50 protein-coding genes (2 of these 50 only partly in view) are annotated in these 57671 nt (G+C 41.3%); 24 read left to right on the top strand and 26 right to left on the bottom strand.

The window, feature by feature from the left end:
• The 3 genes from AC6UD2_RS02045 to AC6UD2_RS02035 all read left to right on the top strand — a co-directional run.
• Window positions 1-209, top strand: partial view of a type I restriction-modification system subunit M gene (locus AC6UD2_RS02045; RefSeq protein WP_500697875.1) — the 3' portion only. 1453 nt of this gene lie to the left of the window's left edge; 209 of the gene's 1662 nt are visible here — the last part of the coding sequence; its start codon lies beyond the left edge, outside the window; it ends in the stop codon at window positions 207-209.
• Window positions 206-790 (top strand): restriction endonuclease subunit S domain-containing protein, encoded by a 585-nt coding sequence (locus AC6UD2_RS02040; RefSeq protein WP_500697874.1) that lies wholly within the window; start codon window positions 206-208, stop codon window positions 788-790. The genes AC6UD2_RS02045 and AC6UD2_RS02040 overlap by 4 nt, the downstream gene beginning before the upstream one ends.
• 120 nt (window positions 791-910) lie before the next feature.
• Window positions 911-1747, top strand: coding sequence for a GIY-YIG nuclease family protein (locus AC6UD2_RS02035; protein ID WP_500697873.1), 837 nt, complete (start codon window positions 911-913; stop codon window positions 1745-1747).
• A 374-nt stretch (window positions 1748-2121) separates the two neighbouring features.
• Here AC6UD2_RS02035 and AC6UD2_RS02030 read toward each other — a convergent pair whose 3' ends face one another.
• From AC6UD2_RS02030 to AC6UD2_RS02010, 5 genes are all read right to left on the bottom strand, one after another.
• Window positions 2122-3207: a mucin-binding protein gene (locus AC6UD2_RS02030; RefSeq protein ID WP_500697931.1), complete on the bottom strand. Its 1086-nt coding sequence runs from the start codon at window positions 3205-3207 to the stop codon at window positions 2122-2124.
• 74 nt (window positions 3208-3281) lie between these two features.
• Window positions 3282-5267: a KxYKxGKxW signal peptide domain-containing protein gene (locus AC6UD2_RS02025; RefSeq protein ID WP_500697872.1), complete on the bottom strand. Its 1986-nt coding sequence runs from the start codon at window positions 5265-5267 to the stop codon at window positions 3282-3284.
• A 540-nt stretch (window positions 5268-5807) separates the two neighbouring features.
• Window positions 5808-6479, bottom strand: a complete 672-nt coding sequence (locus AC6UD2_RS02020; RefSeq protein WP_500697871.1) for a hypothetical protein — start codon at window positions 6477-6479, stop codon at window positions 5808-5810.
• Window positions 6480-6648: 169 nt separating this feature from the next.
• Window positions 6649-9183, bottom strand: coding sequence for an SEC10/PgrA surface exclusion domain-containing protein (locus AC6UD2_RS02015; protein ID WP_500697870.1), 2535 nt, complete (start codon window positions 9181-9183; stop codon window positions 6649-6651).
• Window positions 9184-9352: 169 nt separating this feature from the next.
• Window positions 9353-9487 (bottom strand): hypothetical protein, encoded by a 135-nt coding sequence (locus AC6UD2_RS02010; RefSeq protein ID WP_010022262.1) that lies wholly within the window; start codon window positions 9485-9487, stop codon window positions 9353-9355.
• Window positions 9488-10268: 781 nt separating this feature from the next.
• On the opposite strand from AC6UD2_RS02010, the gene AC6UD2_RS02005 reads away from it, so the two are divergent.
• Both AC6UD2_RS02005 and AC6UD2_RS02000 read left to right on the top strand, forming a co-directional pair.
• Window positions 10269-10739, top strand: a complete 471-nt coding sequence (locus AC6UD2_RS02005; RefSeq protein ID WP_500697869.1) for a KxYKxGKxW signal peptide domain-containing protein — start codon at window positions 10269-10271, stop codon at window positions 10737-10739.
• Between the two features lie 451 nt (window positions 10740-11190).
• Window positions 11191-13203 (top strand): BspA family leucine-rich repeat surface protein, encoded by a 2013-nt coding sequence (locus tag AC6UD2_RS02000; RefSeq protein WP_500697868.1) that lies wholly within the window; start codon window positions 11191-11193, stop codon window positions 13201-13203.
• 49 nt (window positions 13204-13252) lie between these two features.
• Here the strand turns inward: AC6UD2_RS02000 and AC6UD2_RS01995 are convergent, their stop codons facing one another.
• Window positions 13253-13999: a potassium channel family protein gene (locus tag AC6UD2_RS01995; RefSeq protein WP_500697867.1), complete on the bottom strand. Its 747-nt coding sequence runs from the start codon at window positions 13997-13999 to the stop codon at window positions 13253-13255.
• A 121-nt stretch (window positions 14000-14120) separates the two neighbouring features.
• Complete coding sequence (locus AC6UD2_RS01990) at window positions 14121-14717, bottom strand: hypothetical protein (protein WP_010022270.1); 597 nt, start codon at window positions 14715-14717, stop codon at window positions 14121-14123.
• A 421-nt stretch (window positions 14718-15138) separates the two neighbouring features.
• Here AC6UD2_RS01990 and AC6UD2_RS01985 point away from each other — a divergent pair, with 421 nt between their 5' ends.
• The 10 genes from AC6UD2_RS01985 (at window position 15139) to AC6UD2_RS01940 (ending at window position 29423) form a co-directional block, all read left to right on the top strand.
• The gene (locus AC6UD2_RS01985; protein WP_500697866.1) at window positions 15139-15654 is read left to right on the top strand and encodes a sigma-70 family RNA polymerase sigma factor; all 516 of its coding nucleotides are present in this window, start codon (window positions 15139-15141) and stop codon (window positions 15652-15654) included.
• A 68-nt stretch (window positions 15655-15722) separates the two neighbouring features.
• Entirely contained in the window at window positions 15723-15926 is a 204-nt protein-coding gene (locus tag AC6UD2_RS01980; protein WP_500697865.1) for a DUF1659 domain-containing protein, read from the top strand.
• A 14-nt stretch (window positions 15927-15940) separates the two neighbouring features.
• On the top strand, window positions 15941-16177 hold the full coding sequence (locus AC6UD2_RS01975) for a DUF2922 domain-containing protein (protein ID WP_500697864.1): 237 nt from the start codon (window positions 15941-15943) through the stop codon (window positions 16175-16177).
• 193 nt (window positions 16178-16370) lie between these two features.
• Window positions 16371-16631, top strand: coding sequence for a hypothetical protein (locus AC6UD2_RS01970; protein ID WP_500697863.1), 261 nt, complete (start codon window positions 16371-16373; stop codon window positions 16629-16631).
• A 10-nt stretch (window positions 16632-16641) separates the two neighbouring features.
• Window positions 16642-17430, top strand: a complete 789-nt coding sequence (locus AC6UD2_RS01965; RefSeq protein ID WP_500697862.1) for a linear amide C-N hydrolase — start codon at window positions 16642-16644, stop codon at window positions 17428-17430.
• Between the two features lie 85 nt (window positions 17431-17515).
• Window positions 17516-18664 (top strand): glycerate kinase, encoded by a 1149-nt coding sequence (locus AC6UD2_RS01960; RefSeq protein WP_500697861.1) that lies wholly within the window; start codon window positions 17516-17518, stop codon window positions 18662-18664.
• Window positions 18665-18735: 71 nt separating this feature from the next.
• Window positions 18736-19368 carry a class A sortase gene (locus tag AC6UD2_RS01955; RefSeq protein ID WP_500697860.1) on the top strand — a complete coding sequence of 211 codons (633 nt, stop codon included), beginning with the start codon at window positions 18736-18738 and terminating at the stop codon, window positions 19366-19368.
• Between the two features lie 154 nt (window positions 19369-19522).
• On the top strand, window positions 19523-24319 hold the full coding sequence (locus AC6UD2_RS01950; RefSeq protein WP_500697859.1) for a mucin-binding protein: 4797 nt from the start codon (window positions 19523-19525) through the stop codon (window positions 24317-24319).
• Window positions 24320-24576: 257 nt separating this feature from the next.
• Window positions 24577-28314 (top strand): mucin-binding protein, encoded by a 3738-nt coding sequence (locus AC6UD2_RS01945; RefSeq protein ID WP_500697858.1) that lies wholly within the window; start codon window positions 24577-24579, stop codon window positions 28312-28314.
• A gap of 497 nt (window positions 28315-28811) precedes the next feature.
• Window positions 28812-29423 (top strand): LPXTG cell wall anchor domain-containing protein, encoded by a 612-nt coding sequence (locus AC6UD2_RS01940; protein WP_500697857.1) that lies wholly within the window; start codon window positions 28812-28814, stop codon window positions 29421-29423.
• Between the two features lie 91 nt (window positions 29424-29514).
• Here the strand turns inward: AC6UD2_RS01940 and AC6UD2_RS01935 are convergent, their stop codons facing one another.
• Both AC6UD2_RS01935 and AC6UD2_RS01930 read right to left on the bottom strand, forming a co-directional pair.
• The gene (locus AC6UD2_RS01935) at window positions 29515-30204 is read right to left on the bottom strand and encodes a hypothetical protein (RefSeq protein WP_500697856.1); all 690 of its coding nucleotides are present in this window, start codon (window positions 30202-30204) and stop codon (window positions 29515-29517) included.
• Window positions 30197-30826, bottom strand: a complete 630-nt coding sequence (locus tag AC6UD2_RS01930; protein WP_500697855.1) for a hypothetical protein — start codon at window positions 30824-30826, stop codon at window positions 30197-30199. Before AC6UD2_RS01930 ends, AC6UD2_RS01935 begins: the two co-directional genes overlap by 8 nt.
• Before the next feature lie 181 nt (window positions 30827-31007).
• On the opposite strand from AC6UD2_RS01930, the gene AC6UD2_RS01925 reads away from it, so the two are divergent.
• Window positions 31008-31517, top strand: coding sequence for a type 1 glutamine amidotransferase domain-containing protein (locus AC6UD2_RS01925; protein ID WP_500697854.1), 510 nt, complete (start codon window positions 31008-31010; stop codon window positions 31515-31517).
• Between the two features lie 46 nt (window positions 31518-31563).
• Here the strand turns inward: AC6UD2_RS01925 and pyrC are convergent, their stop codons facing one another.
• Window positions 31564-32841, bottom strand: a complete 1278-nt coding sequence (gene pyrC / locus AC6UD2_RS01920; RefSeq protein WP_500697853.1) for a dihydroorotase — start codon at window positions 32839-32841, stop codon at window positions 31564-31566.
• 2 nt (window positions 32842-32843) lie between these two features.
• Entirely contained in the window at window positions 32844-33788 is a 945-nt protein-coding gene (locus tag AC6UD2_RS01915; RefSeq protein WP_500697852.1) for an aspartate carbamoyltransferase catalytic subunit, read from the bottom strand.
• 383 nt (window positions 33789-34171) lie between these two features.
• On the opposite strand from AC6UD2_RS01915, the gene AC6UD2_RS01910 reads away from it, so the two are divergent.
• A complete protein-coding gene (locus tag AC6UD2_RS01910; protein WP_500697851.1) occupies window positions 34172-35113 on the top strand; it encodes a dihydroorotate oxidase in 942 nt (313 codons plus the stop codon).
• 29 nt (window positions 35114-35142) lie between these two features.
• On the top strand, window positions 35143-36375 hold the full coding sequence (arcA, locus tag AC6UD2_RS01905) for an arginine deiminase (RefSeq protein WP_500697850.1): 1233 nt from the start codon (window positions 35143-35145) through the stop codon (window positions 36373-36375).
• Window positions 36376-36439: 64 nt separating this feature from the next.
• On the opposite strand, the gene AC6UD2_RS01900 is transcribed toward arcA, so the two are convergent.
• Both AC6UD2_RS01900 and AC6UD2_RS01895 read right to left on the bottom strand, forming a co-directional pair.
• A complete protein-coding gene (locus AC6UD2_RS01900) occupies window positions 36440-36562 on the bottom strand; it encodes a hypothetical protein (RefSeq protein WP_500697849.1) in 123 nt (40 codons plus the stop codon).
• Between the two features lie 9 nt (window positions 36563-36571).
• Window positions 36572-37147 (bottom strand): hypothetical protein, encoded by a 576-nt coding sequence (locus AC6UD2_RS01895; RefSeq protein ID WP_039143426.1) that lies wholly within the window; start codon window positions 37145-37147, stop codon window positions 36572-36574.
• Window positions 37148-37268: 121 nt separating this feature from the next.
• Here AC6UD2_RS01895 and AC6UD2_RS01890 point away from each other — a divergent pair, with 121 nt between their 5' ends.
• A complete protein-coding gene (locus AC6UD2_RS01890) occupies window positions 37269-38117 on the top strand; it encodes a hypothetical protein (protein WP_500697848.1) in 849 nt (282 codons plus the stop codon).
• Between the two features lie 57 nt (window positions 38118-38174).
• On the opposite strand, the gene AC6UD2_RS01885 is transcribed toward AC6UD2_RS01890, so the two are convergent.
• Window positions 38175-38468 carry a helix-turn-helix domain-containing protein gene (locus tag AC6UD2_RS01885; RefSeq protein WP_500697847.1) on the bottom strand — a complete coding sequence of 98 codons (294 nt, stop codon included), beginning with the start codon at window positions 38466-38468 and terminating at the stop codon, window positions 38175-38177.
• A 126-nt stretch (window positions 38469-38594) separates the two neighbouring features.
• On the opposite strand from AC6UD2_RS01885, the gene AC6UD2_RS01880 reads away from it, so the two are divergent.
• Window positions 38595-39800 carry an AIPR family protein gene (locus tag AC6UD2_RS01880; protein ID WP_500697846.1) on the top strand — a complete coding sequence of 402 codons (1206 nt, stop codon included), beginning with the start codon at window positions 38595-38597 and terminating at the stop codon, window positions 39798-39800.
• A gap of 276 nt (window positions 39801-40076) precedes the next feature.
• Here the strand turns inward: AC6UD2_RS01880 and AC6UD2_RS01875 are convergent, their stop codons facing one another.
• From AC6UD2_RS01875 to AC6UD2_RS01865, 3 genes are all read right to left on the bottom strand, one after another.
• Window positions 40077-40604 (bottom strand): DUF308 domain-containing protein, encoded by a 528-nt coding sequence (locus AC6UD2_RS01875; protein ID WP_010022300.1) that lies wholly within the window; start codon window positions 40602-40604, stop codon window positions 40077-40079.
• Between the two features lie 112 nt (window positions 40605-40716).
• Window positions 40717-41358: an NAD(P)H-binding protein gene (locus tag AC6UD2_RS01870; protein ID WP_500697845.1), complete on the bottom strand. Its 642-nt coding sequence runs from the start codon at window positions 41356-41358 to the stop codon at window positions 40717-40719.
• Window positions 41359-41376: 18 nt separating this feature from the next.
• Entirely contained in the window at window positions 41377-42576 is a 1200-nt protein-coding gene (locus AC6UD2_RS01865; RefSeq protein ID WP_500697844.1) for an MFS transporter, read from the bottom strand.
• Window positions 42577-42813: 237 nt separating this feature from the next.
• On the opposite strand from AC6UD2_RS01865, the gene AC6UD2_RS01860 reads away from it, so the two are divergent.
• Both AC6UD2_RS01860 and AC6UD2_RS01855 read left to right on the top strand, forming a co-directional pair.
• The gene (locus tag AC6UD2_RS01860) at window positions 42814-44049 is read left to right on the top strand and encodes an aminopeptidase (RefSeq protein ID WP_500697843.1); all 1236 of its coding nucleotides are present in this window, start codon (window positions 42814-42816) and stop codon (window positions 44047-44049) included.
• Window positions 44049-44921 carry a glycosyltransferase family 8 protein gene (locus tag AC6UD2_RS01855; RefSeq protein WP_500697842.1) on the top strand — a complete coding sequence of 291 codons (873 nt, stop codon included), beginning with the start codon at window positions 44049-44051 and terminating at the stop codon, window positions 44919-44921. Before AC6UD2_RS01860 ends, AC6UD2_RS01855 begins: the two co-directional genes overlap by 1 nt.
• A gap of 60 nt (window positions 44922-44981) precedes the next feature.
• Here AC6UD2_RS01855 and AC6UD2_RS01850 read toward each other — a convergent pair whose 3' ends face one another.
• Both AC6UD2_RS01850 and AC6UD2_RS01845 read right to left on the bottom strand, forming a co-directional pair.
• Entirely contained in the window at window positions 44982-45902 is a 921-nt protein-coding gene (locus AC6UD2_RS01850; protein ID WP_500697841.1) for a prenyltransferase, read from the bottom strand.
• A gap of 28 nt (window positions 45903-45930) precedes the next feature.
• On the bottom strand, window positions 45931-46845 hold the full coding sequence (locus AC6UD2_RS01845) for a prenyltransferase (RefSeq protein WP_039143406.1): 915 nt from the start codon (window positions 46843-46845) through the stop codon (window positions 45931-45933).
• Window positions 46846-46951: 106 nt separating this feature from the next.
• Between AC6UD2_RS01845 and AC6UD2_RS01840 the strand changes: the two genes are divergently transcribed.
• Window positions 46952-47929, top strand: coding sequence for a polyprenyl synthetase family protein (locus AC6UD2_RS01840; RefSeq protein ID WP_500697840.1), 978 nt, complete (start codon window positions 46952-46954; stop codon window positions 47927-47929).
• Between the two features lie 7 nt (window positions 47930-47936).
• Here the strand turns inward: AC6UD2_RS01840 and cydC are convergent, their stop codons facing one another.
• From cydC to AC6UD2_RS01815, 5 genes are read right to left on the bottom strand one after another with little or no spacing between them, the layout of a single operon-like run.
• The gene (gene cydC / locus AC6UD2_RS01835) at window positions 47937-49676 is read right to left on the bottom strand and encodes a thiol reductant ABC exporter subunit CydC (protein WP_500697839.1); all 1740 of its coding nucleotides are present in this window, start codon (window positions 49674-49676) and stop codon (window positions 47937-47939) included.
• Entirely contained in the window at window positions 49669-51411 is a 1743-nt protein-coding gene (cydD, locus tag AC6UD2_RS01830; RefSeq protein ID WP_500697838.1) for a thiol reductant ABC exporter subunit CydD, read from the bottom strand. Before cydD ends, cydC begins: the two co-directional genes overlap by 8 nt.
• Before the next feature lie 21 nt (window positions 51412-51432).
• Window positions 51433-52458 carry a cytochrome d ubiquinol oxidase subunit II gene (cydB, locus tag AC6UD2_RS01825; RefSeq protein WP_500697837.1) on the bottom strand — a complete coding sequence of 342 codons (1026 nt, stop codon included), beginning with the start codon at window positions 52456-52458 and terminating at the stop codon, window positions 51433-51435.
• On the bottom strand, window positions 52455-53894 hold the full coding sequence (locus AC6UD2_RS01820; RefSeq protein ID WP_500697836.1) for a cytochrome ubiquinol oxidase subunit I: 1440 nt from the start codon (window positions 53892-53894) through the stop codon (window positions 52455-52457). Before AC6UD2_RS01820 ends, cydB begins: the two co-directional genes overlap by 4 nt.
• 26 nt (window positions 53895-53920) lie before the next feature.
• A complete protein-coding gene (locus tag AC6UD2_RS01815) occupies window positions 53921-55099 on the bottom strand; it encodes an NAD(P)/FAD-dependent oxidoreductase (protein WP_500697835.1) in 1179 nt (392 codons plus the stop codon).
• Between the two features lie 259 nt (window positions 55100-55358).
• Between AC6UD2_RS01815 and hdcA the strand changes: the two genes are divergently transcribed.
• On the top strand, window positions 55359-56294 hold the full coding sequence (gene hdcA / locus AC6UD2_RS01810; RefSeq protein ID WP_500697834.1) for a histidine decarboxylase, pyruvoyl type: 936 nt from the start codon (window positions 55359-55361) through the stop codon (window positions 56292-56294).
• 40 nt (window positions 56295-56334) lie between these two features.
• Here the strand turns inward: hdcA and AC6UD2_RS01805 are convergent, their stop codons facing one another.
• Window positions 56335-57015, bottom strand: a complete 681-nt coding sequence (locus tag AC6UD2_RS01805; RefSeq protein ID WP_500697833.1) for an MmcQ protein — start codon at window positions 57013-57015, stop codon at window positions 56335-56337.
• Window positions 57005-57671, bottom strand: the 3' portion of a protein-coding gene (locus tag AC6UD2_RS01800) for a MerR family transcriptional regulator (RefSeq protein WP_500697832.1). It continues 164 nt past the right edge of the window; only the last 667 of its 831 coding nucleotides appear in the window; its start codon lies beyond the right edge, outside the window; it ends in the stop codon at window positions 57005-57007. Before AC6UD2_RS01800 ends, AC6UD2_RS01805 begins: the two co-directional genes overlap by 11 nt.

The following is a 57671-nucleotide window of genomic DNA, read 5'->3' as shown; positions in this document are numbered from 1 at the left end:
ATGAATTTAACCTTAATATTCCTCGTTATGTTGATACTTTTGAGGAAGAACCTCCTGTCGATGTTGATAAATTAGTATCAGATATTCAATCTACTAATAAAGAAATTAGTGGACTAGAAACTGACATATCAGGGATGTTAGACGATCTTGTAGGTCAGGATGCTGTCGCTCAACAGCAGCTTGAGCAAATTAAGGGGCTGTTTAAATGAAAAATGAAGAAATGACTCCAAAAATTAGATTTAAGGGATTTACTGATCCTTGGGAGCAGCGTAAGTTAAATGAAGTATCTAATAGGATAACAAAGAAAAACACAAATGAATTGGTTAGAAATCCACTAACAATATCTGGTGAAAATGGACTAATTGCTCAAAATAAATTCTTTAATAAAATAGTTGCCAGTAAAAATACAAAAAATTACATTGTTTTAGAAAACGGTGACTTTGCTTATAACAAAAGTTATTCTAAAAACTATCCCTTGGGAGCAATAAAGAGGCTCGAAAGATATAAAAATGGAATTGTATCTAGTATTTATATAATTTTTAGAATAAATTCTAGAAATATTAATTCATTATATTTAAAGTATTACTTTAATACTGGTAAATGGAATAATTATATCCGTAGTGTTGCTACTGAAGGAGCAAGAAATCATGGACTATTAAATGTTTCAAGTATAGATTTTTTTAACATGCCTTTGGATGTTCCTAGTATTACAGAACAAAAGAAAATTGGATTGTTTATGAGTTCAATTGAACAACTTATCGCTGCCAATGAACGTAAGAAGTTTTATTGATATAAATTAACAAATACTTTCACAATATTGTTTCACAAGAATTTCATCAATGAGTTTATTTGACGTAATATCATTAAACTTATAATCTTAAATCATATAAGAAATATTGAGGATAGATAATTGGAACCATTTACTATAAAAACATTCTTTCCAGATGGTGATCCCAGTGGATTTAGAATATCAGAAATAACAAATCAGACAATTCAGGCATTTTATATACCAAGAGACGTTTTAAAAAGAGTTGTCCAAAATCGTGAAGAGTTAAGTTGGAATGGTGTTTATACCTTATTTGATAGTTCTCTAACTAAAAGGACTGTTTATATTGGCGAAGCTGAAGACGTGGGACGTCGACTTAATCAACATTTAAATAATGAACCTTGGTGGACAATTGCGGTTGCTTTCGTAGTTAATAATAGGGATCATCAACTATCTAAAGCAGATATCAAATATCTTGAAAATCTGATGTACCAAAAAGCTGACAAGGCAAATATCAGAGAATTATATAATGGAAATACTCCACACAAATCGTTTGTTGAAGAGTCTAGAAGATATGATTTAAAAAATATATTTGAAAAAATTGATCTTTTATTAAATTCCTTTGGATTTTCAGTTTTTAGTAATAATGGTCATCATGATAATTTAATGGAAGTTAATGATTATTTATATATGAATGGAAGAGACAGTGATGCCACGGGTATTTATAATAGTGATGGTAGTTTTACTGTAAAGAAGGGATCTAGAGTCTCTCCACTGAAAATAACTAAATCTTTTTCTGATTCTGAGTTATTAAAAGATTTAGAAGATTCTAATGTTTTAAATAGGGATACATTTCAAAGGGAGTATAAATTTCATTCACCTTCGCAAGCTGCCAGAATCGTTTATAAAAGTAGTGCTAATGGATTAATACTTTGGCATGATCAAAATGGAAAAACACTAAAAGAATTGTATAAAAATTGATTTTTAATTCTGAGTATGTTGTTAATAAATGTTCTTATAATAAAAACAGGACCTATGTTGGATTTGAATCTAACAATAGGTCCTGTTTTATGTTACAAAAATTATCACATTTCACTCATGAGTGCTAAAATATATGTTAACAAATCTTACAAAGAACTAATCTTAACTATTTACTAGAGATTTTAAAACTAGGGACATCTCATGGAATCATTGGACCAACGATGATAGGAGTACTCTATCTTTTGATAGAGCAATGTAGCCTAACCTCAAACAATTACCAACTTTTGAAAAGGACATGGCCTTGCGGTGAATACAAGGCCATGTCCCACAGTTTCTATATGCGTTTTAGCGGAAACAACATTCTAAGGAAAATATTACTTGTTTCTTTGATCCTTAAACCATTTACCTAATACAAGGAAACCGAGAAGAGATAGCAAAGCTGCTCCGATAGTACTTAAGATATTATTAGAGTTTTGACCAGTTTGTGGTAATTTGCTTTGTTTCCGAGTGTTAGTCAAGGTGTGATTTGTGGTTTGAGAACCAGATTTGTTGGTATGAGAAGTAGGAGTTTTCTTTGTGACTGACAAAGATTGGTTTGGATTGTTGATATGATTATTCTTAGTTGGAGTAGCAATCGTTCCGGCTTGGGTGGAGTAAGTGACTGTTTCTGAGTCATTTTCACCGGGAGTAATCGTTCCTTCGACTTTATTCTGACTTGGTGTCATGTTGTGAATTACAGGTGAGGCTACATTGTAATTACTATCATCGCTGGTCCAATGATTCCATGAGATATCGCCAGTTTTAAGATCTTTAGTGCCTGTTCGGGTAAAGTGAGCGGTAACTGTAGTAGGAGGAGTGACTTCTTTGCCATTATTATCAACGTAATTAATGGTCTTTTGACCAGAAGTTTGATCAGTTACGGCTTCAGTGTTATCGGAATAGGTCACATTTTCCGAATCATTCTCATCTCGAGTGATGGTTCCACTAACCTGCTGCTTGTCAGGAGTCATATTATTAATTACTGGTGAATTGACATCGTAATTACTGTCAGTACTTGTCCAGTTGTTCCAAGCAGTATCGCCAGTTTGAAGGTTTTTAGTTCCAGTTCGAGTGAAGTGGGCGGTGACCGTCTTCGATGGTGCCAATTCTTTACCATTACTATCAACGTAATTAATGGTCTTTTGGCCGGTAGCTTGGTCAGTTACAGCTTCAGTGTTATCGGAATAAACCACTTGTTCGGAATCGTTTTCACCACGAGCAATGGTTCCACTAACTTGCTTCTTATCTGGAGTCATATTATTCACGTCAGGTGAAGTGACATCATAGTTATTGTCGTCACTAGTCCAATCATTCCAGGTAACTTGATTAGTTTTTGGATCTTGTTTACCGGTTCTGGAGAAGTGGGCGGTGATAACTTTATCAGGAGCGACACTCTTGCCAGATTGATCGACGTAGTGAATGGTGTTGGTTCCTGTAGCTGAATCAGTGACGTCTTGACTGAGGTAAACCGTTACGTTGACGGACTTGTAACTTGTTAAGCCCTTTGAATTGGTGGTTTCATAAGTAACGGTGTAGGTACCTGCTTGTGATTAGTAATGGCATCTTTTAAAGCATCATCATTATCAATCGTAATTTTGTCATTGTTTTGTCCATCTTGGACATCATTGACACTGGTACCATCCATCAAATAACTGTTTAAGTTGTTAGGATCGAAAGTGTCAGCATTGATTGACTTATCACTTGCGGTAATGGTTGGGAAGAAGCCATGCTTATTGTTGTCCTCATATTGGAAGGGTTCATTTAAGGAATTATTTGAATCCGTCTTTTGATCATCTTGATACCCGAAGTTAGCGGTATAAGTGTCGTCAATATCAGGAGCAACAAAGTTACCAGTGAATTGGAGATATTGAAGTGATGATCCGTTAGGGAAACTAAGCATTAATTTGGCATCATTATCATTAATCTGATTGACTGATGCAGTGACACCAGGCAAGACTTCGTTTAACTGATCTAGAGTAATCCATTGACCAGCGTACTTGCCTGCCCAACTGAGTGCGTATGGTGTATCGGCTTTAGGTAGTCCAAAGCGTAAACCACTTAGGTCAAATGAAGCACCATTTCCTTTGATTTCAACCGTGTAAGTTCTTCCGGTTAGATTATTGTAGGTAGCGCTAGGTGAAGAATTATTTGGATAAAGAACATTACAAAAGCTTGGTTTATCACCCTTGCTAGAATCAAAGAGGGTAGTTGAATTGGTGTTGCCAACTGGATTATCCGCGGTTGGTCCATCGTATGGAGTTACACCACCATAATTAAGTCCTGGAAGTAAAGAAGGAGCTTGGACTCGATCAGGCGACACATCGTTGGATGAAGCCTTGTAATTGTAATTAAATTTATTTAGTGAATAACTAGAATTCCCTTGTTGGAAATCCGTCGAGAAGATATTACTAGATGATTTAACGTTATCGTTGGATTGAAAGGGAACGTTCAGATTGAATGAAAAACTACCAGTTGTTAGGGCAATCTGTTTATCAAAAACAAATGAAGCCGTTCCTGCGTTTTCATCCACCACTAGGTGACCGTAATCTTCGCCACCATTAGCAGCAATCTTATTCCAGTCGATGACGTTTTTCATGCTAGCGTTATTTTCTGAAGTATCGTTATCGGCGATATTAAACGTGATTTTATCTCCAGGATTAATGCTTACGTCAGCGTTATTCACGTCAATATTATTTTTAATTACGATTGAACCGTACTCATTAAAGTTGTTATTAGATGGTGCGGCGACTTCATTACTGGTAATGTCTAAGCCCTCTGGTAATGAACTGTCCGTATTACTACTAAAGTTTGTGTTAACAAGGTTGTTATTTGTTCTAGATGATTGTTTTCCCACGCCAGGGGTATTTGTACTTGCTGCACTAACTTTAGATGGATCATTTGACACTTGCTCACTACTCTTTTGGTCAGACTTGTTTGAATCCGATGTCTGTTGTTGATTAGCTTGAGCGCTTGGGGCATTAGATTGACTCTTGGTCTGTGAATCCTCTTGTTTAGATGCTTGAACGTCTGACGATTGAGTGTTTGTAGATTGGTTGTTCACATCTTTTGCTTGAGTGGACTGTGAAGCTTGTGGTGCTTGAGTCTGAGTAGCATCATTTTGAGTCTTTTGACCATCTTGTGATGTTGTTTGTTGATTTGATTGATCACTTTGCTTCGATGAATTAGAAGTTTGAGATTGATCAGTCTTTGATGATGTACTGTCTTGGCTGGTTGTTTGATCAGACTTAGAGTCATTTTGGCTTTGATTTGACTTTGTAGTTGTCGGATCAGACTGGCTTTGACTTGTTGGTTGTGATGACTGCTGTGCTGTCGGAGTACTACTTGTGTTTGCTTGATTAGTGGTATCAGCACTTGCACCTAGGGTTAATCCTCCAAGAGCAAAGGTAGTTACTAATCCGGCTACCATCCATCGTTTACCAGCTTTGTACATTTTGAAATGCAATTTAGAATCTTTATACATAGAGTCCCTCCCTAATTAAAATTTGAGCCATAATTGCTAGCAATCTTTGGATCTAAACCACCACTTCTTCCTGGTGAAAAATTTAATTGTTAAATGGTTTTCCAATCTCGTCAATATATTGAAATTGTATAAAGCAACCATTTAATGTTCACTACGTTAGCACTTATGATAAAAATATCTAGGGAAAAACTTGTTTAAAATGATAATTTATATTAGTTTTTCTTATCAAAATCAATCAATTAGGGATGTGGTTGGGAATAAAAATAAATAAATAAGAGAGGTTACATTTATTGAGAACTTGTCACATTTTCAATAAATGACATCAGGTTCAATTTGTCACATGTGAAAGCGACTGATGTTCGCTAACGCCAGTTATATCAAGGTATTTGGGCGGATGATGATGATTAATATGTTCATGGACATATGCTGATTTGAGTGGTTATCGTTTTTTAATAATTTTGGAAATTGGTTAATAAAAGAGCACTTTACCATGATTGGTAAGGTGCTCTTTTTCTATTAATTTTTGTAATAGTATTGCGGCTATTTGATTAGTTTCATTAAATCGGTGAAATAGTCATCATTATCTGGAGACTGATAGTTAAAATGGCAATTTTTCTGATGCCCAAACAGATTATTAACCTGATTACAGATCATTTCCTCCATACTTCTAATCTTATAAGAAGTTTCTTCCTGCTTTTTAATAAATGAATAAGTACCATCGATATAAATCGGGGTGGCAAGATCATTAAAGTAGATCTCTAGTCGATTGTCGCCCATTCGGATGACATGGTGGAGGTTATGATAGGCGATCCATGAGGTGTTTCTTTTACAATGGTCGATCGATTTGAGACGTAGTAGTTGGACATCTTTTCGAACGTACGGAATGTTTTTCTTAATTTTACAGTAAGCCGCTAACATTTTGATTTTCGTTAGTGACAGGCGGTTATCCTTCCATAGTTCTTTCATCAAGACGTTGGTGGTTTGTTTTACTAACGTAAAGCCGGAAACACGATCGACCACTAGTGAATTAAATTGACTATTTTTGTCTTTTAAGTCAATTAATAATAGTAAGGAGTCCCAATTTACGGAGTAAGTGGTCAACTTTCTGTTCACCTGTGACGGCAGGATGGAGTTGATGTCGACGGCAAATTCGTTTCTCATCTTTCTTTTCATTGGTTCACATAAATTCAGTGGTAATTCATTTAGTTCCATAGTATTTCTCCTTTTTTATTGTTCTAAAGATAAATACGTAGACTACGGAGAATTTGTTCATGAATTTCGATTATTTAAAATAAATGTGAATTTCAAATTATCAAACAAATCAAAAAATAAGCCCTAGTGACGATCACTAGGGCTTATTAGTGTATGAATATTTGAAGGATTATTTGGTAAATTTACGTCTGTCACGAGCCAGTCCGAAGATTCCTAACAGAGTAGTTAGTAACCCAAGGATGGATAACCAACTAGTGTTAGATTGTCCGGTTTGTGGGAGTTGACCCATGTGCGCTATATTTTTCGTATTATTAGCAGTCGATGTTGATTGATAAGCAAGGGTGGAAGAAGTTAGATTTACTTTTGCTTGACTACTTAGACGATATTGGCCATTATTTACTGGTGTGGCACCAGTTACGTTGGTCTTGATGTTTTCAGGATGAACCGCATCCTGGTGATTGATATATGCTGCCCGTGACTTGGTACTTTGTTGAACTTGATCAATGGCGTGGTTAATGATTTGGGTGTGGATCTTTTGAGCTGCTTTGTTACTTTCGGCTTGTTTTGCTGCAGCCTGTTTTTGCCATTTTGCTATTTGAGCCTTGGCTTTAGCTAATTTATTTGTTTCATTTTGGTAATCAATCAGTTGCTTTTGGAGGGCGATCAGTTTTGCCTGGTCAGCTTGCAGTTGTTGCTCTGCCTGAGTAAGCTCATTTTGTTTGTTAATCAGGTCTTGGATGGCTCGAGCTAAATCATCTTGGGCTTGTTGGTTAGCAGCAGTGGCTTTTTGCAACTTGTTTTGATCATTATTAAGTTGGTTGGTGTCGTTTTCCACCTGTTGTTTTGCCTGAGCTAGTTTGTGCTGCAGTCCTGGAAGGGCAGCGTTGTTATTGTTGATAATCTGTTGCTTTGAGATTTGGTGATTAAGACCGTTGATTTCAGCTTTCGCCTTGTTAATGTCAGTTGACCATTGAGCGGGATTGTTTTCCTTGGCCGCTTTGACATCATTAGCTAATTGATTTTGGAGGGCTGCCAGTTTGTCGTGTGCGTTCTGGAGGGTTTGCGAATCGTAACTTAAGTCTTTGTGGTAATCCGAAATTAATTCGTAAGTGTCATCGATTTGGCGTTGCAGGGTAGCTGGAGTTGGGATGTGGGCGGTTACCTCATTAAATTGTTTAGCATTTTGAATTTGGGCTGGATTAACAAAAACGAGATGAATTTGGCCATAATTATCAATACCGATTCCCATGTATTTGCTGTTATTAACGTTACCCGTAGCTGGGTCGATGCCTAACAGGCTCATTTCATCACTGTCTGATGAATTATTGTCATTAAACGTCAGGTTCATAATCATGCTGTATAACCTGGAATAGATAGCATCCATGGTGGTGAAGTTGGTAAAGTTCATGTAACCAGAAGCAACGGTTTCATAACCGTTCATCCCAGGATAGGTCAGAAGGCCACTGCCAGCTGCCGCGTTATTGATGGCGTTCATATCATAGCCATTTTTACCAACATTCCATCCGTCCTGGTTGTAACCGTTTAGTAGATCATTGATAAATTGTTGCATTCCCCAACCACCAATTTCAACGTCGGCGGTGCCAAATTGGTGATGCATTTGGTTAATGAGCCAATTGATGTATTCTTCCATATCTGAGTACTGAGAATTTGTGAACTGTGGAATTGTTTTTCCAGTATTGTTTGTACCAACTATGACTTCATCTTGTTTGGCAATGTCACTAGGTTGATAGTGATTGTTAGCCATGGCCGCTTTATCGAATTGGTGAAACCAATCTGCGGCGTTTTCGTTCGGATGTTGTTTTTTCCATTGTTGAAAGCCCTGTAAAGTCATTCCTGCGGGAATATGAATGTTCTGTTCAAAGGCAGTCTTGGACTGTTTCAAATCATTTAGTTGAGCTTGGGCATTGTTAATGGACTTATTATCATTATTAACTCGGTCCTGCGCATTATTAATGTCTTGGTTTGTTTGATGAATGGCATTCTGATCGTTAGCAGCGTCCTTTTCAGCTTCATCATGTTTTTTCTTGGTTGCGGCCTGCCACTTGTCCAAGTTATTTAAGTTGTCCTGGGCAGCAGATTTTTGTTGTTCAGCTTGATTTTGTTTTTGTTGAGCATCCTTGGTGCTCTGTTCGTTGTTATCAACGGCATTTTGGGCTTGATTAGCGCCATCCGTATCATGATTAAGCTGATTTTGATCGTTGTTGACATCGCTCTGGGCTTGGTTTTGATCATGTTGAGTGTTTTCAGTGTGTTTTTGCGCCTTTTCTACCGCGGCTTGGGCATTACTTTCGGCTTGTTGATCATTGTCAACCCGGCTCTGGTCCTTTTTAACGTCGTTCCCAGTTTGATTAATTTCATCTTGGGTCTTCTTGATATTATCAGTAGTGGCGTTAGCTGCGTCTTTTTGGGCTTGGTCAACGGCTGCTTGATCATGGTCAACTTGGTTCTGATTGCCTTGTGGAGTTTTGGAAAAACTAGTTGGTTGTTGATTAGTGGTTTGAGTCTGGGCGTCGGCACTAACCGAATTATTGAAGGCTCCCACTGCCAACATTCCGGATGCGACCAGGGCGCTTCCAGTGATGACTTTTAGCCAACTTTTATGTAATCTTACTGGACTAGTGGGCGACTGGTGGTCGTCATCATTAATTGCTTTATAATTATCTTTTTTAATAAATTTACTCATGATGTAAGTCCTTTCTTCTTATTAATTATTTTACATAATTGATAATACCCTAAAGTTTCTTACAATACAATTGTTTTAAATAAAAAGAGATAATTAAAAGTGCTTATTTTATTCCAGTAAATAAAAAGCCAGTACTTTAAGCACTGGTTTATTAGTCTTAAGCTTGATGCTAGATTAACCACCATATAATTAGGGCAATAATTAAAATGACCAAGGCTAACCCTAACCAATCTTTCCACGTGGGCTTATGTGGTAACATTTCGATGGTTAAGTGCTTTCCAATTTTCCATTTCTTAGGTTTCATAAGGATACCTCCGATATTGATGTGTTATAATAAAAATGTAGTAAGGAGCGAGCACAATCGCTCCTTAATGAATTACCATTTAAAAACAATTTTAAAGCTTATGATTGCTAAGTTTATTTTGACGGTTAACTTAGTTATTCGTGGCTTTTTTATTTTCAAATGAGGCAATTTCATCACCTCCTTACTACATATACTACAATACACTAATGTAAGTGCATTTAAAACACCTTTTCTATTCTATTGTATACAAAATTTATTTTATTTATCATTATCAATAAATAGCTTCTTGCTTTTAAAAATCGGTTCTAGTGACTATCACTAGAGCCGATTTCATTTTGAACTATCGTTTAATTTAGTAATTTGAAATTAGTAAGACATTGTGGTAAATATTTTTCTTTACTTATTTAAGCATAATTTGTGATTGACGAAGCCACTATGTAATGTGGATTTATAACAAACAATATTTATCATATTATTATTAAAATCATCTTGTTTTGAACTAATTTTAGCTATCAAAATACCATAAACGTTACAATAATTAGTTATTGTAACGTTTTTATGTAGGTTACATTTTGTCATTATTATGTGCTGAAAGTCTTACCCCTCTAAGCTGTTCACACTTTGTCTTTCTTTGCTCTGAGCATTTTTCTCCGAGTTTATGCATAATCGCGTTATTCTTTTGAGGTATTAAGTAATTACTTAATATTAATTGTGTCCTAGTAGTGATGTGTTAATCATTATCATTTCACAAGATGTGTTTGAAAGCGTAGGAGGAAGTTTCATGCAAAATAGGGAGCCTAAGAAACATTTTAAGATGTACAAAGCCGGCAAACGGTGGATGGTCGCAGGGATTGTGACCCTCACGACCGTTGGCGGTTTGACCATCGGTGCAAGTGCTGATACTGCTAGTCAGCCAGCTACGAGTGACGTTAAGACTGAAGCACCAGCATCCAGTGGCACAGCCACTCAAACTGATCAGAGCCAGAACGTTGCTCCAGTTAAGTCAGAGCAAACTGCCAACGACAATGCGACCAAGACGGATCAAGTTACAGCTGCTAATTCACAGCAGCAGGACAATCAGTCTAGCCAACAAGTAACAAGTAGTGTCAAAGAAGAACCACAAACTGAGCAAAATAGTCAGAATGATCAACCAAATGATTCTAAACAAGTTCAGCCAGCTCCAGATACTAAGACTGAACAATCAAAAGATGTAAGCAATCAACGAGCAACAGTCAAACGATCAAAAGACTGATAACCAGGCCGATAATCAAACGGCCAAACAAGCTGATTCTCAGACTAAGGATCAAAATGCCCAACCTGATTCACAAGTAACAGGGCAAGGTAACAAGTCAGACCAAAATACTGACAAACAAAATGAAAAGAACCAGACTAACCCAGTTAAGGCTGAGCAGGATCAACCAAAAGTTGCTCCAGAAAAAGCGGATCAGAAGACGGAGAATAAAGCTGACGATCAAACTAATTTATCTGATAATCGTGAAGCAAATGTTGTCCAATCTCAGTTTAAGGCTAATCATACCAACGTAAAACAGGCTGTTAATGACACAATTAACGGGACTTGGGGAACAGCTAATTATATTTACAATAAACAAACTGGAACGCTCTCATTTAATGATGGCGGGAACCTTGGTAATGAATTTGCTTATGATAGCTGGTTAGAAGCTAATCACGCTCAAGTTCAACACGTGGTCTTTAATTCGAAAGTCTCAGTTAACGATGCCAATGGTCTCTTTGCTTACTGGAGTAGCGTACAGGATTACCAAAATTTATATAATCTTGATACTTCAAACTGTACCAAGATGACTAACATGTTCTTAGATAATCATTCTCTAAAGTCACTTGATTTAACGGGTATGAACACCAGTAACGTCACCGATATGGACGCCATGTTTTATACCGATGCCGGTTTGGATGGCAAGACCGGGACACAACTTAAATACGTTAACCTTGGTGGCATTGATACCAGCAAAGTTACCAGATTCTACAACGCATTTAAAAATGACCGTCTCTTAAGTCGAATTGACGGTTTAAACAAACTGGACACTAGTAATGTAACTGCGATGAACAGTATGTTTGCTGATTGTTACAGATTACAAAGTCTAGATCTTTCTAGTTTTAATACTAGAAAAGCTGATACAACCAATATGCTTGCTAATGACTCTAACTTAAGTGAACTCAAATTAGGGAAAGATACGATTTTAGGTATTTCTACCAATTTACCAAACGTCCCATCACAATACGCTGGTTGGGTTCAAGTTGATGCCAATGGGGAAGTCATTCCTTACAAAGATGCATTACCTTCAAATGAGTTAGCTGATGGAAACGCTCATCCAGGAACTTGGATTTGGGGAAATCCAATTCAAGATGAATCTTCAATCCATGCTCAAGGAATTACCATTTATGCTGGCAATCAGGTACCAACGAATGCTGCTGCTTACAATGCGGCAGCTACCAACGCAGATGGAAGCGCGGCAGCAATTACTAAGATTGATACTTCGAAAGTTAACAATCAGATTCCAGGCCAATATCCAGTTACCATCACGGCCGCAAATGGCCAGAGTATGACAGTCACTGTAACGGTTATTGCCAATCAAGCTAACATCACAGCGCATGGAATCTCAATCTATGTTGGTGACAATGTGCCAACCGATCCAGCTGCTTACGGCGCCACTGCCACTAATGAGGATGGAACCAAAGCTACGATTACTAAGATTGACACTTCAAATGTCAACAATCAGGTTCCCGGTCAATATCAGGCTGCCATTACAGCTTCAAACGGGAAGACCTTTTTCGTACCGGTAACCGTCCTAGCTAACCAATCCAGCTTAAATGCACGTGGGGCCACCATCAACGTTGGCGATCCGGTGCCAACTGATCCAGCTGCTTACGCCGCCACTGCCACTAATGAAGATGGAACCGAAGCTACGATTACTAAGATTGATACTTCTAAAGTTAACAATCAGGTTCCCGGTCAATATCCGGTTACCATCACGGCCTCAAATGGGGACACTTTAGTTGTGACCGTAACGGTGCTTGCTAAAGACGGCTCCAAGCCTGATCGGCCTGGTAACAATGGTAACGGCAATAACAATCCATCCACTCCAGATAACAATGGTGGAGATCATGGAAACGGGGAACACCCAAGTACACCAAATCACAACGGTGGTAATGATAACGGTAGCAACCAAGTTTCACCAAACCAACCAAGTGGGAGACCCGAAGTTCCAAGTCAACCAGTAGCTCCTAATCAACCAACTGGCGACAATGGAAGCATGGTTCCAGAAAACCATGCTCAAAACGTTCCAGAGACACCAAAGAAGCCAGCTGCTAAACCAGAAGTACCTGGCAGTGAGAATATCAACAGGGACAGTAACTCAACTGCCACTAAATCAACTAATAACGGTGAGCAAGCTACTTCGAATGATCATCAGATTTCGGTAACTAGTCAGAAGAGTTCTCAAAAGGAAACTCCCGTTACCAAACCCGATCATTCTGAAAACCAAGTGGCTTCTAAGTCACAAAGTCACCAAACGGTTCGGAAAGCACAGAGTTCAGCCCAAGAAAATTCCAAGAAGGGTAAGCAGACTTTGCCACAAACTGGTGAAAAAGCTTCTACGTTCTTAGAATTGATTGGACTTGGCTTCATTGCGTCCGCTGCTGTCTTAGCATGGCGTGATTTGAAGCATCGTGTTAAATAGATTGGATAAATAAAAAGTCACTCTCTTTGAGGGTGACTTTTTTGTTTATCTATTTTTTTAGAAGTTTCTTCTTTTTCTCCTCAAACTCTTCCTCGGTGATGATATGATCATCCATTAATCCCTTGAATTTACGGATTTCGTCAGCTTCTGAAATGGCTTCTTGATTAGAATCTTTAGAAAAGAAGGTGGTGAGAGTACTTGTCAGCATTCCTACAAAACTAACTCCAACGAGCATCAAAATAATTGCGATTCCCTTACCAATCTTAGTTTTAGGGCTAATATCACCATAGCCAACGGTCGTTGTGGTTGTAATGGCCCACCAAATGGAATTAGTGAGGGAGGTATTTTCAACGATTGAGTAAAGGCCAGCGGCAAGTAAAATTATGATGATACAGATAATTAGGAGGTAGATGAAACCATTTGTTTTAAGGAATTTTTCAATTCGTTCTTTAAATTTACCCAGGACACCAGCCGATCTGAAGATTCTGAAAATGCGAGTTAGACGGGTTACACGGGAAATTTTGAAAAATGAAAGACCAAAACCAAAGGGAATGATCGCTAAAAGATCAAACAGATGGGTCTTGACGTATTGCCATTTCTTCTTGGCCAGAAATAATCCGCCAAAATAATCAACGGTAAAGATGATCCAAATGGCGTCATCAATGGCAACGTAAGGTTCAACGTCCAAATTAATCTTATTCATAAATTGGAGAATCACTAAAACGATTGAAACGATGGTCAGTAAGATGATGACAGCATCATATGTATTTTTGATGGTTCGTTTCCTCAATTTCATTCTCCCAAAATTCGATTTACTACCTATTTTACCAGTCATCCCAATTTTTGTGAGCATAAAAAACTAGCACCCATGCCTAGGTGCTAGTCTGGAGAAATTAAAATGTCATTTCAAGAATTAATTATTGTAAGCTAATGATTTTAAAATTATCATCATCTGAGAAAATCTCAAATTCAAACACTTTGCCAAGTGCGTAGTGCTCAACGTGATAGGCGACATTGTCGTCGATCGCGTTCTCTAATCGTGAAAGATTCAAGTTGCGAACAAAGATGATCGCGTACTCTAGTAACATTATGGGGTCATCAATCAAATCATGAAATTGGCTCTCATCATCACACACCGTGGTGATATTCCCGGAAAATTCGTCACCAATGGTGTTGACCCCGTTGTAACATTTCTGTTTGAAGAATTCGTTACGGATAAATCCAAGACGATTGGCTTGGTCACGGTCTTTAACCTGATCGGTCTTGACCTCAAAGTCATCGTCGGTTTTATTAAGTTGGCTGTGTTTGGGCGCAAAGTCCCAAATGGAGCGTTTATCTTTGAAGTTGGGTGTGACGTTATAAGGATTTAAGCGGATGATTTCACTATCATTGAGTTCGCATACTGGCAAAGATGAATATAGTTTCTCTTTTCTTTGCTTCTTGATGTAGGCGTCTTGGTACATTAGGACTAGGTCGATAACGTATTGGGCGTCTCGAAGTTCATTTAATTTCATAGTTATCCTCCTCCCTATGCCAATCAATATAGCAGGAATTTACAGTGAAAGTCTACTAAGTTGTTTGTAAGTTAACATGAGGTGGGGATGAAAATGATTTAGGTAAGAATAATTGTAAAATAGTGTTACAGAAGCATTCTTAAGCAATAATAGTTATTGATGGTATGCGCTATTTTTTAGGAAATAAACATTGTTTGTTAGATAATTCACTACATTAAATTTATTATTATTAAACTAAATTCTAAAAAGTGGAAATTCATTTCCACTTTCTAGCTTAATATTACGACGTTAGCTCTTGCTAACGTCTTTTTTACGGCAAAAATCCCTCATTTTCCGTCATGGTAACGTTTTTCATCTGACCTTATGCTGATACTTGTGACAAAGGCCTTTGGATCAAACTACTTAAGGGAGATTCAATTTTATGAAAAACAAGCAAACCGCGTTTCAGTTCTTAATGGAAGGTGACCACGAAGTCATCGTGTTTGGGGTGCTCAAACGCTTGGGCATCCGTCCATTTTGCGATCAGTATCAGGATTTAGTGTCGGAGGGCCGATTGGCGTTTGTGGACGCATACGACCGGTATCCAGGAGATTGTAACGACGAAAAGAGTCGGTTGAACTTCATCTATCAAGGCGTCTACTGGCACATCATGGATATATTGAGAAGGGAGCGGAGACAGAATTCTCACATTGATGTGGAAACTAGTGAAGATGTGGACGTCATTGCCACAAATGATGAGAACATTGAAAGTCGGGTCGTCTTGGATGGAATTTTGGCTCAATTGGATGATCGCGAATGTCAGATGATTGGCGGGTTATACAATGGACAGTCGATGACGTCGATTGCCAGCGAACTCCATGTTTCCCGCAAAACCCTGTACCAATGGCGGAAACGAATTATTAAAAAGATCGATTGGGGTAACACATTTGCCGGCTGATTCGTTTCTAGTATGTGTAAGGGGTTGGCCAACTACCTTAACAAAATAAATTTTAGAGGATGGAAAAAATGAAAAGAAATTGGATGAAGACAAGCGCAACATACACACTGGCAGAAGACGGTCACGCTGACGCCAAGCACACCTTCAACAACCTGGTGCAAAACGTTTCAGAAGATCAAATCAAACAGTTTGGTGTGATTTTGGCAGAACTATCCGGTGCCAAATTTAAGAAAGCCACCTTAAGTTCCACCGACACGTTAGACGCTGAATAATTAGGAGGATGAAGATGAGAAATTTAGAATTAGTTTTTAAATCAGACGAAAACAAGGTCAAAACCATTAAGTTGAGCTACGCTTCCAGCACACTAGGGGAAGCAGTTGTGAAAAACGCAATGGATCGCATTGCCAAGCTCGAAATGTTTCAAAAGGACGGGGTGAACTTGTACAACACGCCAGTTTGTGCCCGTTACGTTGAGATTAAGAAGTATCCGATCTACCAAGCACCGGTACCAGCGACTAAATAAGCCTGCGGGTTACGAAAAGCACTTCACGAAATGTGGAGTGCTTTTTTACATAGCGGTACATTGTTGCGGTTGCGTCACAGATTTTATTGAAGTGAAATGGCGTGATGGCACCAATGTGTTGGAAAGATTGCCTTTGAGCCGTGCACTTCACTTTCGTTTTGTTAGTGTTGAAAGCACGTAAGGAGCGACATCAATGAAGAAGACAATTAAATATGTGATTCTCGGAGTCATCGCCATCTTAGTCGTCGTGGTGCTGGGACTATTTTTCCTGTTTCACGACGAATTATCCACGCTGAATTCCGTCAAAGAGGTTAACGGATATCCAATGTACGAGATGACGTACAAGAACGACTATGGCTTAGATAAATTGCTGAAAAAGGGTGCGTCCAACGATCAGGAGCTGGTTCAGTTTGCGTCGAAACAGTTACTAAAGGGGACTACCACTCAAGATTGACATTCCGAAGGTGGCCTGCACGACCTTTTCGGCCACCACGCCTAACGGGCAACATCTATTTGGCCGAAACTTTGACCTTGAGTATTCCCCGTCAATGGTGGTTAAGACCGCACCAAAAGACGGCTACAAGAGTATTTCAATGGTGGACCTGAAGTTTCTCGGACTCGATAAGCAGGCCATGAATCATTTTTCTGACAAGGTGATTTCCCTAGCTGCACCGTACATCCCCTTTGACGGTATTAACGAAAAAGGGGTTAGTGCGGCCGTCCTGTGGGTGCCAGACAAGGTTACCAATCAACAAACTGGCAAACCAGATATCACCACTAGTGTTGCCATTCGCATGATTTTAGATAAGGCGAAGGACACGAATCAGGCAATTGCCTTACTGAAGAAGTACGACATGCACGCGTCGGCGGACGGCTGTTACCACTTCCAACTTAACGATGCTAAGGGTCACAGCGCTGTGGTGGAGTATGAGAATAACAAGATGTCAGTCATTCCGCAGACCGGTAATCACCAGGTCTTGACCAATTTTTATGAGACGCCTGGAAGTAAGTATCATCATGGAATCGGCTTTGATCGCTACAACGTGGCCAATGATTATTTGAATCAAAGTCACGGGATTGAGACCGAGAAACAGGGACTTCAGCTGTTAAACGACGTGCACGATGGTCCGCACATGCCCTACAAGGACGATGATCCAACACAGTGGACGGTTCTTTATAATAATTCTAAAAAGACGATGACGGTGGTGACCGGTGCTAATTTTAAAAAGCAGTATCACTACCACGTTAATTAATTAAAGCACTTCATTTGATATGAAGTGCTTTTTTTGTGCGTTATAATTTAACTATTGAAGAAACGAATTTGAAAGGAGGAATTGTATGAGTTTACGGTTTGTTTTAGCACCAGATTCATTTAAAGACAGCATGACCGCCAAGCAGGTGACAAATGCGATGGCGGCGGGAATTACCAACGTGGATCCATATGCCCGCATTGATAAAGTTCCGATGGCTGACGGTGGTGAAGGGACCGTTGACACGCTGGTCGATGCGACCCACGGAAAGAAGATTAACGTGACGGTCGATGGCCCGATTCCTGGTCAAAAGGTGGAATCGTTTTTTGGGATGCTGGGTGACGGAAAGACCGCGGTGATTGAAATGGCGAAGGCTAGTGGACTGGAACTTATTCCGGAAAACCGCCGCAATCCGATGGTGACCACCACGCTAGGTACTGGTGAACTGATTCGGGCGGCCCTTGATTTTGGTGCCCAAAAGATCATCATCGGTATTGGCGGAAGTGCCACCGTTGATGGTGGTGCGGGCATGGCGATGGCCCTTGGGGTCAGGTTCATGGATGAAAACGGAAAGGTTATCATTCCAAACGGATCGTCGATTGGTCGAATTTCCGATATCTCCGTTGCCGGTCTTGATCACCGAATTTCTGAGACTGAATTTGTGGTGGCTTCTGACGTCACCAATCCGTTGGTTGGAAAAAACGGAGCCGCACCCGTCTTTGGCCCACAAAAGGGCGCTAACTCGAGTCAGGTGGTTCAGTTAGATGATAATTTGCGAAGTTACGCCCACGTTATTTATGATAAGTTAGGTGTCGACGTGACCAATATTCCTGGCAGTGGAGCCGCTGGTGGTGTTGGCGCTGGTTTGCTGGTATTTACCAAGGCTAAACTTCGTCCTGGTATTGAGATTGTTGAAGAAGCCGTTGGACTGGAAGAAAAAATTAAACAGGCCGACTGCGTATTTACCGGTGAGGGCAGCATTGATTCACAGACGAAGTTCGGCAAGGTGCCCTTTGGCGTGGCTAAGCTCGGAAAGAAGCACCACAAGCCAGTCTTTGTCGAGACAGCCCACATTGGTGATGGGATTGGCGATCTCTATGACGCCGGCATTTCCACCGTTATCGACATCCTAAGTGGGGTAACACCCATGGCGGAAGCACTCGAACGGGGACCTGAAAATATTGAACGCACCACTGAGAATATGATAAGAATTATCAAAGCCAGTTCAAAACTTTAATTTTAAAACAAAAATAGGGTAGAATAAACGCATGGAGTAGTGGAATACGTTTATGAAATGGCGGTAGGAAAATGAAGAAATTTTTGGGAAACCTTCTCATTGTGATCCTAGTAGTGGTCGGACTGGGACTGGTTTTTAACTCACAGATTACGTCGTGGTGGGTTGGATACCAAGGAGGACAGAAGGCTAGTAGTATTACTAAGCAGGAAGCGAAACGTGGCAATCAGCGTAAGGGTGATTACAACTTCAGTAACGTGAAGGCGGTCGACGAGAACGCCATCATGAAGAGTACGAAAGCCAAGCAGTCCCCAGCGATTGGTCGGATTAAGATCCCCGATCTCAAGGTGGATTTGCCGATCTTTAAGGGTCTAAACGACGATGACCTGACGATTGGAGCTGGCACGATGAAGATGGATGAGAAGATGGGCGAGAAAAACTACGTCTTAGCTGGCCATCACATGAAGAACCCTGACGTGCTGTTTTCGCCGTTGTCGCGAGCAAAGGTGGGGCAGAAGATCTACCTCTCGAATCCTAGTAAGAAATACACCTATAAAATTACCAGTAAGAAAATTGTCTCGGAAAATGACATTTCGGTGATTAATGATAATGGTAACCAAAAAGAAATCACACTAGTGACGTGTGCTTCTGGCAATCCTGGTGAGACGCGCCGTTTGATTGTGTCTGGTGAATTAGTGAAATCTTAATATAAAAAAGTCCTCTAAATTAGAGGACTTTTTTATTGGGATAATTACTTAAAATGTTTGAATTATTATATTGTTCCCTTTACAATAAACCCGCTTTACGGGTATGAATTATGTTTAATTGTGTAACTTTAATTTTGATATTAGGGGGAATTTTATGTACGTGGATTCAAAAAAACATTTTAAGATGTATAAAGCCGGAAAGAAGTGGATGGTAGCGGCCATTGTCACTGCATTTGCCGTTGGTGGACTAACCATTGGGGCTAATGCGGATACGATGGTTTCGTCCAATTCCTCATCCGACGTGTCAACAAGTGAACAGTCGCAACAAACTACATATACGGCTTCTACGAAGAATGCCGATGCGGAAGACGATCAATCTCATAATGTTACGTCGTCAGGCAATTCCAATCAAACGACGAAGCGGGATACTTCAAAGCCGGGCGATCAATCACCAGGTGCGAAATCACAGAACCAAGGTGATGATCAATCGAACCAACCGGCATCGAAATCGCAGCCAGATCAAAAGCAGAGTAACGATCAATCCAGTCAAACTAAAGCAGGTCAAGAAGCAAATGTTGGACAAAAAAATGATTCAGTAAAAGATGAAAATAATACTAATGGTTCTAATCATCAGTCCAATCAGGAAGACAAGCAATCATCTGATCAGAGTGACTCTAGTAAGGTTAATCCAAAGCAAAAACAAGGTCAGGTCCCACAAACTAACCAGAGCAACTCTGATGATAAGACTGCTTCTCAAAATGATCAACCGAAAAGGAAAACCCAGGATAAATCAGTTAAATCTGATCCCCAGCCGGCCACTAATCAACCAGTTTCTGGGCAAAAAAATAATACCCAATTAACCAGTGAAAATACCAATAGTAATTTGCCAAGTGGAATAAAGATTACCAGTAATCAAGTTAGTGCTCCATCGAACAACAACTTTAATCAATTTGGCAATTTAGATATTAGTAATAACGTTTCGGTCACAGACGCAAACGCCACCATTAATCCGGGTGACAAAATCAGGTTTAACATCGCTCATGATGCCGATTCCAATGGTAATGGCATGATGAAGAAGGTCATTAATTGGAATCGAGTTGCCATGACGGGTGGTACTGACTATGGCCATTTAGAAGTCAATGGCGATACCGGTCAGGTCTTTTATGTTTTTGATAAAACCGTTCAGCTCGCAACAAGCGGATTTGAATTTACTTTAAACGTGCCATTTCAAGCTGACTCAAGTGTGCCACGTGTTGATACTAACTATTCCTCTGACTTTCAGCAGGGCAACGCGACTTATCAACTAGGTAATTTTTCCTATGGTTACACGGCTTCTTCCAATCTATCAGCGCCAAACCAAGCTCAAGCTCCTGGTTTGAGAGCCGGACAAGATGGAAGTGGCGACTATGCGGGCGTCTCAACATATGACGGGCCCAATGCGAATAATCCGGTTGCAGGTTCCGATCATGCGCATTCGATCTTTGATCCAAACAAGGGTGACCATCCCAGTTTTACCAACGTTTTGTATCCTAATACTGATCCAGATAGTAATCTCAATAATCTAACTGGCAGAACGTGGACCGTTGATGTTAAAGGGAATAAGGCTTCCTTTGACCTAAATGGTTTACGGTTTGGAATTCCACAAGCCAACCTTCCCTCATCAGTAGCATGGGCTGGAAAGTACGCTGGTCAATGGATTACGTTAGGTCAGTTGAGACAAGTTTTACCTGGTATGCAGGTTCAAATGAAGCAAATTAGTTCAGATAACGCACGGTTAGCGCTCATCTTTCCCAATGATGTTGGAATCCAGGATCTACAATTCACGGGTAATTTAGTTGCCCCAGACGTTGGTGGCACTTATTCAGTCAACTTTGGCTACCACGATGATCAGGGAACTCATTTCAACAATATTCCCATGACGCTTTCCTATCGAACTAATAAGCAACATGGCTTTTTCCCGTCCGTTGCGGCCAGTGACAAATCCCTTAATGCCGACACCTTTGACGTTAATAATTTAAATCGTTACTTGTTAGATGGTGTGAATGTTCAGGATGGTACTAATAATGATAAGCTGAAAATTTCTGATGACTCAGACTTAAGAAATGCGCTGATTGAACATCAGGCTGGGGTTTATAACGTGACATACGAAACGACCAATTCGCTTGGCCTAGCAAGTTATCAGACGGTTAGTGTGACGGTTGCCGTCAGTCAGAATGTCACGGATTCAACGACGGGGACTACCACCATCCATTACAATAATAATAATTGTAACCAGGTTGCTCCTGACAAGGTCATTAACGCCCATTTCACGCGGACAGGTAAAAGAGATCCTTTAACAAACAATGTTACTTGGGATGACTGGGATAGTGATGATAGTGGCTATGACATCATTCCTCCGACTGTGAAGTTTATGACTCCCAATAAGATTCATGTTAGTGGGGATGTCGTGGCGAACGAACATAATTTCGAGACGGTTGTTTATTCTGGCATGACGAAATTGGTAACCGATGAAGGTCGGGGCCAAAGGAAAATTTATTACGTTGATAGGAACGGTAAGGAAATTGCTCCAAGTAAGACCGTAACGGCCGATTTTACTCGAACTGGCCTTAAAGATCTCTTACTTAACGAAATTATGTGGAACAATTGGACTAGTAATGATAATCACTATGACGTTAGTTTGCCTGCCATTGATGGCATGGCATCTGGTAAAGATGGCGTTAGCGGAACGATCACATTGAATGAAAATGATACTGATAATGTGGTTTATATCGATAATACCGAACCAGTAAGTGATCATGCCACGGCTCAAAGGACCATTCATTATATTGATGGTAATGGCAATGAAATCGCTCCAAGTAAAATTGTAACGGCCAACTTCGTTCGTACTGGAACGAAGAATCTGCGAACCGATGACATTGCATGGAACAATTGGACCAGTAATAATGATCGTTATGACATTAATTCAGCAACTGTTGACAACATGACGCCTGGTCAACGACGTATAAGTGGTGTGCTGACTCCTGGTGAGAGAAATTCAGAAAACGTGATTTATTCTGATAATACGAAACAGATCACTGATGAAACAACTGGACAAAAGGTAATTCGTTATGTCGATGGTGATGGCAAGAAGGTTGCTCCAAGTAAAACCGTGATGGCCGACTTTACCAGAACAGGTATTAAAGATCTACGAACCGGAGATATTACCTGGAATAAATGGAATAGTAATCACTACAATGCAACCTCCCCGTCAGTTGATAACATGACACCAAGCCAGCAGCAAATTAGTGGGACATTATCTCCGAATGAAGATGATTCGAAAACCGTGGTCTATACCGATAATACTGAACCAGTGAATGATCAAACGACTGGTCAGAAGACGATTCATTATGTCGATCGCGACGGTAAAGAAGTTGCCCCAAGTAAAACAATTACTACCAATTTCCATCGAACTGGTATAAAGGATATGAGAAGTGGAAATATCACTTGGAATGACTGGAGTAGTAATGATAACCACTATAACTTTACCTCACCATCTGTTGATAACATGACACCAAAGAGTCAGCAAGTTAATGGGACGTTGTCTCCTAATGAGGATGATTCGGGAACCGTGGTCTATACCGATAATACTGAACCAGTGAATGATGCAACTACTGGTCAGAAGACGATTCACTATGTCGATCACGATGGCAAGAAGGTTGCCTCAAATAAGACCATGACGGCCAACTTTACCAGAACTGGCATTAAAGATCTAAGAACCAACCATACGAATTGGAACGATTGGAGTAGTAGTGATAACTACTACAATGTAACCTCCCCATCAGTTGATAACATGACACCAAAGAGTCAGCAAATTAGCGGGACGTTGTTTCCTAATGAGGATGATTCGAAAACCGTGGTCTATACCGATAATACTGAATCAGTGAATGATGCAACTACTGGTCAGAAGACGATTAATTATGTCGATCACGATGGCAAGAAAGTTGCCTCAAGTAAAACCATTACTACCAATTTTCATCGAACTGGTGTAAAGGATATGAGAAGTGGAAATATCACGTGGAACAATTGGATTGATAATGACAACCATTATAATGTGACTTCGCCGGCAGTCGACAATATGACGCCTAACGAGCAACATGTTAGTGGAACGATCGCTTTAAATGAAAATGACTCCGAAAAGGTGGTTTATACCGATAATACAAAGCAAATTACCGATAAAGTTGGCGGTCAAAATGTCATTCGTTACGTCGATGATAATGGTAAAAAAGTTGCTCCAAGTAAGACCGTAACGACCAACTTCATTCGTACTGGAACGAAGGATTTGTTAACCAATAACATCACGTGGAACGATTGGACTAGTGAGAATGCTAGCTATGATGTTACTTCGCCGGCAGTCGACAATATGACGCCTGATAAAGAACGGATTAGTGGGACGTTGATGCCAGACGAAAGTAGTTCAGAGGACGTGGTTTATACCAAGAATCATTCTGAAGAAAGTAAAACGACTTTAGCTCATCCAACTAATGGTGATAGTAGCGACCCCGTTCCAAGTCAAAACGATCATCATGATGATCCAACTCCAAATAAAAATAAGAGTGATCATTCCACGAATTTTGGTGGTAAGAAACGAAGTCAAATTGCTCCAAAGTTTGATAAATCCAACGGAGGTTTTGTTAATAAAATTACGGAACCCCGTACGTCACGGATCGTTCATCCTGATCAAGTCCGTCAACAAAAGCATGTTTCTCAGACACCCCTTAAAGCAACGATCCAATCAAACCGAGAAGAAAAGACGGCAAAAAATAATCCGATTATCCGTAAGAATAAGGCCCAGTTGCCACAAACTGGCCAAAGTTCCGATAACTTCTTAAGTACTATTGGGACAATGTTGCTGTCACTGCTTGGCTTTGTTGGATTAGGAAAATGGTTTAAGGACCGAAAAGAAACCAAGTGAGTATGCGATCAAAAAATATGAGAGGTTCATAAGGTTAGAGGTCAACATCTACGTAGGGTGTTGGCCTCATTTTTATAATTTATTAATAAAAAAATAAATTGTTTAAAGTAAAATCATGATATACTAAACTTTCTAACTTAATTTTTATAATTGTCTTTTTATATAATTAAGATGATTGAATTGTTAGATGACTAAATTTATAATGTAACCTCACTAGGAGATCAGAAGCATGATTGTGAGAGTAAAGGGGGATTTTTATGTACATGGATTCAAAGAAACGTTTTAAGATGTATAAAGCCGGGAAGAAGTGGATGGTGGCAGCCATTGTTACCTCATTTACCATTGGCGGATTAACCATTGGGGCGAGCGCTGATACGACAGTTCCATCGAATGCGTCGAGCGCTACAGCGGGTGAAAAGACCCAAGAAACGACTGAGAAGACGCTAACTAAGTCGGCTGATTCGACAACGGGTCAATCTGAAGACGCTTCGGCAACCAGTAGTGCTAGTCAAACTGATCATCACGATCAGGCTCAATCAGATGATTCGTCTAAAGCGGCTGATCAGGCAACCCAACCAACTTCGAAATCACAATCAGAATCGCAGGCGGAACCAAAGAATCAAACTGATCAATCAGATCATCAGACCCAACAACCGTCCACTCAGAATTCAAGTGCGGATCAAGCCAAGGATAAGAACACGCAATCCGACCAAGCTAATCATCAATCAACTCAATCAGCTAATGATGAAAATCACCAAGCTCAACCAACCGATTCGCAGGTAGATAACGCAAATCGTCCTAATCAGAATACCCAAAAGCAACAGGCATCTGATGAAAAGCAGCCCGAGACGGCTAAAAAGGATGGTCAAACGATTCATCAAACCGATGTCAACTCGCAACCGGATCAGGACAAGCCGAAGGAGCAGACTGATTCATCTGATCAAAATAATGATCAAAAACAGTCTACTGACCAACCAGATCAAGGACAAAAACAGGCAACTAACAATACTAAACTAGCCAGTGAGGAGCCTAATAGTAACTTGCCTAAGGGATTAGCCATTACCAGTGACCAAATTAGTGCCCCATCTAGCAACAATTTTAACCAATTTGGGACCATGGTCATCAGCAATCACGTTTCGGTTAATGATGCTGACGTCACAATTAATCCTGGTAACCGGATCGTCTTTAACATTGCGAATAGTGCAGACGCTGGTAGTGACGCTTTGATGAAGAAGGTCATTAATTGGAACCGGGTTTCTATGACCGGTGGCACTGACTATGGTCACTTAGAGGTGAACGCTAATGATGGACAGGCTTACTACGTTTTTGATAAGACGATTCGTTTAACAACCGGGATGTTCTCCTTTACTTTGAACGTTCCGTTTCAAGCTGATCCAAGTGTGCCACTTGTAGGAGTTAATTTCTCCTCTGAATTTCAACAGGGGAACGCGACTTATCCGCTAGATCAATTCTATTATGGTTACGTGGCTTCCTCCAATATTCCATCGCCTAACCGAGTTCAGGCTCCTGGATTGAGAGCTGGATTAGGTGGAAATGAGTATGCCGGGGTTACTTCGTATGATGGATCAACCGCTAATAACCCAATTGCGGTAAGTAACGGGACCTCAATGTTTGATCCAACACGGGGTGATCGTCCTAGCTTTACCAATGTTTTGTATCCAAATGATGATCCAGATGGGAACCTCAATAATTTGACTAACAGAACCTGGACCGTCGACATCAAGGGAAATGGAGCTTCTTTTGATCTAAATGGTTTGCGTTTCGGCATCCCACGTGCTGGCTTGCCATACTCAGTATCATGGGCTGGTAATTACGCTGGTCAATGGATTACGTTAGACCAGTTGAAACAAGTTTTACCTGATATTCAGGTGCAAATGGATCAAATCAATTACAATGAAGCACGATTATCATTGATATTTCCGAATGGAGTTGGGATCCAGTACCTCCAATTCACGGGTAACTTCGTCGCACCCGACGTCAGTGGCAAGTATGCGGTTAATTTTGGTTACCATGACGATCAGGGGACTCGTTCAAACAACAGTATTGATATGAACCTTGCTTATCAAGTTAACAATGAACACGGTTTCTTTCCGACCATTACGGCCAGTGATAAGTCCTTGAATGCCGACACCTTTGATATTAATAACCTCGATCATTATTTATTAGATGGAACGAGCGTTAGTGATGTGCAGGACGGAACTAACAAGGACGCAATTAAGATCTCTGACGATGCCGCTCTAAGGAGTGCGATTATTAATCATCAAGCCGGGACTTATACCGTGACATATCAGACGACCAACTCCCTTGGACTGACGAGTTATAAGTCAATTAGTGTGACGGTTTATGTCAGCCAGGATGTGACTGATTCAACAACAGGTACCACTACCATTCATTATGTTGATCAAAATGGCAAGGAAGTGGCGCCTGATAAGGAGATTAAGGCTGATTTCACACGAACCGGTAAAAGGGATCCCCTAACGAACGATGTAACTTGGGGTGGCTGGGATAGCGATGATAGTGGTTATAACATTACTTCTCCCACCGTTGCCGATATGACGCCAAATATGATCCATGTTAGTGGCAATGTTCTTCCAGATGAAGATAATTCGGTGACCGTTGTTTATTCCAATAACACGGAGCAGGTCACTGATGAAGCAACTGGTCAAAAGAAGATTCGTTACGTTGATCGGAATGGCAATAAGGTTGCCTCAAGTAAAACGATAACGGCTCATTTCACGCGAACTGGTACTAGAGACGTTAAGACGGGGAACATTACCTGGGGTGATTGGACTAGTGATGATACGCATTACGACGTTACCTCTCCAGTAATTGACAACATGACTCCCGATAAGAGTCGGGTTAGCGGAACGATCACAATGAACGAAAATGATTCGGAAAACGTGGTTTATACCGATAATACGGCACAGGTTTCTGATCAAACAACTGGTCAGAAGACCATTAATTATGTTGATTCTGACGGCAATAAAGTCGCTCCAAGTAAGACGATAATTGCCCACTTTACGCGGACTGGGACCAAGAACATGCGCACTGGTAACGTCACATGGAATGATTGGACCAGTAATGACAACCACTATGAGATTACTGTTCCAGTAGTTGATAACATGACTCCGGATAAGCAGCAGGTAAGTGGGACATTGACGCCCGATGAAAATGAGACCGAAGACGTGGTTTATTCAAACAACATGGAGCAGATTTCTGATCAAACGACCGGTCAGAAAACGATCCATTATGTTGATTCTGACGGCAAAGAAGTCGCTCCAAGTAAGACAGTAACCGCTCACTTCACCCGAACCGGAACCAAAGATTTAAGAACGGGGAAGATCGAGTGGAACGATTGGACTAGTACCAGTGATTACTATGAGATCATGTCACCGACAATCGCCAACATGACACCTGATAAGCAACGGGTAAGTGGCACTTTGGTACCTAATGAGGATGACACTGAGAACGTTGTGTACTCTAAAAATGAACCCGAAGCAACTAAACCAACACCCAATGAAAATGGATCACATCCATCGACCCCTGACCATCAAAATGGTGGTAACGGTGGTAATGAATCAAATTCAGGTGAGAATAATAACTCTAATGATAATGGGTCCACTACTAACGAGAATGGAAACAATCAGGATATGACGCCTGAAGCAAATTCCAATTCCAATTCTTCCCAAGGTATGAAACCGACGGAAAATTCCAAGACGTCAAAGGAATCGTCTACTAATAAACAGCAGTCCAGTAAAAGTACTCCAAGGGTTCCCACTGAATCAACGCAACAGCAAAGACCAAAGGGAACGGTTGTAAATTCCAACCAGACTAAAACTGGTAAAAAGAATCAGTTTCCACAGACTGGCGAAAGAAGTCACTCTATTTTAGTCGCAATCGGAGGATTCCTATTGGCTCTTGCTGGAATGCTTGGATTAGGTCAGTGGTTCAAAAGACGGAAAAAGTCGCAATAAACAGTTAAATTGAATAAAATCATCTAAAATGACCAATGTCGAATAAGTCGATGTTGGTCTTTTTTTGTGCTGATTTTCGTGAAAATAAAAAATTTTTGAAAAAATATTTTGTGAATTTTACTTACTTAAAATGGGTGGGGAACGGTTGAGAATAAGTCAATTGCGGGCAATAGAGTAAAGCACATGCTACTAGACTTAATTAATTTAGAACCGCTCTTTTAACATATCAAGTCTAATCGCCGCGAAATTAGGATATAAAATGATTAGTTTTTTTAGATTGAAATTCCAATATCGGGAATTCGATAATAGTCATGTGAAACTAGACTTTTTCCAGTCCTTTAACATACTAATTCTTACTTTAGAAAACATCTTTATTAGTATGATTTATACGATTTGTGAATAATATTCAGGGGTTGAATGCCGTTATCATCATGTTTACAATGTTAATTGTGAATATATAAACATCATTTTAAGCGGAAGGTCAAAGTAAGTTGGATATGACTACTAAATCAAACCAAAATGACACAAATCAAATGAAATCTGATCAAATGACTAACCAAACTAATCAAGTAAAAACTGAACAAGATCAAGCTGCAAATGCTTACCAGAAGCAAAATGCACAAGCTAATAATCAACATGCAGTGGTGAATGAGGCAGATAATCCAATTACACAAAACCACAACGGTGGTAGCAGCAATGGAGATACTCCCGTTGCCCCTAAGCAACCTGTAACACCAAAGCAACCGTCAAATAATGGTGGATTTTCCATTGTTCCAAGTAATAATGGGCAGAACGTTCCAGAGACACCAAAGATGCCGGCTGCTAAGCCAAGATTTCTAACTAACAATGGTGGTACTTCAGTTGCGCCTACTCCAAATGGTCACAAAGAAGTTGCGGTTACTAAGAAGTCCTCTAATCAGATGATTTCTGAACCGCAGAGTAAGCGAGCCATTCACAAAGTGACAAATTCATCACAAAGTAACATTAAGAAGAGTAAGAAAATTTTGCCACAAACAGGTGAAAATGATTCCATCGTTCTTGAACTAATTGGATTAGGCTTTATTGCTCTTGCTGCTTTCATGATTATTGAGAAGTTGGATCGTAAATAATTGCTTTCAATGTTTAAATACGTGAAATCTTTCCACCAAAATCTAAATTAGGACAAAAAAACAACCTTCAGAATTTTCTGAAGGTTGTTTTTTATTGATCCCACTTGGTTACTAGCGAATGACCCACGGTCACAATTGGTTGGTAGCTCATGACCTGATTGGTCTTGGTGTTGTAGAGAACGTCACCCATTTTGTCGACGTTGTCGCCACCATTTTGATTGTACTTCGTGGCGTACGTTACGATGACGCGCACCTTTTTAATGGTGGCAGGACTGTTCGGGTTATCGTACATCTGTAAGCCAACCAATTTACTCTGAATTCCCATACTTTTAACCTTGTCCTTGGTTTTCCGGTTTCCTTGTTTGCCAAAGACTTTTTGGTTATCAGCATAACTAGGACTAATTAGCCCCGCTTCTCTTAAGACTTTTGGACGAGCGAGAAATTGTTCGTCATTGTCGTAGGTGTAAAAGATCTGGAAGAATTCATTGAGGTTCTTATACGTCGTGTCCGCACTCTTCTGATTTTGAAGAATACTGCCAGCCTTTTCGTTATCAGTGTTGAGAAGGCGGTCCTTGTAGTTCTTATTTAGTGAATTAAAACGTTGGTTGTACGTTTTCTGGTCGGCCGCTAGCGTTGCTTGGTTAGTATTGACCTGAGTGTTGATGGTATCGTTATGGATCATCAAGGTGAAGATGGCGAGCAGCATAACAACAATGATGATGAACATGATGGCAAGCACGCTGACGTTCCGACTGAGGTGGAACCCTTTGTTTTTAGCCATTGATTTCCTGACCTCCTAACGCAACAAACGAGTTGGTAAATGATTGGCCAACGAGCGTGGTCTTGTTCTTCTTAACGCTATAATTGACCACGTAGTTTAAGACGTTGGGTTTTTGCTTCTTTTTGGAAGCGAAGGTAATGGTAATCATGGCGTTATAAGACTGGGACTGATTATCGTAACGGGCATTATTGACGGAAATATCCTCAATTTTTTGATTGGCGTATTGCTTGTTTTGCCCCTTCTTACTTAGAATCGTTTTAATTAAGGCCGGATCAAAGTGATTTTTCTTCATTTGTTGACTAGCAGCTTGGCGTTGCTTGCTCGACTTTGCCGTGTATCCCATCTTCATGGCTTTTTCATAAACCTGGTCATTACTCTTCTGAATGGCAGTGATGTTGACACCGGTTTGGTGCTGTTTCTGAATCTTTTGCGCGGTTTTATTGGCGTTTAACGTATTGGTTTCCTGCTTGACCGTCTTAATCTTAGTCATAAGTTGTTGGTTCTGGGCCTTGGCGTGATGAGTTGAGACCAAGAGACACCCTAAAAGGATTGCCAGCACGACGATGGTGCAAGCAGCAACCGTGACAGCGATAAGGTGGAAGTCCCGTTTTTGATTGTTCATAGTTTTCCTCGAATTCTGGCAAATGTAGTTATTTTAATTATAACGGCTTTTATGTTGGGGTGTAAATCAAAATTCCATTAAGTTTAATTGACCACCAAATTGTGATGAAATTCTTAAGCAGAATGGTTTCCCTATGGTTCCGTTCAATGTTAAATTGTATCTAGTAAAGGAGTGATTAAAAATGGCTAAAGTAGCTGTATTAGTAACAAACGACGTTGAAGATGTTGAACTAACTTCACCAGTTGATGCCCTAAAGAAGGCTGGTCATGATATTACGATCATCGATCAAAAGGCTGGCGAAGAAATTACCGGTAAACATGGTCACAAGACCAAGGTTTATGCTGGCATTGCCGACGTAATGCCCGAAAACTTTGATGCCTTATTGGTTCCCGGTGGTTTTTCACCCGATCAACTAAGAGGTGACCCACGGTTTGTAAAGTTTGCTAGAAGTTTCTTGTTAGCTGACAAGCCAACGTTTGCGATCTGCCACGGTCCCCAATTGTTCATGCAAACTGGACTAGTTAAGGGTCGTACCATGACCGCTTACAAGACGGTTCAAACTGACATTTACTATGCTGGTGCAATCGTAAAAGATGAACCGGTAGTAAAGGATCATAATTTGATCACAAGTCGAACTCCAGATGATTTGGATCAGTTCAACGCTGCTATTGTGGAAGATTTGATTCAATAAAAAGATAGTAAAAATGCTTCACGTATTTAAATACGTGAAGCATTTTTTATTGGTCTTGATAAACCAATTTACCATGCGCAAAGGTCGTTAAATTCTTGGCATCAACTTGTTCACCAAGAAAGGGTGAGTTATGGCCCTTTGATTTCATGTTTTTAGTGGCAATCTGGTGTGGGTCGTTCAAATCCCAAACGGAGAAGTTGGCGTGATTGCCGATTTTAATTTCATTTTCGTTTGATAGGTTGAATTTAGCGGTTGGGGCACTACTCATCCACTTCAACAATTGGGGAAGGGTCACTTTCTTAGTTTTCACTAGCTGAGTGTAAAGGAGTGGAAATGCGGTCTCAATCCCAGTGATTCCGAAAGCCGCATCGTTAAAGGAGTGTTCCTTATCAGCACTGGTGTGCGGAGCATGATCGGTCGCAATCATGTCAATGGTGCCGTCGAGTAAGCCGGCTAGTAGTTCTGCGCGATCTTTTCTGGTTCGCAGGGGTGGATTCATTTTATACATGGGATCGTCAGCTTGGATCATTGAGTGGTCTAGCAGGAGGTGATGGGGCGTTACTTCAGCGGTGACGTTCACACCGTCCGCTTTGGCGCGCCGAATCAGTTCAACGCTTCTGGCCGTCGAGACGTGACAGACGTGGTAGTGAACGCCCGTTACCCGAGCCAATTCTAGGTCACGAGCAAGTTGGCTGGTCTCGGCTACTTCTGGAGCTCCCCTAAGTCCGAGCTTGTTTGACGCCGAGCCCTCGTTCATCACGCCTCCGTTCATTAACGCGTGGTCTTCGACGTGCGCCGCAAGTGGGAGACCAGTTTTCGCGATGGCTGTCATGGCGTCGTACATGGTTTTGGCGGTTTGGATGCCAACGCCATCGTTACTAAAAGCGACCGCTCCAGCCTTCTTCATCCCATCAAAGTCAACCAACTGATCCCCGCGCTCGTCGTAGGTCACTGGGGCGAACTGTTTCACGCTTATCACACCTTGTTCATCATTGTAATTAATCATCTGCTTCAACTTGTCAGGAGTGTTGGGCACCGGTGTAACATTTGGCATGGCACAAACGGTGGTATAGCCGCCGTGAGCGGACGCTTCACTTCCGGTTTTCACGGTTTCTTTGTCAGTCTGGCCTGGGTCTCTGAAGTGAACGTGGACGTCCACTAATCCGGGTAGCACGGTTTGACCACTGGCAGCGATGATTTGATCAGCTTGAGTTGGGTCAATGTGAGGGCCAATTTGGGCAATGATACCGTCGTTTAACAGAATGTCACGAGTTTGAAATTCAGAATCCTGAAAAATCATTCCGGCTTGAATTAAAGTTTTCATGGTTAGTCAATTCCCTCAATCTCGGCCTTGTTCACAATACCCTTGTTGACCAGTACGTCGGTTAAAATGGCCATCCGCATGTACATTCCGTTCGTCATCTGTTTGAAGATGCGGGACTTGTCGGCCTCAACTAGGTCAGAATCAATCTCAATCCCACGATTTACCGGAGCGGGGTGCATGATGATCGCGTGATCCTTCATGGTGTGGTAACGATCCTTGGTCAACCCAAACTGTTCGTGGTAACTGGCAGCGTCAAAATCCGCGAGTTCCTGTCCGAGGCGCTCTTTTTGTACCCTTAGTAACATCACAATGGCGGAGTTTTTGGCAAGTTCATCAACCGTTAAACGTTGGCCATAATCTTCAAACTTTTGATCGTACCACTGGTCAGGACCAGCAAATGAGACGTGTGCACCTAGTTTGGTTAGGAGTTCCATGTTGGAGCGAGCAACCCGAGAGTGGTTTAGATCGCCAATGATCCCAACGTTTAAATCCTTGAAGGTGCCGAATTCCTGATAGATTGTCATCATGTCCAGCAGGGATTGGGAGGGATGTTGACCACTGCCGTCACCACCGTTTACAATGCTAATTTTTAGATTTTCATCCAGTAATTTGCGGTAGTACTCGTTTTCGGGATGGCGAATTACCGCAATGTCAACGCCAATCGCCTGTAGGGTCTTGATGGTGTCGGCCAGAGTTTCACCCTTGGTGACCGAACTGGAGCCAGCGTTAAACTGCAGGACTTGGACTCCGAGGCGGCGTTCTGCCATTTCAAAACTGGTGTGGGTTCGGGTGCTATTCTCAAAAAAGAGGTTCATCGCGTAGGTGGGACGATTAAGGTGGACGGTCTTGCCACGTTGAAATAATTGGGCTAGTTTGATTTTATGTAGGACCTGATCTTCGTCCATGTCGGCTACCGTCACTAGGTCATGCTTGTAAGAATCTGTCATTTTATCCTCCTTGATTTCGATCCGTTCGATTCAGCGCATAAATAAAGGGCCTACTACCAATTAACGTAGTACGCCCATTTCTTGACATCCCAGTTAACTTTCCCATCTCTCTGGATCGGATTAAAGTAGCCTCTATTTATTGATAAACACTCTAACTAAATTAATGCGGAAAGTCAACTGCAATTTGGGGGTAAGGTGTCTCAGTTGACAATGACGGTCCCTTCCCGTTATGATAATAACAATCAATCTTTAATTGGTTCAGAGAAGCCAAAAGATTATCTATCTTAACTAAATAAATCGCAGCCACAATTATGACTTATGGGAACTTCTCTGAATGCCCTGGTCGTAGTTGTGGCTTTTTTATACCAAAGGAGTTATTGACCATGAATCACATTTCGATTTCGGCACGGATTGGCAACGAAACGTTTGAGCATCCCTTTGTCAACGCAGCGGGGGTCTTTGATGAGACAGAACAGGAAATGAACCAAATCTTAAACTCCGAAGCCGGTGGGGTCACCACCAAGAGTGCAACCTTGAAACCGCGGACGGGCAATCTCAAGCCACGATACGCGAATACGGAACTTGGCAGCATTAACTCCATGGGACTGCCAAATCAGGGTCTTACATACTATCTCGATTACATCGAGCATAACCAAATCGATAAACCAATCGATCTTTCCATTTCGGGAACATCTATTGGTGATGACATTGCAGCTTTAAAAGAGGTCCAAAAGAGTAATTTTAACGGTCTCTGTGAGCTGAATTTGTCGTGCCCCAACGTGGTTGGTAAACCGCAAATCGGTTACGACTTTGCGGCGATTGCGGCTGCCCTGAAAGCGGTCTTTAGTTTTTACACCAAGCCACTGGGAGTGAAACTACCGCCATACTTTGACCTGCAACAGTATGACGCCGTCAGCAAGATTTTAAATCAGTATCCCTTGACCTACATCAACACGATTAACAGCGTTGGTAACGGCCTCGTGGTGGACGCTGATACCGAGTCCGCTGTCATCAAACCCAAAGGTGGTTTTGGTGGCATCGGTGGTACTTACGTGAAGCCGATTGCCCTGGCTAACGTGCGGGCATTTCGACAACGACTGAATCCTGACATCAAAATCATCGGAACCGGTGGTGTTAGCACCGGAAAGGATGCCTTTGAACTCATTTTGTGTGGTGCTGACATTGTGGAAGTGGGAACGGCACTTCAAAAGGAAGGGCCCGAGATTTTTGCGCGGTTAGATTCCGAACTAACAAATTTAATGATTCACAAAGGATATCACCAATTATCTGACTTTCGTGGTAAACTTAGGGACAATCAAGACTAACAACAGCGTCACTTGAAGGGGAAGGTACTATGAAATCTGCGATTGAAGTAAACTCAGAGATTGGCCGATTGAAATCGGTATTGTTGCACAGACCCGGAAAAGAAATTGAGAACATCACACCAGCCACGATGAAGCGCATGCTGTTTGACGACGTTCCGTTTCAAAAAATTGCTGACGAAGAGCACGATTACTTCGCTCATCTTCTGCGTGATCAGGGAGTGGAGACGGTCTACATTGAGGATTTGTTGGAGGACGTTTTACAAGACGATGATGTCCGAGACGACTTTCTAACTACCTATTTGGCCGAACACTACTATACCGGTAACTCGGCGGAAGACATCAAGAAATACTTCGAGACCCTCTCGATTCACGAACTCGTTTCTACGATTTACGCTGGTCTGAGATGTGATAAGATTCACTTTGAGCATCCAAGTTTGCACGAAGTCGCGGGGCCGGATGCGGAAACGCCGTTCTTGTTGGATCCGTTACCGAATGCGTACTTTACGCGCGATCCGCAGGCGTCCATGGGATCGGGTTTGACGATCAACCGGATGACCTTTGAGGCCCGACGTCCAGAATCGCTGATTACCGAGTACGTGATGAAGTACCATCCTCGTTTTGCTGGAAAAATTGATGTATGGCTTGATCGCTACAATGACGCTCGGATCGAGGGTGGGGATGAACTGGTTTTAAACGACCACGTGGTTGCCATCGGTTGTTCACAAAGAACCTCAACTCGTTCCATTGAAAAGTTGGCTCATAAGCTGTTTGATGATCCCGACTCTCATTTTGACACCATCGTGGCGGTTGAGATTCCACATAACCACGCAATGATGCATCTGGATACGGTCTTTACCATGGTGAACTACGACCAGTTCACGGTTTTCCCGGGTATTATGCATGGTGGCAAGATGAACATTAACATCCTGCATCCTGGAAATGACCACACCATTAAAATGGAACATCGGACCAGTCTTCCCGCTACCCTAAAGGAGGTTCTGGGACTCTCTGAAATTGATCTGATGGAGACCGGTAACGGTGATCCAGTGGCTGCTCCACGAGAACAGTGGAACGATGGTTCAAATAACTTGGCCATTGCGCCCGGTGAGGTGGTAACCTACGACCGGAACTACGTTTCCATCAAGGTCATGAGGGAACATGGCATCAAGGTTCACGAGATTTTCTCATCCGAATTGTCCCGTGGGCGAGGCGGTGCGCGTTGCATGTCACAACCCATCATGAGGGAATCATTAAATAATTAAAAAATCACTAAAACAAAAGTGACCACACGGCAAACGTCGTGTGATCACTTTTTAAGTTTGAACCTTAAATTGCGTTTGAAATTTCACCAATTGGACCGGGAATTAACAGTACTAACATCATGCAGACGAGCAGTACAATTACAAGTACAATAGCAATCCCAATTATAATTTTTGTTGACTTGGGCATAATTTCCTCCTAATCATTTTTGATTAGATCAGTCAAAAGGATGAGCTCCCATGAATTAAAACACACAATCTCAATCTTTTTGAGTTTGATCTTGTGTTTCTCGTTTAAAATGGGATCGAACGGATCGTCGACCGCCCTTGAGATTAACGAGAATTTAGACTGTTTAAGATTTTTCATGTAACCGATGTAATCCTTCTTGTGGTGCTTCTTTCCCATTGTGACGACTTCAAAATTGACGCCGTTTTGGGAGAGATATTCCAAGATTTCTTGGAGTGGATTTTTAAAAGGAAGATCTTCGATTGCTTTAATTTGTGGTGTATCCTTGAGCCCATATTCGGTTGCAAGTGTACGATATTCAATCATTTGTTTCAGGTAAGGGGTTCCCGTATTAAAGACGGGGTTCTCCTTGGTAAGATCAACCAGTTCGTAGTTATCGAGCCGGCCTTCGAGGTCAATGGTTCTCATCAACGCGTACTGGTCGTTGTGCTTTAAAACGTAGCCAACGTCAAATTTGCTTTTGCGTTCATTTTCAAAGTATTCCACCATGGTGGTGGGTTTTAGTTCATCAATATCAATGTCTTCCATGTTCTCACCTCCTGGGCTCAAATTCATCATACCGAAACGCTCATGATAGTACAAACATTTAGAAAAACCGGCTGAAATGGGTGTAAAATAAAGATAAGAAAAACTAATAAAGAGGTAGTACATGCTAAAAAAACTTTTTAAGACACGTCAATTCAAAACATTATCACTGGAACTTACGGCGTATGCCTTTGTCATTTTGGATCTTCTCTACTATGATGCCTTTCACCTGGCAGCCGAGATTGGTCTAATTTTCATTTTTATGGCGGTGCCCATGGCTTTCTTCGAGAAGAACGGATGGGGAAGGCAATGGTCATGGCTAGCGGCTTCCACCTTAATCTGTGGAGTGGCGGCGTCCGTTATGGATCGGCCGTACTTTGTAATCGCCGTCCTGTTTTTCACGGCCGTCTATGCTTTCATGATCTATCACCCGATTCATTTGTATCCGAAGTTTTGGATGATGTTGATCTACTGGATGATTTTTATCTTGGGTTACAACGTCATCACGTGGATTGGGCAGAAGATCAACGTTGTGACCGAGAGCCATTCTCAACCCCTCAGTTCCAATCTAGAAATTATCGGCATTACGCTGGTGATCATGATACTTCTGACGGTTTTAGGGTACTTCTTGATGCACAAACAGTTGGAGCCACTACTGATCAAGAATAGTGTGATGTTCTGGATTAACGTAGTCCTGAATGCCTTACTGGTACTACAATCGGTTGTTGTAATTTTATGGTTAAAATTTGGTCCCGTTAATCTTCACTTTGGTCCTCATTCGATCATTGGTGGTTTTATGATGGTCGGCGGCGGTTTGATTGCCCTGGTCATCTACGTCGAGCTGGTTTTTATCATTGTTAACTCAGCCTGGGCCAGTCACACGATGGGAAAGTGGCAGATCGTAACTAGCTTTGTTTACCTTGATCTGGTGATGGTTTTTATCATGCTACTACTGGGAAATTCGCTAGTTTAAATTAAAATAGCAAAATAAAATGGCTTCACGTACCTAAATACGTGAAGCCATTTTTGTTTAATATATTTCTCTTTCGTATGAAGCAACTATTATAGCATCGATTAATTCCCCAAGTGTGCTAAATTCGTCTGTATATAGGTCACTTTCAAATATTTTGATTAAACTAGATATTGTTATGGAATTTTTACCAAGTTCATAATTACTAATTGTTTTGTTAGATAAGTCAACTTTATCAGCAAATTCTTCAATAGATAAATTCTTTTGTTTTCTTAATGATCTTATTTTATTACCAACTTGTGAATCAAATTCGTCAGGGTATTGATATTTATTGTTATAATTTTTAATTGTCATATTAGGTACCATGGTTCCTTCATAACATTTTAATTACCATGTATAGTAGTTTTTGTAATAAGGAACAGGGCCCGTTCTTTATCACAAAATATAAGTCCATTTTAATGGAAAAAGAGGAGTAAAACAATGGAAATTAAAAGCAAAGATACAATAAAGATATTCCCTTATGTTAAAGCTACTAGAGTTACTAGTCCATACCATAATGACGATAGAAACGTATATCACTTGTATGTAAATGTAAATAATATACCTAGTGGTCTTCCAACAGAAGTAAATCCTAGAAAAGTTAACTCAAAAAAGAAGGTCTACAAGAAAATTGTATCTGGATTAACCGATGGAACTGATAATTTTTTTGTTAATAATAGAGGAATTTTAATTTCTGCTAAGAATATAAAACTTGATACATTGAATAAAAGAGTGAACTTGGACATTGGACAAGATAATTCTCATGATAAAAGTTTGTATGGTGTTTTAGATGGAGGCCACACTTATGATGCAATTTTAAATCATAGAGATGAAATAAGTAATGATGATGAGCAATTTGTACACCTAGAAATTATGACAAAAGTAAGAAATATTGATGATCTTGCAGAAGCTAGAAATACAAGTGCTCAGGTTCCTGATAAAGCTATTGCTGAATTAGCTAAGAAATTTCAATTTGTAAAAGAAGCAATAAAAGGTCAACCATATGAGAATGATATTGAATTTAAATCTAATGAAGACGATAAATCTTTGGATTCAATGGATTTATTGAGACTTATGTTTGCTTTTAATATTTTTAAATATCCTAATGGTTCCAACTCACAACCAATTTCAGCATATAGTGGTAAAGCTCAAGTATTAAAAGATTACTTACATCAGTATGATAAAGAAAACAACCCTTATGTGAAAATTGCACCATTGTTACCTAAAATAACCGAACTTTATGATGTAATTGAAAAGGAGATGAATAGTGGTTATAATTTATCTACTCCAAATGGTAAATTTGGTAAAGTTAAGGGAGTTGAGCCCAAAAAGCATTTTGAAACTAAATACTTTAAGAATCCTACTGAGTATCAAATTTCTCAAGGATTGATTTTTCCAATTTTATCTTCGTTTAGAGCATTAATCGATGAAGAAAATGATGAATTAGTTTGGTCTGTGGATCCATTTGAAGTTTGGAAAAAATTAAGAGGAAAACTAGTTGGAAATACAGTTAACATGTCACGAACACTGGGAAATAATCCTCAAAGTGCTGGGAAAAATGCGTCACTTTGGTCGCAAAACTATGATGCTGTTAATACAGCTAAATTAGAAATTATGCTAGGAAAAATGAAACAAAACAATCAGTAAAACTCACATAATGAAATGATTTACTGATTAAAGAGAAACTGTTTACAAGAATGGTTTCTCTTTTTATTATTCATTAGTTCTCAAGTTTTATAAGTGTATTATTAATAAAACTTTACTTCTTATCATTTAATTCTTTTAATAGAAATTAGTTTAAAATTATTTCATACATATTAAATGTTTTTCTTTATTAATTCGTATATGATAATCCCTCTCTCAAAGTGATTAAATAAAAATGCTTTATAATTATTAAATTATAAAGCATTATTTTCAATTTAATTAAAATGCCATTATTAACAATTTGATTCCTTCAATAATGAAGTAGATTCCGATGAATATAATGACAACGGCGTTGGAAAAGTATGGGGTAAACAATAGAATAATTCCAATGATGATCCCAATAATTCCAGCTGTCACAATCAACCAGTAGTAACGTTTGGGTGATTTTTGTTGGGCCTTCGTGGCGGAGTAAATACTCAGCCCAGAATCCACGATAAACCAGATGGCAAAGGCAATTGCGATTAGATAAAAGCCAAATGATTCACTGAATAATAGGAAAAGACCGATGATAATATCGATAATTCCGTTAAAGATTACTAGATAACTTGAAACGTCAAGATTTTTTTGCAACTGACGGTGAAGCACCAAGTGATACAGACCAATGCAGAGTGCGACGACTCCTAGGATGACCGCTAGTGCTTGCAGAGTTGCGAATGGTTTTACAAAGACGAAGATGCCGGCGGCAATAAAGATGATTCCCGCGATTAAAGCCCATCCGTCAAAACTTTTTTCTTTTGCATTAAACATAAAAACGCTCCCTTTATTAAAGCTATTACTGTATTAATTATAACGTAATTGGTAAGAAATAGTTAAAATAAAAAACGGTCAACAATTTGCCGACCGTTTGGATTATATTTTTTTAATAAAATGAAGGCTTTGAAAGATTCTCCGTACCAGGTTCAACTACCCCAATATCTTCACGTTGGTACTTGCTTGGATCTTCGATGATGCTGACAATCAACTTAGCGATTGCCTCCCGAGTAACTTGGGTGCCTTTAAATGGTTCACCAGCGGGGATGACCTTGTAATTCTCGTTGTTCTTGTCATTGTAAAGCCAAGTCATTTTTAGATAAGTGTAGTCGACATCAGAATCAAGTAGTTCCTGATAGGCCTTCTTGGTGTCAGGGTAGCCGCTTCCGATCATGTCATTATTCCATTTCTTGAATGATCCAACTACCGTATCGTCAACGTCCAACAAGCCGGCTACGATTAAGCGTTTGACGCCAGCCTGATCCATCGCCTTAATCACAGAACTCATCGCCTCAGCGTGAGGGACATCTGAAAAGACGATGTCTTGTCCCTTCATAACATCCGTTAATTTACTGGTATCATTAATGTCGCCATCAACGATGGTCTCACGTTCAGGATCATTAGCGGTCAAACGGCTCTTAGCGTTCCGTGCTAACAGCGTCATGTCGACGTCGGTTTCCTTTAATAACTTTGGGATTACGATGCTAGGAATTTGGCCTGCAGCACCTAAAATCAAGACTTTCTTTGCCATATGCATTTCCTCCTGTTTCTATTCATCACTTTTGACGCCCTTAGTGTGACGCATTTCGTAACGAACTACAAATGTTATGAACGCAGAGAACAGTAAAATAATGGCTACGATGGAGTAGGGATAGTGTGGATTGATGTCCATCAAAATTCCTGAAAAGATGGGACCAATGATATTACCAACGCTGGTCAGTGACATGTTAAGACCGTTAATTAATCCTTGGTTGTTTTTGCCAAAACGGGTTAATAACGTCGTGATAGCTGGACGCAATACATCGAACGCACAGAATACGACTAGCGTTGCGATGATGACCTCAATCTTAGTGTGGGCGAACAGAATCCAGACGATGCAGATCGAACTCAATATGAAACAGTCCCGAATCAGACCCAGTTCACCGCGCATTCTCACCAGCCAATCGAAGAAGACCACCTGCAGAACCAATGAGATCATTCCGTTGATGATTAGCACAATGGCGATGTTATCAAGGGTAAAGTGAAAGACCTGGTTGACGTAGATCGTGTAGATACTTTCAAATCCCTGCAGACCAAAGGATGAAATTAAGATCATGGCAAAGAGCGCGACCATGGCACCGTTTAAGATAGATTTGAGTCCCTTCTCGGTAATGTGAACTTCCTCCATCACTGCGTTAGAACTACCAGTTTGTTTGATATGTTTTGGTAATCCCACCACGAAGAAAATGACGGCGATGATCCCGAGGGCGCCCGCGAACCAAAATGGCGTCTTGTAGCCAAACTTGGCGAGGGCTCCTCCGATTCCGGGTCCAATGATTAACCCACCACTGAAGGCCGCCGAGAGGAGTCCAATTACCTTGGCACGTTGTTCAGATGATGAGAGGTCAGCGGCCATTGCCATTGACGTCGGAACGACCATGGCAGCAGAAATTCCACCGATCAGTCGCGAAGCATCGAACAGCAAGAGCGTGTTCGATGCAGCAAACATTACCTCTGATACTGAATACAGTATCAGGCCACCAGCTAAAATTGGTGCACGACCTACTTTGTCAGAAACTCGTCCGACGATTGGTGAACCGATAAACTGGGCTAAAGCATATAATGATGTCATTGTTCCCATTTGAGCGGTTGTTAGGTGATATTCGTTCTTGATAAAGGGCTCAACTGGAATCACCAGACTCATCCCTAGACATATGATAAAGTTCGCAATAATCAGGATGAAAATTGCTCGTTTGGCTGCTTTTGACACGTCGATCCCTCCATTTTCGATAAGTAATATCTTCCATTTTAGCACGGCGTGACGCCCTCTCTCCAATTTTTTTGGCAGGGATTGTGAAGTCAAATAGGAGGAAAGACTGAGTTTACGGCACTAACCTTCTGTAAGTTAAATTTTGATTTCAATGGATTATACTTATTAATTGTAATTAGAAATCAAAATTAATAAAATGGACGCAACAAGAAAAACGAACTAAGAAAGGGTGGTTACATGAAGAAAGAAGAATTAAACGCCAATTTAAAAAAGTATGCTGAATTAATTGTAAAGGTTGGTGTAAATGTGCAACCTGGTCAAACCGTCGTCTTGTACATTTCTGATCGACAACCGGAGTTTGCCCACATGATTGTGAAAGAAGCTTATCAGGCTGGAGCCGCCGACGTAATGGTGAAGTGGGATGACACACTTGTTTCCCAACAATTTCTGGAACACGCTAGTGAAGAGCGACTAGCCAATGTCCCTCAATACTTAGTCGACGAATCCCAATATATTGTAGACAAACACGCTGCTAGAATATCGGTGCTTTCTGAAGATCCCGCAGCCTTTGCTAAGATCAACCCGAAACGAGTCGCCAAAAACTCTGCTGCCATGGGGAAAGCCACTAACGCGGTACGGGTTGCTACCCAGAACAACGATCTGACATGGACGGTTGTTGGTGCCGCTGATACCGCTTGGGCTAAACAAGTTTTCCCTGACTTATCTGACGATGAAGCCGTTGATAAGTTATGGCGAGAAATCTTCAAGACGGCACGAGTTGATAATGATGATCCGATTCAAGCTTGGAAAGAGCACAAGGACCAGTTAGAAAGCAAAGCGGCCTGGTTAAACGAACAACAATTTGACACCCTCCAGTACCATTCACCACGGACTGACATGGAAGTTGGACTTCCTAAGAACCATGTGTGGGTTGGTGCGGGCAGTACTAGTGCTGACGGAATTTCATTCATGCCAAACATGCCAACCGAAGAGGTCTTTACCGCTCCTGACAAGCGTCGGATTAATGGTCATGTCACTTCCACGAAACCGCTGAGCTATGCTGGAACCCTCATTGAAGGCATGGAATTTACCTTTAAAGATGGTCAGGTTGTCAAAGCCACTGCTAAAAAAGGACAAAAAACACTGGATCACTTGCTGCAGACGGATCCCGGGGTTCGATCTCTAGGGGAAGTTTCTTTAGTTCCTGATCCAAGTCCGATTTCTCAGTCTGGGATTATTTTCTACAACACTTTGTATGACGAAAATGCGAGCGACCACATGGCACTTGGTGCGGCCTACCCATTTAGCGTGGTTGGTGGAACCGAAATGAGTCCAGTTGAGCTGGATCAGGCTGGCTTAAATAGCAGTCAGGAACACGTTGACTTCATGATGGGCTCTGATGACATGAACATTGACGGTGTGAAAGCTGATGGAACGGTGATCCCGGTCTTTCGTAATGGAGATTGGGCCTAGTGAAAAAATTAAACGGTGTGGGCGATCCGATTACGATTGCCTCGACCACCGACAACAACATGGCCATTCCACTAGTCATTAATTACACGTCGCTCTTATGTAATAACCCGCATACTGACTTTGAATTTTTTGTCGTAAATGATCATCTGAAGCAGTCCAATAAAAAATTGATGATGAGTCTGCAAAGAATATTTGAAAATTGTCGTTTGGTTAAGTTTCTAGATCCTCATGAAGAGCGTTATCAACAAGCCAATACGGATGCTCCTAACAGTATAATCAAACGAAACACTTACTACCGGATTGATATCCCCGAAGAGGTCAAACGACCTCGAATTCTGTACCTTGACGCTGACATGATCTGTGATGGCGATATCACTGGACTATGGCAGGCTGACCTTGGTGATAAAGTTATTGGCGCCGTTGAAAATGCTGGTTACTTGGATCGGCTGCGTGAGATGGGTGTAAGTGAGAAACCCGGTCGTTACTTTAATGCCGGACTTCTCCTCATCGACACTAAGAAATGGAAGGAACAGGGAATTTCGCAAAGGGCACGAAACCTCGCTAATGATCATCCTGAAATTCTGCGCTTCCAGGATCAAGATGCCCTCAATGCCATCTTTAATGGGGACTGGCAGTCCCTGCCATCTAAGTACAACGTTCAGAGTAATCTGGTGAAAGGGAAGTACCGAAAAAGTGGCACTGAATCAGGACGGAGATCGCAACAAGAAGCACTTGAACGACCCGTTATCATTCACTACACTAATTTTGATAAGCCCTGGTTAATAAGAAACGATCATCTGCATCCCTTACGAAGCTTGTATGATGAATATCAGAATAAGTTGCTGAATCAATTGGCTCATTATGTGAATTAGCATCTTCAATCATAAATACGAAAAAAGCATCCCAGAATTTTTATCTGGGATGCTTTTAATTTATTTAAATAGATAAGTAAGGACGGTTCCTACCATGTATGTCAGGATGTACAGCATCACAATTAACGAAATGTTCATAACGATGACGTTGTAGATCTCCTCTTTGTCCTGGTTGGTGTTGAACACTTTCACTTTCGACCAAACGTACGGATAAATCAGAATGGTTACAAGGGCGAAGTAGGGCACAATTCCAACTACCAGTGACAAGATGGGGATAACCAAGATTGAAAGCCAGTAAACCAAATCAAATACGCGGATCGAATTCTGTTTGCCGATGTAATCAACCAGGGTGTGTCGATTATTCCCAATGTCTTGTTCTAGATCACAGGTGTCGTTAGCCAGCTGAATGATGAAGAATAAAATGAACGGTAACAGGGTAACCAAGAAGGCGTCGAGCACACTCTGCAGGGTGAAGTTCCAGCGTCGGATACTTCCCATGTACATATAAATCAAAGGAACAAAAAACGGAATCAAGGCGGCAACGGCAAGTTCACAGAACGGGGTGGCGTCCAGTGGCTTTGGACCAGCTGAGTAAGCCAAACCTAGGATGAATCCAATCACCCCAATGACCAACGTGGGCCAACCGGTGAAATAACTAAGGATTAGTCCCGCAATTACGATGAAAGTGCCAAATCCAAGGAGCCAGTGTCTGATCATGGACAGACTAAGGTGGTTACTGCCGATGGTACTGGTACTGTGTTTATAGTCCGTTTTGTCGGTCGCGTGTTCGTAGTCTTCTAGATTGTTTTGCATGTTCAAAAAGAGGTGCAGGGCAATCACAATCACGAAGGCAAAGATGGCGTAAAGCCAGTTAAACGAACCATAGTAATAATACGAAAAACTAGCCGCCAGGATGAGCCAGGTGACATCAAGTGGGGTAGTGTAAATCTCGGTCAGTTCATAAAAATATTTCCAGGTCATGATACAGCCTCCTCTTGCTGATTATTTATTAAAGAAAGAATTTGATTAAAGTTCCAATCATATAGGTAACGATATAGATTCCCATTAACATCGTCACGCCACCTACAATATCATGGTAAACTTCTTTTTTACTCTGGTTGGTTAGAAAAACTTTAATCTTCTTCCATGCAAGTGGGTAAGCTAAAATAGTCAGATTAGAAAGTAGTGGGACGTATCCAAAGTAGGATAAAATTGGTATGATTAAGATTGTCAGCCAGAAAACGATTGTAAATAATTTAATTGCGTCTGATTTTCCGATGTAATACACCAGGGTGTAACGGTGGTTACCAATGTCTTGGTGAAGGTCACAGGTATTGTTAGCTAACTGAGTAATGTAAGCCAGTACGAACAGGAACATGGTACCCAAGAAGACGTCCCAGACACTGCCCCACGTGAAGGGATGACGATTGATGCTTCCCAAGTAGACGTAGACCAGTGGATCAAAGAACATGATGAGCATGCCCGTTGCGAGCTCACAAAATGGAGTGGAATCCAGTGGTCTGGGACCAGCAGAATAGGCAACCCCAAGGCCAAAACCGATCACCCCAATCACTAACGTGGGCCAGCCGGTGAAGTAGGCCAAGATTAAACCTAAAATGGCGATGATAACGCCCATTCCAATTACCCAGTTTCGGATCATTTTGAGGCTTAAGTGATGCATCCCGATGATGCTGGTACTATGCTTGTAATCAGTAACATCAGTGGCGTGCTCATAGTCCTCTAAGTTGTTATGTATGTTTAAAAAGAGATGCATGCCAAACACGATGAAGAAGGCCCACGTGGCGTAAAGCCAGTTAAAGGAGCCATAAAAGTAGTACGAAAAGCTGGCACAGAACAGTAGGAGTAAGACATCTACTGGAGTAGTGTACATTTCGGTTAATTGATAAAAGTATTTCCAAGTCATTGCGTTACCTCCAAAAATTGTTGTTAATGTTATTATTATTAAGGATAATGTTATTATTATAGTACCATGAAAGTATTGTAAAGTTACCATAAAAAAGGGAAAAGATATGAAAACTACCATTTGGAATAAATTTCCAGACCTTGAAAAAGAACTGGAACAGGTTCAATCGATCATAACTGATGAAATTCAGGTTCCCGAAGCTAATTTTGAACAGGGAATCGAACAATTAGTGACCGGAAACGGGAAAATGTTGCGGGCGGCACTCGTTTTGATTTCAGGTCACTTTGGGAAAGTGACCGTTGATCGTCAGAAATTATTGAAAGCTGCAGCCTCCATTGAGGTCATTCATTTGGCCTCTCTGGTCCACGATGATGTGATCGATCAATCGGACCTAAGACGGGGAGAAAGCACGTTAAACTCCCAATTTGGGCAGCGAGAAGCCATTTACCTAGGTGATTACCTGTTTACCAAGTACTTTGAGATGCTCTTGGACTACGCACCTAGTTTTGATAATTTACGCTATAACGTTGAGAGTATGAAGGACGTTCTGTTTGGCGAACTCGCTCAGGACGTCAGTAAATTTGATCTGGATCGTAGTGAGCAGGACTACTTTAATTCCATTCAAGGTAAGACTGCGGAACTCTTCAAGGTAGCCATGGGTGAGGGGGCCATTCTCTCTCAAGCGGACCAATCGACCATTCAAGTGGCTGAAAAGATTGGCTTAAACTTTGGGATGGCGTTTCAGATTAGAGACGATCTCCTAGACTTTGAGCCTGCCGTTGAGACCGAGAAGCCCACTCTTCACGATGCAAGTGAGGGTGTCTACACTTTACCAGTAATCGAGGCTTTAAAGACCGCAGATGCGCCCCAATTAAAAAAGATCCTAAAAAAAGACCAGCTTGATAAAGCTGATCTTAAACAAATTGTTGAAATTGTAAGTGACAGTGGCGGAATGAAAGTGGCTCGTCAGATTTACGACCAGTATCTTGATGATGCTTTTCATCTCATTGCGAAGTTGCCGCAGTCCGAAAGTACTGCCATTCTTAAAACTATCATTTCTGAATTGTTTCAGTCATCCAAATAATCGAATTTTACTCTCCAACGTCCATTGCGTATAACTTACGGTAACGGGCGTTATTTTTATACAATTCTTTTGGATTTCCTTCCATCTTGATCACGCCATTTTCCAGGAAGATGACCTCGTTCATTTCGTCCAATCCCTGAAGATGATGGGTAACCCAGATGACGGTCTTGTCCTTTAGAACACGACTAATCGTCTTAATCAGGTTGTTCTCGGTGATGGGATCCAGTCCCACGGTTGGTTCGTCTAGCAGAACAATTGGATTATTCTGCAGCAAGATGCGGGCTAACGCAATTCGTTGCCGTTGACCACCCGAGAATCGGATTCCGTTTTCCTTTACGTTGGTGTCGTATCCTTCAGGCAGTGATTCAATGTAATCCGAGAGTCCCACGGCCTTAATGGCTTTTTTGACGTCTTCATCCGTCGCGGTTTCGTTTCCAATCCGGACGTTGTTTAGGACGCTGGTATCGAACAGAAACGGACTCTGATCCAGGACACTGAACCACTTGTAACTGTTAGAGCCTAATTTGTAGGCATCGACGTTGTTAATGAGCACGTGTCCACTGGTTGGAACAAGCGCACCGGTTAGTAGTTGTAGTAGGGTAGTTTTACCAACTCCACTGGGTCCGATGATCGCCAGTTTATGGTGCTTATCAATCTTAAAGGAGACGTCCCTGATGATGTCGTTCTTGTCGTCCTGATAATGAAAAGTTACGTGATCGAGCTTGATGGACTGAAATTCAGCTGGTGTTGGCAACTTTTCGTCAGTAACGTACGGATGTTTTTCTTCATCAGAAAGTTGATTTAAATGAACGACCGAATCACTATACATGGGCCATTCTTCGAGGGCCTGTGAGACGGGCACGAAGGCGTCCATCAAGGGAAAGATTCCCATGACGAAGGCAGCCGCGTAGTTGACAAGTTCTTGAGAGCCCTTGAAGTACAGGTTCGACCACAAGAGGGTTCCAATAATGATGATCGCAAAGACAACCTTAATTAAGAATTCACGGTTCCACTCAAAGAGGTGAGTTTTGTCGTTTGATTTAGCGATTTTGGGATCGTTTTTGCGGACGTGGCTGATAAAGCCTTTTTCTCTTCCAGAAATCATCCAGTCGGCAATTCCTAGGGTAGAATCGGTCAAGTTCTCGTAGGACTGATGCAAAAGGGACTTTTGGTACTCCTTGGAAGCGCCCCGCATTGCGACCGAAGCGAGGGGAACGAAAAACAGGACGATGGCGAACGCTACGAACATAAAGATGGCGTATGGCCAACTGATGATTCCGAGGGCCACAATGATAACGATTCCAGTGATGTAGGCCACGATGGTGGGAAAAATAGTCCGAAGATACAGGTTTTCTAGATGATCGATGTCATCAGCTAGGACACCTAACAGGTCACCGGTTTGAAACTTTTCACTTAAAAAGAGGGCCGATGATTCAAGGGTAGTATAGAGGCGTTTTCTTAAAGCTGACGTCACCTTTAGCACCCAGTTATGACTGTTAATTCGTTCGAGGTACTTGAAGACTGGTCGTCCAATTCCGAAGGCCCGCGTCAAGATGACTGGCACGTAGACGATCAGGATGTTGTACGGATGGGTTGCCGAACGGCTAATTAGATAGCCGGCAACGAACATTAGTCCGATTCCACATCCAAACGTGAGAACACCTAGAAAGAAGACCCAGAACAACAAGACCTTGTACTTAGTTAGATACGGTTTAATCCACGTATCGTGTTTAAGAAGTTTACGCATTGTCATCACCTCGAATCTCACTAATTAATCGTTTATAGGCTCCGTTTTGTTTGGTCAGTTTGGACTGAGTCCCTTGTTCAACGATTTTTCCGTCTTCCATGACCAAGATGTAGTCCATTTCGTTCATCCAGTGCAATCGATGAGTGGCAAAGATAACGAGATGGTCCTTAAAAATGGGAACCATGGTTTGTTTCAATTGATACTCGGTTTCAATGTCCAAATGGGCGGTCGGTTCATCGAGTAGGAGAATCGTTCGTTGGGTATCAAGTAGTGTGCGGGCCAGAGCAATCCGTTGGGCCTGACCACCACTGATACCACGACCACCTTCCCCGATCTTGGTAGCTGCTTTGTCGGGAAGACTATTTACAAAGCGCTCTAACCCTGCTTTTTCAATGGCTGCGTTAATGGCATCCATATCAGCGTTGGGCTTGTAGAAAGCAATGTTTTGTGCAATTGTTCCGGCAAAGATGTAGGGATCCTGGGGAATGTAACTAATGTGTTTTTGCCACTCGGGTTGGGCCAAACTGTCAATTTTTTGACCGTTGACTTCAAATGGGAGATGGCCGTTCTCGTTAGTCGGCGAGAGCCAACCGCCAAGTAAGTTAAGCAAGGTCGACTTTCCTGATCCTGAGCGACCGACAATTCCAACGTTGACGAATCCCTTTAAATTAAAGTTGGCGTCGGAGATGTTGTCCTCTTTTTGGTCGTAACTAAAGTTTAAGTCATTGACCTTAAGGGTACTGTCAGCGGTCCAGTTCTTAAAGCCGTGAAGCTTGATTTGACTAGTCGGACTGGGCAAATCAAGAATGTGGTGAATGTCGATCATGGCATTTTTACCGTCTAGGGTCGCGTGATAGTCATTTCCGTAGTCCCGAACGGGTAAGAAGTAGTCCGGACATAGGATCAAGATGATCAGAGCGGGCAACAAGGTCACCGTTCCGTTAATCAATTTAACTCCTAGTAAGACGGCGACAATGGCAATTGACATCGTCGTGAAGAAATCGAGGGCAAACGTAGACAGTAATGCCACTTTCAGCACACTCATCGTGCTTTTACGGTAGTTTTCACTGACCCGGTAAATGTTATCACCGTATCTCTTACTGAGTCCAAAGAGTTTTAGCGTCTTTAGTCCCCTCATACTGTCGATAAAATTATTCGACATTTCTTTAAAGCCGGAGTATTGGCGGTCTGATTTGGCTTGAGCTGCTAGGCCCAAGATGACCATGAACAGGATGATAACTGGGAAGACCAGCAGCATGACGACCGCAGATAACCAGTTCACGAAGAAACTGTAAAGCAGGATGATCCACGGAATAACGGCCAGGTTGATGGTTTTTTGCAAGATTAAATTAAGGTAGTTTTCTACCTTGTCAATGCCTTCAAGGGCAAGCGTGACCATGTGACCAGAGCCAATGTTTGAGACCATGGCTGGTCCTAGTTCAAATTCCTTTTGCAGAAGTTGTTCCTTTAGCTGACTGCTTGCCTGACTAGCAAATTTATCGGTGATTTGATTTTCAATTCTTGTGATCAGATATCTTAATGCGAAAGCAACAAAAAAAGATAGCACGGGTATGGTTAACGCTGCTATCTTTTTTTGTTCCCAAGTAAGTACCATCGCCTGTGAAAGAAACACAGCTTCAAGAATGATAGCGATTGATTGAACGACCGCTAGAACACTTAGCTTGGCAATTAATTTTTTGACCCCAGGAATTGATAGAAGTTGTTTATCAAACATGTTTTATCAATCCTTATTTTTTTAGTATCCAGAATTAGTGTCTTCCATATCCTTAAGTGAGATACGGTGAAATTGTGAAATGTAACTCCAGGTGAAGTAAATCGCAATGATTGGTAGGAGGATACATGCCACAATGGTCATAACCACTAGGGTATATGGTGAAGAAGAAGCATTCACGATGGAAATCGTGTGAGCTGGATTTTCTGCATTTAGTAGATTAGGGAATAAACCAACGAAGATCAGGATTACTAGTAGAGCAATGGTGCTGGTACTAGCAAGGTATGCCTGTACTTCGTGACCAGTTGCACTGGTAATCTGACCCCAAATTGTTGTAGCAACGATTAATGCTAATATTACTACAGTTGAGATCAAATGTGTCTCAAAGAAGTTGGTTTGGAAATATAATGCGATCACAACTAGGATTTCCACTGGATATGCCAACCAGTATAGGTTGGAAGCCATGGCTGAGGCGTGATATCTGATCAAACCAGCCGTATGCAAGGCAATGTAGTGAAGACCCTGGTATAGACACAGAGCGGTTAACGTGATTCCACCAAGAATTGATAGTGGATTAATCACGTTTAGGAGGGAAACGTAAATGTTACCCTGACCGTCCATTGGTAACCGTTGAATCATGTCGGTGAAGAGCATTCCGAACAAGAAGGGAATGAACACACTTCCGAAGAAGTTCGCCCACATCCAACGATTTCGTCCTTTTCTAGTCTCTGCGTTTTCGGAGAATTCAAATGAAACTCCACGAAAAATCAGAGCGACCAAGATGAAGAACAATAGGAGATAAAACCCTGAGAACAATGAGGCATACCACATTGGCATGGCAGCGAACATTGAACCACCAGCGGCAACTAAGAAGACTTCGTTTCCACTCCAGTGAGGACCGATCGTTCGAAGGACAAGTGCCGCTTCGTCGTAATTAGTGGCTAGAAAACGAGTTGACATCCCGGCCCCAAAGTCGGCTCCATCAAGAATTAGGAACAGTGCGAACAATAATCCAATCAAGAAATACCATAAAAGTTGTAATAAACTCATTTCTCAAAGGCCTCCTTTGAAAATGGATCTTCAGTGTCATAACTTTCGTGGTCACCGACACCTTCAGGACCCTTGTAAAGTGCTTTTTGTGCGTACATAAACATGAAGACACCCAAGGTGGCAAATAAGAAGAAGTAAATAATGATGGTAAAGAGGACGGACGCAGCCGTCGTACTTGGTGAGACCGCCTTGGCAATTGGAAGTAATCCGTAGACAACCCATGGATCACGACCTCTTTCAGTAACTAACCAACCACAGGTGTTGATGATGAACGGTCCAAATGTCGCTACCGTCAGTAGTAGTGTAAGCCACCACTGCTTGCCAATCGTGTTCTTCTTTTTCCTTGAGAACCAAAGACCACAGATGGCAAGGAAAGCTAAGACAACGGCACCAAATGCCATGATTCTAAATGAATAGAAGAGGGTATTTACTGGTGGATAGTAGTTCATATCTTTTCCGAATTTCTTATTCCACTTCTTGTGGAGTTTAGCGTTGGTTTCGTTCATTCCAGTTACTGATCCACTTAGCTTATGATAGGTTAAGATGTCCATTACATATGGAATCTCAATCTTGAAGTCAGCCTTGTGTTCATTGGTATGAGCGATTTCAACAGCCGTCCATGCGGCAGGACTCTTGACGTTTTGGAATTCACCTTCAGCTGCGGCAAACTTCATTGGTTGTTGATGGCTTAAGTAAAGCATCTGTTGGTCTCCAGTTAGGAAACTACCGCAGACCGCAATTAATCCAACTGTCAAACCAATTCGCATTGATTTTCTGAAGAATTCTGGCCATTTCTTTCTGAAGATCATCCAAGCAGAAGCACCAGCAACGATAAATCCACCGGTAACTAAGGCTCCAAAAATAACATGGGGGAATTCGTACCAGAGTTGTTTATTTGTGAGAATGGCTGCAAAACTAGTCATTAAAGCGTGACCAGTCTTGGGGTCAATTCGGTAACCAACTGGATGCTGCATGAAACTGTTGGCAGCTAAAATCCAGAGGGCTGAAATGGCAGATCCGAAGAAGACCAACCAGATCATCAGAGCGTGCCAACCGGGTTTTAATTTGTCCCAGGTAAACATCCAAACTCCGATAAACGTTGATTCCAAGAAGAAGGCTAACAAGGCTTCGATGGCCAGTGGCGCACCGAAAATGTCACCCATGAATCTTGAATAATCAGACCAGTTCATCCCGAACTGGAATTCTTGAATTAAACCAGTTACAACACCAACTGCGAAACTGAGTAAGAAAATCTTACTCCAAAATCTAGTCATGGTTTTGTAGATTGGTTTTTTGGTAACCGCGTAGAAGGTTTCCATAATTGCTACAATCAGTGCCAGTCCAATTGACATGGGCACGAAGAAGAAATGGAAAATCGTGGTTTCAGCGAACTGAATCCGCGCTAGCGGCAAAACACTTAAACCTAAATTAAGCATCGTGAGTAATTCCTCCTTAAATCAGTTTAACTTTCTAACATGGTCCGGATGTTTCCAAGTTCCAATCCATTCTTCTTGAAAATCATGTTTTTAAAGATTGGAACGATGCATCCCTTTAATTTAAATGTCATACCGAACATGTAGATTTCGGCAATTCCACTATAAGGTCCAAGGGAACAAACCGTTCCCATTGACTTGTAGTCGAATTTAACGGCAGACTTGCCGTTTAATTTGTTGAGAAAATCGTTAACTGCCACGTCGGCCTCGTAGATCGAGATCTGACCAGTAGTTGGGAACATTCGTCCCGTTTTGTCGTCCTTAACAGCTGAGACATCACCAATTAGGTATTGGTTAGGGAAGTCATTAAGACTCATGTCGGTGTTAACGGCAACTCGGTTTCTGTGTTCGTCTGGATACTGTGAAGCGGGAATAACGTCGGATCCCTTGACCCCAGCGGTCCAGAATACTAAGTGTGATGGAATGAATTTATCATCCTTGCCGTAGTAAGCACCATCGGCAGTGATCTTTGACACCGTGTCACCCATCACAAACTTAACACCCTTCTTTTCAAGGAAGTGTTGAGCATAGTCGCCTAACTTCTTGTTGAACATTGGTAGAAAACCAGGGGCGATACAGGTAATCTTGAAGTCTTCCTTCTTAAAACCGTATTTCTTCGCCCACTTGGGAACCATGTGAACCAGGTCACCCAAGAGTTCAATTCCGGTAAAACCACCACCAACAACGACGATATTTAAGAGTTTTGGATCTTTAAATTCATCGTATTCGTCTAAAGTGGTTTGAATCTTTTGGTAATCGGCAGTTGAGTTGTCAATGTCACTGATTTGAAGACCAAACTCGTCAGCACCTGGCGTGCCAAACGTTTCTGGTTCAAAACCTAACGCATTGAACAAGTAGTCGTAACTTAAATCACCATTTTTTTTGGTTGAAACTGTGTTATCTTTACCATTAACTTTAACAACGTCGTCTTCTATGAAATGAACCTTAGGACTGATCATGTCTGCAATTCTAAACATAAGTCGTTCTGGTGCTTCATCTCCTGATGCGACCTTATAAAGGCCAGTAGAGTCATAATGATAAGCATTTTTGTTAACTAAGGTAATGTCTAAATCGGCCTTACTCTTAGCCAAAAGCTTACAAGCCCTTAATCCAGCGAATCCACCGCCTAGTATTAAGACTTTTTTCATTATCAGGATCTCCTTTCATACATCTATTATTGTGTAAATCTTAACATTATTTTAACCCTAATGCTGACATTGTGTCACTCTTTTTATAAATAAATTTTAATAAAATATTTTATTAAAAATAAAAGAGGTGGTCAAAGCCTTTTCAGCACTGTCATTTGGGCCTCAATAGGTGTTGATGCTTGAAAGTGATTTTGAGTTAGGCGATTATGAATGTAGGTAATAAGCAACGTAATTTTTTTCCAAATCTAGGGAGTAAAACATGGCTAAAATTGACAAAATTTTAAATCAAGAGGGAATTGATCGAATTGCGATTAATCCCTATCAAAAATATTCGCGGGGATACATGGAGCCTGGCAACCTTGGCGGTGGTTACGTCACGGGACTAAAGGTTGATGCTGGAACGCGTGAAAAAACGGACGATAGTATGCTGGACGGTATTGTCTCCTATGATCGAGCCGAATGTAAGAATGCTTACATCGGTCAAATCAACATGATGACGGCTTCTAGCTTTACCGGAGTTCAGGGGCACATTTTGGGATATGATTTACTGAGAAATCCTGCCGTTGATAAGGCACAACCACTCTTTTATGAAACTCAGTGGGATGGTTCCAAGCTTCCCATCTATGACGGAAAGCCGCTGCAAGATTCACTGGTAGAGTTTTTCGGGACGGCAGATAATCGGCGTCATTATCCCGCACCCGGCAGTTTCATTGTTTGTGCGAACAAGGGAGTCACAGCCAAACGACCACTTGAGGATCGTCCATTAAATCCGGGTGAGGCCTATGGAGTTTGGTCGGCCATTGCGATTTCAATTGCGAAGGATCCTGTTCATAACTCTTCCATGTTTATCGAAGACGCGGGGACCTGGAATACCCCAAATGAGGACGACTTAAACGAGTTTCTTTATCATCGACGGGAAGCCATCGCCCGTTCCATTGCCCAGTGTGGACAGGACGCTAGCACTTCGTTTGCTAGTTCATGGATCGGTTTTGCTCACGTCATGATGAAGCCAGGTGAGATTGGGAATGCCATTACCGTGGGACCGTACTTTTCCATGCCAGTTGACGCGGTGCCGGGCGGCTCCATTTTGACCCCAGATGTCGACATGAACATCATGGAGGACTTGAGTCTGCCAGAATGGTTAGAGAAAATGGGATATCAATCGATCGTGGAAAACCAAGACATTCAATATTAATTACGAATGAAAAAGCCAGTCAATTTTTATTGACTGGCTTTTATTCTTTTTCAGGGTTAAGCATCTTACTCAAGGGTTTTGGAACGTGACGGGGACCTCTGACGGCCTTTACTCCGGCGCGTTTTAATTGCTCTAGGTTAAATTCAGTCGGTTTGTACCTCGTAAGTAAATGTAAGCGCATGACGTAATGCATGGTAATGTTTTGGTCATGATAGTAATGCGGAAGGTTGACCGCTACCGCCACACATTTGTATTTGATGGCGGAAACGGGAGATGTAACGTAGATGTAGACTGTATCGCCCACTTGGATGTGGGTGGTTTGTTTCCAAATGATGGTCGCATGTTTGGCAAAGTCACGTTCAAGATCAAAGAACTTGGGGTTGGCTGGCACGATCCATTCCTGTCCGGTTGTCACCGGATCGTAGTTAAAGCAGTGGGTCGCAATGTTTTTTAGAATCGCAACGTAGGCCTTCTTAATATTAGTAGCGAAGCCGCCCTGAGGATCAACCGCCCGGAAGTTGGTGTATTCCGCATGATAATCATCATCCATTACTTTGCCAGCGACTTGGCCGTTCCGATCAACGGTGATGGAAACCGAAAAATTGGTTTGAGGGATGATGGTTGTGTATTCCAAGTGGTCGTTGACCGATTTAAAGCCGAAATTTCGTAGTTTCGTAAAATTTGGTTTTAAGTTCTTAAAAAGTTGTCGTTCAATCTCCATATTGTCCTCCTTGGGGATTAAGTAGGGCGTATTCAAGCCAACCATATTCGGATGCCCCTGTTTTGATCAGATTATTGTCAGAATTGATTTGCCATAAGTACGCTTGGGTTTTTAAATGATTTGTTTCACAGAATGACTTTAACATCTTCAAACCACGCGTGATTCCAAGGAGATCATTTTTAACTAAAATACATACGTAATTACCGGCATCCTTTTTGATCATTGGGATGAAAAGCTTCTGTTGGTGGCTGACAGTTTCTTTGATAACTCTGAAAGAAGCATTTGGATATCCATTGGGATTATTAACTGGTAAATTCGTTAGAAATCCTGATTTCCCAGTATCAATCACGGACAGTGAATTCAATTGTTTATAAAACTCAGAAAAAAGTTGAGCCACTTCTTCTTCGGTACAGGTGGCCGATTCTTTTGAACACCAGAAAGTAGTTTGAACCCGTCTCTTAATGGCGGGCTGATATAAAACGGGCGGATCGGTAACGGTTTGCTGCTCAATTTTTTGGTTAATTACTTTTTGAATCTGGAGCAATTTATTAATTTTAGCGTCAATCCGAGTTTGAGCGCTAAAGAGTTGATCCCTTGAAGACTGATTTGATTTCTCCTGGATGACCTTAATTTCACTTAAAGATATATCAAGTTTT

This window comes from Fructilactobacillus sp. X2R5C2, from assembly GCF_059901375.1.
Note: the sequence above shows the minus strand (reverse complement) of the source record. Positions and strands in the feature narration are given on the sequence as shown.

Bases quoted from the DNA above. Each gene is read 5' to 3' on its own strand.
- AC6UD2_RS01850 (WP_500697841.1), bottom strand. From the start codon at position 45,902: ATGACCTGGAAATATTTTTATGAACTGACCGAGATTTACACTACCCCA.
- AC6UD2_RS01880 (WP_500697846.1), top strand. From the start codon at position 38,595: ATGGAAATTAAAAGCAAAGATACAATAAAGATATTCCCTTATGTTAAA.
- AC6UD2_RS01940 (WP_500697857.1), top strand. From the start codon at position 28,812: ATGACTACTAAATCAAACCAAAATGACACAAATCAAATGAAATCTGAT.
- AC6UD2_RS02015 (WP_500697870.1), bottom strand. From the start codon at position 9,183: ATGAGTAAATTTATTAAAAAAGATAATTATAAAGCAATTAATGATGAC.
- AC6UD2_RS01805 (WP_500697833.1), bottom strand. From the start codon at position 57,015: ATGGAGATTGAACGACAACTTTTTAAGAACTTAAAACCAAATTTTACG.
- cydD (WP_500697838.1), bottom strand. From the start codon at position 51,411: ATGTTTGATAAACAACTTCTATCAATTCCTGGGGTCAAAAAATTAATT.
- AC6UD2_RS02040 (WP_500697874.1), top strand. From the start codon at position 206: ATGAAAAATGAAGAAATGACTCCAAAAATTAGATTTAAGGGATTTACT.
- AC6UD2_RS02005 (WP_500697869.1), top strand. From the start codon at position 10,269: ATGCAAAATAGGGAGCCTAAGAAACATTTTAAGATGTACAAAGCCGGC.
- AC6UD2_RS01985 (WP_500697866.1), top strand. From the start codon at position 15,139: ATGAAAAACAAGCAAACCGCGTTTCAGTTCTTAATGGAAGGTGACCAC.
- hdcA (WP_500697834.1), top strand. From the start codon at position 55,359: ATGGCTAAAATTGACAAAATTTTAAATCAAGAGGGAATTGATCGAATT.
- AC6UD2_RS01995 (WP_500697867.1), bottom strand. From the start codon at position 13,999: ATGAAATTGAGGAAACGAACCATCAAAAATACATATGATGCTGTCATC.
- cydC (WP_500697839.1), bottom strand. From the start codon at position 49,676: ATGCGTAAACTTCTTAAACACGATACGTGGATTAAACCGTATCTAACT.
- AC6UD2_RS01870 (WP_500697845.1), bottom strand. From the start codon at position 41,358: ATGGCAAAGAAAGTCTTGATTTTAGGTGCTGCAGGCCAAATTCCTAGC.
- AC6UD2_RS01875 (WP_010022300.1), bottom strand. From the start codon at position 40,604: ATGTTTAATGCAAAAGAAAAAAGTTTTGACGGATGGGCTTTAATCGCG.
- AC6UD2_RS01895 (WP_039143426.1), bottom strand. From the start codon at position 37,147: ATGGAAGACATTGATATTGATGAACTAAAACCCACCACCATGGTGGAA.
- AC6UD2_RS01990 (WP_010022270.1), bottom strand. From the start codon at position 14,717: ATGAAATTAAATGAACTTCGAGACGCCCAATACGTTATCGACCTAGTC.
- AC6UD2_RS01950 (WP_500697859.1), top strand. From the start codon at position 19,523: ATGTACGTGGATTCAAAAAAACATTTTAAGATGTATAAAGCCGGAAAG.
- AC6UD2_RS01890 (WP_500697848.1), top strand. From the start codon at position 37,269: ATGCTAAAAAAACTTTTTAAGACACGTCAATTCAAAACATTATCACTG.
- AC6UD2_RS02010 (WP_010022262.1), bottom strand. From the start codon at position 9,487: ATGAAACCTAAGAAATGGAAAATTGGAAAGCACTTAACCATCGAAATG.
- AC6UD2_RS01955 (WP_500697860.1), top strand. From the start codon at position 18,736: ATGAAGAAATTTTTGGGAAACCTTCTCATTGTGATCCTAGTAGTGGTC.
- AC6UD2_RS01930 (WP_500697855.1), bottom strand. From the start codon at position 30,826: ATGAACAATCAAAAACGGGACTTCCACCTTATCGCTGTCACGGTTGCT.
- AC6UD2_RS01975 (WP_500697864.1), top strand. From the start codon at position 15,941: ATGAGAAATTTAGAATTAGTTTTTAAATCAGACGAAAACAAGGTCAAA.
- cydB (WP_500697837.1), bottom strand. From the start codon at position 52,458: ATGAGTTTATTACAACTTTTATGGTATTTCTTGATTGGATTATTGTTC.
- AC6UD2_RS01910 (WP_500697851.1), top strand. From the start codon at position 34,172: ATGAATCACATTTCGATTTCGGCACGGATTGGCAACGAAACGTTTGAG.
- AC6UD2_RS01815 (WP_500697835.1), bottom strand. From the start codon at position 55,099: ATGAAAAAAGTCTTAATACTAGGCGGTGGATTCGCTGGATTAAGGGCT.
- AC6UD2_RS01885 (WP_500697847.1), bottom strand. From the start codon at position 38,468: ATGACAATTAAAAATTATAACAATAAATATCAATACCCTGACGAATTT.
- AC6UD2_RS02025 (WP_500697872.1), bottom strand. From the start codon at position 5,267: ATGTATAAAGATTCTAAATTGCATTTCAAAATGTACAAAGCTGGTAAA.
- AC6UD2_RS01845 (WP_039143406.1), bottom strand. From the start codon at position 46,845: ATGACTTGGAAATACTTTTATCAATTAACCGAAATGTACACTACTCCA.
- AC6UD2_RS01860 (WP_500697843.1), top strand. From the start codon at position 42,814: ATGAAGAAAGAAGAATTAAACGCCAATTTAAAAAAGTATGCTGAATTA.
- AC6UD2_RS01915 (WP_500697852.1), bottom strand. From the start codon at position 33,788: ATGACAGATTCTTACAAGCATGACCTAGTGACGGTAGCCGACATGGAC.
- AC6UD2_RS01960 (WP_500697861.1), top strand. From the start codon at position 17,516: ATGAGTTTACGGTTTGTTTTAGCACCAGATTCATTTAAAGACAGCATG.
- AC6UD2_RS01840 (WP_500697840.1), top strand. From the start codon at position 46,952: ATGAAAACTACCATTTGGAATAAATTTCCAGACCTTGAAAAAGAACTG.
- AC6UD2_RS01900 (WP_500697849.1), bottom strand. From the start codon at position 36,562: ATGCCCAAGTCAACAAAAATTATAATTGGGATTGCTATTGTACTTGTA.
- AC6UD2_RS01820 (WP_500697836.1), bottom strand. From the start codon at position 53,894: ATGCTTAATTTAGGTTTAAGTGTTTTGCCGCTAGCGCGGATTCAGTTC.
- AC6UD2_RS01935 (WP_500697856.1), bottom strand. From the start codon at position 30,204: ATGGCTAAAAACAAAGGGTTCCACCTCAGTCGGAACGTCAGCGTGCTT.
- AC6UD2_RS01970 (WP_500697863.1), top strand. From the start codon at position 16,371: ATGAAGAAGACAATTAAATATGTGATTCTCGGAGTCATCGCCATCTTA.
- AC6UD2_RS02020 (WP_500697871.1), bottom strand. From the start codon at position 6,479: ATGGAACTAAATGAATTACCACTGAATTTATGTGAACCAATGAAAAGA.
- AC6UD2_RS01925 (WP_500697854.1), top strand. From the start codon at position 31,008: ATGGCTAAAGTAGCTGTATTAGTAACAAACGACGTTGAAGATGTTGAA.
- arcA (WP_500697850.1), top strand. From the start codon at position 35,143: ATGAAATCTGCGATTGAAGTAAACTCAGAGATTGGCCGATTGAAATCG.
- pyrC (WP_500697853.1), bottom strand. From the start codon at position 32,841: ATGAAAACTTTAATTCAAGCCGGAATGATTTTTCAGGATTCTGAATTT.
- AC6UD2_RS01980 (WP_500697865.1), top strand. From the start codon at position 15,723: ATGAAAAGAAATTGGATGAAGACAAGCGCAACATACACACTGGCAGAA.
- AC6UD2_RS01945 (WP_500697858.1), top strand. From the start codon at position 24,577: ATGTACATGGATTCAAAGAAACGTTTTAAGATGTATAAAGCCGGGAAG.